At 66.7% G+C, this 55,923-nt stretch carries 57 protein-coding genes, 1 pseudogene and 1 riboswitch (2 of these 59 running past the window's edge); of the genes and pseudogenes, 20 read left to right on the top strand and 38 right to left on the bottom strand.

All coding sequences use genetic code 11. The features are described 5' to 3' along the window. From ACQP2D_RS26105 to ACQP2D_RS26095, 3 genes are all read right to left on the bottom strand, one after another. Positions 1–743, bottom strand: the 5' portion of a protein-coding gene (locus ACQP2D_RS26105) for a nuclease-related domain-containing protein (RefSeq protein WP_433678546.1). The gene continues 160 nt to the left of window position 1, outside the view; 743 of the gene's 903 nt are visible here — the first part of the coding sequence; its start codon is at positions 741–743; the stop codon falls past the left edge of the window. A gap of 90 nt (positions 744–833) precedes the next feature. After that, positions 834–2,225 (bottom strand): DUF2252 domain-containing protein, encoded by a 1,392-nt coding sequence (locus ACQP2D_RS26100; RefSeq protein ID WP_433678545.1) that lies wholly within the window; start codon positions 2,223–2,225, stop codon positions 834–836. A 115-nt stretch (positions 2,226–2,340) separates the two neighbouring features. Then, the gene (locus ACQP2D_RS26095) at positions 2,341–4,035 is read right to left on the bottom strand and encodes a GMC oxidoreductase (RefSeq protein WP_433678544.1); all 1,695 of its coding nucleotides are present in this window, start codon (positions 4,033–4,035) and stop codon (positions 2,341–2,343) included. 260 nt (positions 4,036–4,295) lie between these two features. Here ACQP2D_RS26095 and ACQP2D_RS26090 point away from each other — a divergent pair, with 260 nt between their 5' ends. The 7 genes from ACQP2D_RS26090 to gcvP all read left to right on the top strand — a co-directional run bounded on the left by ACQP2D_RS26090 (position 4,296) and on the right by gcvP (position 11,619). Next, entirely contained in the window at positions 4,296–4,910 is a 615-nt protein-coding gene (locus tag ACQP2D_RS26090; RefSeq protein WP_433685766.1) for a CDP-alcohol phosphatidyltransferase family protein, read from the top strand. A 116-nt stretch (positions 4,911–5,026) separates the two neighbouring features. Next, entirely contained in the window at positions 5,027–5,425 is a 399-nt protein-coding gene (gene gcvH / locus ACQP2D_RS26085; RefSeq protein ID WP_433678543.1) for a glycine cleavage system protein GcvH, read from the top strand. Between the two features lie 170 nt (positions 5,426–5,595). Then, entirely contained in the window at positions 5,596–6,081 is a 486-nt protein-coding gene (gene odhI, locus ACQP2D_RS26080) for an oxoglutarate dehydrogenase inhibitor Odhl (protein WP_354956478.1), read from the top strand. Between the two features lie 73 nt (positions 6,082–6,154). Beyond that, positions 6,155–6,991: a transcriptional regulator FtsR gene (gene ftsR, locus ACQP2D_RS26075; protein WP_433678542.1), complete on the top strand. Its 837-nt coding sequence runs from the start codon at positions 6,155–6,157 to the stop codon at positions 6,989–6,991. Between the two features lie 160 nt (positions 6,992–7,151). Continuing rightward, positions 7,152–7,625 (top strand): bifunctional nuclease family protein, encoded by a 474-nt coding sequence (locus ACQP2D_RS26070; protein WP_433678541.1) that lies wholly within the window; start codon positions 7,152–7,154, stop codon positions 7,623–7,625. Between the two features lie 184 nt (positions 7,626–7,809). Beyond that, the gene (locus ACQP2D_RS26065) at positions 7,810–8,409 is read left to right on the top strand and encodes a MerR family transcriptional regulator (RefSeq protein WP_330254661.1); all 600 of its coding nucleotides are present in this window, start codon (positions 7,810–7,812) and stop codon (positions 8,407–8,409) included. Between the two features lie 132 nt (positions 8,410–8,541). Next, positions 8,542–8,642, top strand: a riboswitch (glycine riboswitch). A 172-nt stretch (positions 8,643–8,814) separates the two neighbouring features. Continuing rightward, positions 8,815–11,619, top strand: coding sequence for an aminomethyl-transferring glycine dehydrogenase (gene gcvP / locus ACQP2D_RS26060; protein ID WP_433678540.1), 2,805 nt, complete (start codon positions 8,815–8,817; stop codon positions 11,617–11,619). Between the two features lie 53 nt (positions 11,620–11,672). On the opposite strand, the gene ACQP2D_RS26055 is transcribed toward gcvP, so the two are convergent. The 3 genes from ACQP2D_RS26055 to ACQP2D_RS26045 are packed head-to-tail and all read right to left on the bottom strand — an operon-like array spanning position 11,673 to position 12,743. Beyond that, positions 11,673–12,155: an SRPBCC family protein gene (locus ACQP2D_RS26055; RefSeq protein WP_433678539.1), complete on the bottom strand. Its 483-nt coding sequence runs from the start codon at positions 12,153–12,155 to the stop codon at positions 11,673–11,675. Continuing rightward, positions 12,152–12,487: an ArsR/SmtB family transcription factor gene (locus tag ACQP2D_RS26050; RefSeq protein WP_433678538.1), complete on the bottom strand. Its 336-nt coding sequence runs from the start codon at positions 12,485–12,487 to the stop codon at positions 12,152–12,154. Before ACQP2D_RS26050 ends, ACQP2D_RS26055 begins: the two co-directional genes overlap by 4 nt. A 49-nt stretch (positions 12,488–12,536) precedes the next feature. Further along, positions 12,537–12,743: a hypothetical protein gene (locus ACQP2D_RS26045; RefSeq protein ID WP_433678537.1), complete on the bottom strand. Its 207-nt coding sequence runs from the start codon at positions 12,741–12,743 to the stop codon at positions 12,537–12,539. 142 nt (positions 12,744–12,885) lie between these two features. Here ACQP2D_RS26045 and ACQP2D_RS26040 point away from each other — a divergent pair, with 142 nt between their 5' ends. Continuing rightward, the gene (locus ACQP2D_RS26040) at positions 12,886–14,457 is read left to right on the top strand and encodes an MFS transporter (RefSeq protein ID WP_433678536.1); all 1,572 of its coding nucleotides are present in this window, start codon (positions 12,886–12,888) and stop codon (positions 14,455–14,457) included. A gap of 3 nt (positions 14,458–14,460) precedes the next feature. Continuing rightward, positions 14,461–14,940 carry a hypothetical protein gene (locus ACQP2D_RS26035; RefSeq protein ID WP_433678535.1) on the top strand — a complete coding sequence of 160 codons (480 nt, stop codon included), beginning with the start codon at positions 14,461–14,463 and terminating at the stop codon, positions 14,938–14,940. A gap of 170 nt (positions 14,941–15,110) precedes the next feature. Here ACQP2D_RS26035 and ACQP2D_RS26030 read toward each other — a convergent pair whose 3' ends face one another. Beyond that, positions 15,111–15,791 (bottom strand): hypothetical protein, encoded by a 681-nt coding sequence (locus ACQP2D_RS26030; RefSeq protein WP_433678534.1) that lies wholly within the window; start codon positions 15,789–15,791, stop codon positions 15,111–15,113. A 48-nt stretch (positions 15,792–15,839) separates the two neighbouring features. After that, a complete protein-coding gene (locus ACQP2D_RS26025; protein ID WP_433678533.1) occupies positions 15,840–16,427 on the bottom strand; it encodes a TetR/AcrR family transcriptional regulator in 588 nt (195 codons plus the stop codon). Positions 16,428–16,487: 60 nt separating this feature from the next. On the opposite strand from ACQP2D_RS26025, the gene ACQP2D_RS26020 reads away from it, so the two are divergent. Both ACQP2D_RS26020 and ACQP2D_RS26015 read left to right on the top strand, forming a co-directional pair. Then, positions 16,488–17,975 (top strand): ABC-F family ATP-binding cassette domain-containing protein, encoded by a 1,488-nt coding sequence (locus ACQP2D_RS26020; RefSeq protein ID WP_433678532.1) that lies wholly within the window; start codon positions 16,488–16,490, stop codon positions 17,973–17,975. After that, a complete protein-coding gene (locus ACQP2D_RS26015) occupies positions 17,968–18,798 on the top strand; it encodes a Vgb family protein (RefSeq protein ID WP_433678531.1) in 831 nt (276 codons plus the stop codon). The genes ACQP2D_RS26020 and ACQP2D_RS26015 overlap by 8 nt, the downstream gene beginning before the upstream one ends. Positions 18,799–18,900: 102 nt before the next feature. Here the strand turns inward: ACQP2D_RS26015 and ACQP2D_RS26010 are convergent, their stop codons facing one another. The 6 genes from ACQP2D_RS26010 to ACQP2D_RS25985 all read right to left on the bottom strand — a co-directional run bounded on the left by ACQP2D_RS26010 (position 18,901) and on the right by ACQP2D_RS25985 (position 24,205). Continuing rightward, a complete protein-coding gene (locus tag ACQP2D_RS26010; RefSeq protein WP_433678530.1) occupies positions 18,901–20,505 on the bottom strand; it encodes a VWA domain-containing protein in 1,605 nt (534 codons plus the stop codon). Positions 20,506–20,685: 180 nt separating this feature from the next. Further along, positions 20,686–20,955 carry a WhiB family transcriptional regulator gene (locus ACQP2D_RS26005; protein WP_433678529.1) on the bottom strand — a complete coding sequence of 90 codons (270 nt, stop codon included), beginning with the start codon at positions 20,953–20,955 and terminating at the stop codon, positions 20,686–20,688. A 27-nt stretch (positions 20,956–20,982) separates the two neighbouring features. Next, a complete protein-coding gene (locus ACQP2D_RS26000) occupies positions 20,983–21,528 on the bottom strand; it encodes an HNH endonuclease (RefSeq protein ID WP_433678528.1) in 546 nt (181 codons plus the stop codon). Between the two features lie 238 nt (positions 21,529–21,766). Continuing rightward, positions 21,767–22,669: a cutinase family protein gene (locus ACQP2D_RS25995; RefSeq protein WP_433678527.1), complete on the bottom strand. Its 903-nt coding sequence runs from the start codon at positions 22,667–22,669 to the stop codon at positions 21,767–21,769. Between the two features lie 156 nt (positions 22,670–22,825). After that, the gene (locus tag ACQP2D_RS25990; protein ID WP_433678526.1) at positions 22,826–22,966 is read right to left on the bottom strand and encodes a hypothetical protein; all 141 of its coding nucleotides are present in this window, start codon (positions 22,964–22,966) and stop codon (positions 22,826–22,828) included. Between the two features lie 99 nt (positions 22,967–23,065). Continuing rightward, on the bottom strand, positions 23,066–24,205 hold the full coding sequence (locus ACQP2D_RS25985) for an acyl-CoA dehydrogenase family protein (protein ID WP_433678525.1): 1,140 nt from the start codon (positions 24,203–24,205) through the stop codon (positions 23,066–23,068). Positions 24,206–24,296: 91 nt separating this feature from the next. On the opposite strand from ACQP2D_RS25985, the gene ACQP2D_RS25980 reads away from it, so the two are divergent. Continuing rightward, positions 24,297–24,995 carry a winged helix-turn-helix transcriptional regulator gene (locus tag ACQP2D_RS25980; protein ID WP_433678524.1) on the top strand — a complete coding sequence of 233 codons (699 nt, stop codon included), beginning with the start codon at positions 24,297–24,299 and terminating at the stop codon, positions 24,993–24,995. 14 nt (positions 24,996–25,009) lie between these two features. On the opposite strand, the gene ACQP2D_RS25975 is transcribed toward ACQP2D_RS25980, so the two are convergent. Continuing rightward, on the bottom strand, positions 25,010–25,240 hold the full coding sequence (locus ACQP2D_RS25975; RefSeq protein ID WP_433678523.1) for a hypothetical protein: 231 nt from the start codon (positions 25,238–25,240) through the stop codon (positions 25,010–25,012). Between the two features lie 198 nt (positions 25,241–25,438). Between ACQP2D_RS25975 and ACQP2D_RS25970 the strand changes: the two genes are divergently transcribed. Then, complete coding sequence (locus tag ACQP2D_RS25970) at positions 25,439–26,050, top strand: DUF4232 domain-containing protein (RefSeq protein WP_433678522.1); 612 nt, start codon at positions 25,439–25,441, stop codon at positions 26,048–26,050. A 143-nt stretch (positions 26,051–26,193) separates the two neighbouring features. Here the strand turns inward: ACQP2D_RS25970 and ACQP2D_RS25965 are convergent, their stop codons facing one another. From ACQP2D_RS25965 to ACQP2D_RS25950, 4 genes are read right to left on the bottom strand one after another with little or no spacing between them, the layout of a single operon-like run. Further along, on the bottom strand, positions 26,194–27,483 hold the full coding sequence (locus tag ACQP2D_RS25965; RefSeq protein WP_433678521.1) for an acyl-CoA dehydrogenase family protein: 1,290 nt from the start codon (positions 27,481–27,483) through the stop codon (positions 26,194–26,196). 2 nt (positions 27,484–27,485) lie between these two features. Further along, positions 27,486–28,157 (bottom strand): TetR/AcrR family transcriptional regulator, encoded by a 672-nt coding sequence (locus tag ACQP2D_RS25960; protein WP_433678520.1) that lies wholly within the window; start codon positions 28,155–28,157, stop codon positions 27,486–27,488. After that, positions 28,154–29,203, bottom strand: coding sequence for an alcohol dehydrogenase catalytic domain-containing protein (locus tag ACQP2D_RS25955; protein ID WP_433678519.1), 1,050 nt, complete (start codon positions 29,201–29,203; stop codon positions 28,154–28,156). The genes ACQP2D_RS25960 and ACQP2D_RS25955 overlap by 4 nt, the downstream gene beginning before the upstream one ends. Further along, positions 29,200–29,955 carry an SDR family NAD(P)-dependent oxidoreductase gene (locus ACQP2D_RS25950; protein WP_433678518.1) on the bottom strand — a complete coding sequence of 252 codons (756 nt, stop codon included), beginning with the start codon at positions 29,953–29,955 and terminating at the stop codon, positions 29,200–29,202. The genes ACQP2D_RS25955 and ACQP2D_RS25950 overlap by 4 nt, the downstream gene beginning before the upstream one ends. 257 nt (positions 29,956–30,212) lie before the next feature. On the opposite strand from ACQP2D_RS25950, the gene ACQP2D_RS25945 reads away from it, so the two are divergent. Together ACQP2D_RS25945 and ACQP2D_RS25940 are read left to right on the top strand one after the other, a co-directional pair. Continuing rightward, positions 30,213–32,396: a malate synthase G gene (locus tag ACQP2D_RS25945; protein ID WP_433678517.1), complete on the top strand. Its 2,184-nt coding sequence runs from the start codon at positions 30,213–30,215 to the stop codon at positions 32,394–32,396. Positions 32,397–32,816: 420 nt separating this feature from the next. Further along, on the top strand, positions 32,817–33,374 hold the full coding sequence (locus ACQP2D_RS25940; RefSeq protein ID WP_433678516.1) for a hypothetical protein: 558 nt from the start codon (positions 32,817–32,819) through the stop codon (positions 33,372–33,374). Positions 33,375–33,402: 28 nt separating this feature from the next. Here the strand turns inward: ACQP2D_RS25940 and ACQP2D_RS25935 are convergent, their stop codons facing one another. The 7 genes from ACQP2D_RS25935 to ACQP2D_RS25905 all read right to left on the bottom strand — a co-directional run bounded on the left by ACQP2D_RS25935 (position 33,403) and on the right by ACQP2D_RS25905 (position 39,069). Continuing rightward, positions 33,403–34,119, bottom strand: a complete 717-nt coding sequence (locus ACQP2D_RS25935; protein ID WP_433678515.1) for a hypothetical protein — start codon at positions 34,117–34,119, stop codon at positions 33,403–33,405. A 163-nt stretch (positions 34,120–34,282) separates the two neighbouring features. Further along, the gene (locus ACQP2D_RS25930) at positions 34,283–34,936 is read right to left on the bottom strand and encodes a DUF305 domain-containing protein (protein WP_433678514.1); all 654 of its coding nucleotides are present in this window, start codon (positions 34,934–34,936) and stop codon (positions 34,283–34,285) included. Then, on the bottom strand, positions 34,933–36,507 hold the full coding sequence (locus ACQP2D_RS25925; protein ID WP_433678513.1) for an LVIVD repeat-containing protein: 1,575 nt from the start codon (positions 36,505–36,507) through the stop codon (positions 34,933–34,935). The genes ACQP2D_RS25930 and ACQP2D_RS25925 overlap by 4 nt, the downstream gene beginning before the upstream one ends. Positions 36,508–36,651: 144 nt before the next feature. Further along, a complete protein-coding gene (locus ACQP2D_RS25920; RefSeq protein ID WP_433678512.1) occupies positions 36,652–36,801 on the bottom strand; it encodes a hypothetical protein in 150 nt (49 codons plus the stop codon). A 106-nt stretch (positions 36,802–36,907) separates the two neighbouring features. Beyond that, positions 36,908–37,351 (bottom strand): nitroreductase/quinone reductase family protein, encoded by a 444-nt coding sequence (locus ACQP2D_RS25915; RefSeq protein WP_433678511.1) that lies wholly within the window; start codon positions 37,349–37,351, stop codon positions 36,908–36,910. 34 nt (positions 37,352–37,385) lie between these two features. Then, complete coding sequence (locus tag ACQP2D_RS25910; protein ID WP_433678510.1) at positions 37,386–38,102, bottom strand: class I SAM-dependent methyltransferase; 717 nt, start codon at positions 38,100–38,102, stop codon at positions 37,386–37,388. A gap of 25 nt (positions 38,103–38,127) precedes the next feature. Beyond that, a complete protein-coding gene (locus ACQP2D_RS25905; protein WP_433678508.1) occupies positions 38,128–39,069 on the bottom strand; it encodes an alpha/beta hydrolase in 942 nt (313 codons plus the stop codon). Positions 39,070–39,440: 371 nt separating this feature from the next. Here ACQP2D_RS25905 and ACQP2D_RS25900 point away from each other — a divergent pair, with 371 nt between their 5' ends. Continuing rightward, on the top strand, positions 39,441–39,932 hold the full coding sequence (locus tag ACQP2D_RS25900) for a MarR family winged helix-turn-helix transcriptional regulator (RefSeq protein WP_433678507.1): 492 nt from the start codon (positions 39,441–39,443) through the stop codon (positions 39,930–39,932). A gap of 158 nt (positions 39,933–40,090) precedes the next feature. Here ACQP2D_RS25900 and ACQP2D_RS25895 read toward each other — a convergent pair whose 3' ends face one another. The 11 genes and pseudogenes from ACQP2D_RS25895 to ACQP2D_RS25845 all read right to left on the bottom strand — a co-directional run bounded on the left by ACQP2D_RS25895 (position 40,091) and on the right by ACQP2D_RS25845 (position 53,254). Beyond that, complete coding sequence (locus ACQP2D_RS25895; protein ID WP_433678506.1) at positions 40,091–41,014, bottom strand: 3-methyladenine DNA glycosylase; 924 nt, start codon at positions 41,012–41,014, stop codon at positions 40,091–40,093. Then, positions 41,011–42,075, bottom strand: coding sequence for a hemolysin family protein (locus ACQP2D_RS25890; RefSeq protein ID WP_433678505.1), 1,065 nt, complete (start codon positions 42,073–42,075; stop codon positions 41,011–41,013). The genes ACQP2D_RS25895 and ACQP2D_RS25890 overlap by 4 nt, the downstream gene beginning before the upstream one ends. Next, a complete protein-coding gene (locus ACQP2D_RS25885; protein ID WP_433678504.1) occupies positions 42,068–43,528 on the bottom strand; it encodes a hemolysin family protein in 1,461 nt (486 codons plus the stop codon). The genes ACQP2D_RS25890 and ACQP2D_RS25885 overlap by 8 nt, the downstream gene beginning before the upstream one ends. A gap of 683 nt (positions 43,529–44,211) precedes the next feature. Continuing rightward, a complete protein-coding gene (locus ACQP2D_RS25880; protein WP_433678503.1) occupies positions 44,212–45,648 on the bottom strand; it encodes a GuaB1 family IMP dehydrogenase-related protein in 1,437 nt (478 codons plus the stop codon). Positions 45,649–45,814: 166 nt separating this feature from the next. Continuing rightward, positions 45,815–46,660, bottom strand: a complete 846-nt coding sequence (locus tag ACQP2D_RS25875) for a DMT family transporter (RefSeq protein ID WP_433678502.1) — start codon at positions 46,658–46,660, stop codon at positions 45,815–45,817. A 589-nt stretch (positions 46,661–47,249) separates the two neighbouring features. Beyond that, positions 47,250–48,584: pseudogene (locus ACQP2D_RS25870) on the bottom strand (DEAD/DEAH box helicase); the annotation flags it as partial. A 125-nt stretch (positions 48,585–48,709) separates the two neighbouring features. Next, positions 48,710–49,648, bottom strand: coding sequence for a M56 family metallopeptidase (locus ACQP2D_RS25865; protein WP_433678501.1), 939 nt, complete (start codon positions 49,646–49,648; stop codon positions 48,710–48,712). Between the two features lie 64 nt (positions 49,649–49,712). Beyond that, entirely contained in the window at positions 49,713–50,105 is a 393-nt protein-coding gene (locus tag ACQP2D_RS25860) for a BlaI/MecI/CopY family transcriptional regulator (RefSeq protein ID WP_433678500.1), read from the bottom strand. 55 nt (positions 50,106–50,160) lie between these two features. Then, positions 50,161–51,045 carry an ABC transporter ATP-binding protein gene (locus tag ACQP2D_RS25855; protein WP_433678499.1) on the bottom strand — a complete coding sequence of 295 codons (885 nt, stop codon included), beginning with the start codon at positions 51,043–51,045 and terminating at the stop codon, positions 50,161–50,163. Next, on the bottom strand, positions 51,042–52,073 hold the full coding sequence (locus ACQP2D_RS25850) for a FecCD family ABC transporter permease (RefSeq protein ID WP_433685765.1): 1,032 nt from the start codon (positions 52,071–52,073) through the stop codon (positions 51,042–51,044). The genes ACQP2D_RS25855 and ACQP2D_RS25850 overlap by 4 nt, the downstream gene beginning before the upstream one ends. Positions 52,074–52,180: 107 nt before the next feature. Then, on the bottom strand, positions 52,181–53,254 hold the full coding sequence (locus tag ACQP2D_RS25845) for a FecCD family ABC transporter permease (RefSeq protein WP_433678498.1): 1,074 nt from the start codon (positions 53,252–53,254) through the stop codon (positions 52,181–52,183). 108 nt (positions 53,255–53,362) lie between these two features. Here ACQP2D_RS25845 and ACQP2D_RS25840 point away from each other — a divergent pair, with 108 nt between their 5' ends. Next, positions 53,363–54,076 carry a hypothetical protein gene (locus ACQP2D_RS25840; protein ID WP_433678497.1) on the top strand — a complete coding sequence of 238 codons (714 nt, stop codon included), beginning with the start codon at positions 53,363–53,365 and terminating at the stop codon, positions 54,074–54,076. A gap of 6 nt (positions 54,077–54,082) precedes the next feature. Here the strand turns inward: ACQP2D_RS25840 and ACQP2D_RS25835 are convergent, their stop codons facing one another. Then, positions 54,083–54,586 carry a nitroreductase family protein gene (locus ACQP2D_RS25835; protein WP_433678496.1) on the bottom strand — a complete coding sequence of 168 codons (504 nt, stop codon included), beginning with the start codon at positions 54,584–54,586 and terminating at the stop codon, positions 54,083–54,085. A 234-nt stretch (positions 54,587–54,820) separates the two neighbouring features. On the opposite strand from ACQP2D_RS25835, the gene ACQP2D_RS25830 reads away from it, so the two are divergent. The 3 genes from ACQP2D_RS25830 to ACQP2D_RS25820 form a co-directional block, all read left to right on the top strand. Further along, on the top strand, positions 54,821–55,276 hold the full coding sequence (locus ACQP2D_RS25830; protein ID WP_433678495.1) for a PaaI family thioesterase: 456 nt from the start codon (positions 54,821–54,823) through the stop codon (positions 55,274–55,276). A gap of 67 nt (positions 55,277–55,343) precedes the next feature. Further along, positions 55,344–55,646: an urease subunit gamma gene (locus ACQP2D_RS25825; RefSeq protein ID WP_433678494.1), complete on the top strand. Its 303-nt coding sequence runs from the start codon at positions 55,344–55,346 to the stop codon at positions 55,644–55,646. 9 nt (positions 55,647–55,655) lie between these two features. Beyond that, on the top strand, positions 55,656–55,923 hold the 5' portion of the coding sequence (locus tag ACQP2D_RS25820; RefSeq protein ID WP_433678493.1) for an urease subunit beta. Its footprint extends 59 nt past the window's final position; 268 of the gene's 327 nt are visible here — the first part of the coding sequence; it begins with the start codon at positions 55,656–55,658; the stop codon falls past the right edge of the window.

Raw genomic sequence — 55,923 nt, 5'->3', positions numbered from 1 at the left:
GCTTCGATGACGATGGCCGGTGCGTCGGCGTTCTTCTCGGCCTCCGCGAGCTCCGCGGCATAGGCCTCCGCCTGCGCCTGCTGCGGGCCGCCGTGCCACAGGGAGATATCGATCGGCCCGAGGAAACCCTCGTTGATCAGATCCTGTGGGGCGGGCAGATAGGGCAGGATGCCGAGACTGCGGAAAGCCACCGCGACATCGTTGGCGGTCCACAGGTGGATGTTCTTCTCGGATTCGGCCAGCGTCTCGAAATAGTGTCGCAGCCGGTCGGGTTCGGTGCCGAGGATCACATCGAAACTCGGATCGCTCCACTCCTGCTTCACCGAAAGCTCGGCACCGCGCAGCGGAACGATCAGCGCGACACCGTGCACCGCGCGTTGGCCGAGACCGCGTGCGGCCAGCCAGTTCTGCAGCGCGAGTGTGTGTTCGCGCGATTTGTCCAGCGGGGTGCGGCGATCGCGGGCCTCGATGGCGATGGGCTGGCCGGAGATCGTCCACGGACCGCTGAGCGGCACCTCCAGCACCCCGTCCTGGCGTGCCACCAGTGCCTCGGCCTCGATCACCACACAACTGGTCGGGGTCCAGACCACGGCATCGAACTGGTGCAGCCGATCATTGTGGAACAGACTGCAATTGACCGTGGCCACCCCGTGCGGGCTGGCCGGATCCTTCCAGGTGCGCAGCCAGTCGATCAGCGCCCGCTCGGCATTGGTGCCTGCCGGGTTCTGTACTCGCACGAGCATTCGCGACCGCCCTTCACGTCAACACTCGATGGTGGCAAGGATACGGACAACACGGCCCGGTTCGCCGCGCCTGCGACCAGACGCGGCGTGTCACTGCGGATGTTCCACTGCGATCTTTCCAGCCCGCACCGCCTGGACCAATACGGCGTGGTCGGACTCGGTCCGATCGGCATAGCGGACCGCGTAGCGTGCGATGGCGTCCTCGAAAGCCGCGTCGCCGTCGAGGTACCCGGCGAGCAGCCGCGGATCGAGGGAGCGCGAATGCGCGCGGGCCAGCAGTGCACCCGCCAGCCTGCCGTAGTCGTCGAGGTCCTCCGATGACAGCTCCGTCGGATCGATACTGCCCTTCATATTGCGGAACTGCCGCACCGTGAACGGCAGTTCACCGGTTTCCAAGCGCAGTGTGGTCCATCCGAGCAGGATATCGGTTTCGGACTGAACCAGCCTGGCGCCCTGCACAATTCGCTCTCCCTCGTGCCGCGGCCGCGGCACCGGCAGGAACGGTCGCAAGGCGGAGGGATCGGCCTGCTTCAGCTGCAGCACCAGCGCCTCGCCGTCGTTGCCGTGCAGCAGCGCGACATAGCTGTGCAGGCCGACGCTGCCGGTGCCGACGATGCGAAAGGCGATATCGGACACCGCGAATCGAGCCAGCAGATTGCGCCGGGACTCGCGCAGGGTGTCGCCGTAGCGTTCGAGTCCGTCGATGATCTCCTCGGCGACCTTATCGTCGACGGGGGTGAGAATCGGTGGGTCACTCACGAATCGGTGCTTGCTGATCCCGGTCTGGTGATCCTCCAAATGTTCGGTCCACTTCTCGACCACTTTGGCGCTGGTGTTCTTGCGCGCCTTCTTCGCGGCCTTCTTGAAGTCGTCGAGCAGATCGTCTGCCCTGGCCCGACTCAGGATCGACTCATCCGGCAGCGCGCTCCAGGACTCCATGAACGGTTGGTCGGCCAGATGATCGATGGTGAGCCGATACGACCGCGCGGCATCACGGGCGGCTCGCACGCAATCGTCTTCGGCCGCACCGCCTTCGCGGCCCGCCAAGACCAGGCTGGCGGCCAGCCGCTCCAGATCCCACTCCCACGGACCGACAATGGTTTCGTCGAAATCATTGATGTCCATGACGATTTCGCCGCGCGGCGTGCCGTACAGGCCGAAATTCGCGGCGTGCGCGTCACCGCAGAGCTGGGCGGACAGGCCGCTGTCCGGACTGCCCGCCAGATCGGCGGCCATCAGACCGGCCGCGCCGCGATAGAAGGTGAACGGCGAGGCGATCATCCGGCCCATCCGCAGCGGCACCAGATGCGGCAACCGGCCGGCATTGCTGGCCGCCAGGAATTCCAGCACATCCGGCCGCTCGGACCCGGCGGCCGCCCGGTCCCGCGCGGTGACCGGAACCCGCTGCCGCAGTGCGCGTCCGCGGGCGCGCACCTCCTCGGCGGGGACGTACGACCGAAGATTGATACCACCGTCCAACACTGTGACATTTTGCCGCACCTGTGGCGCGGCGTGTTCGCGGCCCCGAATATTCGGCATCGCGTAGCGGTTCGATGAGGGGTGGTGGTGGTCGGGCGACGGGTGCGCGTTGGCTTGGTCAGGTCGCGGGGACGACCGGATCAGCAGGCGTGATCGGCAACCGCAACGCACCGGGTGCTGCCGCTGGCACCGCGGGATGTTTCGGCGCGACCGGGGAGATCCGCCGGTACCGGGTACCGAGTTCCGGGCGCGGATCGGCCTCGTTCCTATTGGGCCAGAACGCCATTGCGCGCTCGGCCTGTGCGGTGATGGTCAGCGACGGATTGACCCCGAGGTTCGCCGTGACCGCGGAACCATCGGCGATATGCAGCCCGGGATGCCCGAATACCCGCTGATACGGGTCGACCACACCGGCCTCCGGACCCTCGCCGATCACGCAGCCGCCGATGTAGTGCGCGGTGGCCGGGATGTTCAGCACGTCCATGATCAGGCCGTGGGTATCGCCGTTGACCTTGGCGCCGAATCGGCGGCCGATATCGTGGGCCAGCGGAATCCAGGTCGGATTCGGTTCGCCGGTGCCCTGTCTGGTCTTCAACTGCCCGCGCCTGCGGTAGGAGGTCAGCGAATTGTCCAGCGACTGCATAACCAGCAGGATCACCGACTTCTCCGAGGCGTGGCGGGCATTGAGGCTGCGCAGGAACACCAGCGGGTGCAACACGATTGCCAGCAGGAAGCGCAGGAATCGGAATGCGCCGCCGTCCACGATCGGCACCGACATCGGGAACAGCGCGTTCTGCCCCTTGCCGTAATGGCATACCTCGATATGGGTATCGGCCTCCGGATGGATGGAGGAGGTGATCGCGATGCCCTCGGCGAAATCGCGGCGTGCGCGGCTCACCACATTGAGGATGGCCTCGGAGTTGCTGCGGGTCAGTTCACCCAGGCGCGGCGACAGGTTGGGCAGTACGGCCTCATCGCGCATCTTGTGCAGCAGCTTCTGGGTGCCGAGCGCGGCACCGGCGAATACCACCTGCTCGGCGGTAAAGGTCTTGCGCTGCTTGCGGATCCAGCGATCCGAGCGTTCGGTCTCGACCGCGTAGCCGCCACCGGACAGTGGCCGCACCGCGGTCGCGGTGGTGAGCGGATGCACTTCGGCCCCGGCCTTTTCGGCCAGGTAGAGATAATTCGTCGTGGTGGTGTTCTTGGCATTGTTCGGGCAGCCGGTGAAACATTGCGCGCAGTGCACACAGCCGCGTCGCCGCGGGCCCGCGCCGCCGAAGTACGGATCATCGACCTCGGTGCCGGGATCGGCCTCGTTGAAGAACACACCGACATTGGTGGGGTGGAAGGTACTGCCGACACCCAGATCGTCGGCGATCTCCTTGATCACCTCATCGGCCGGTGTCATCCGCGGATTGGGCGCCACCCCCAGCATGCGCTGAGCCTGGTCGTAGTACGGCGCGAGTTCGGTCTTCCAGTCGGTGATATGGGCCCACTGCTTATCGGTGTAGAAGTTCGGCAGCGGCTCGTAGAGGGTGTTGCCGTAGATGAGCGAACCACCGCCGACGCCAGCGCCGGAGAAGACCGCGCATTTGCCGAGGATGCTGATCCGCTGTGGTCCGGTCATCCCGAGCCGTGGGGCCCAGATCGATTTGCGCACATTCCAATTCGTCTTCGGGATGTCCTCGGCGGGCCAGCGGCGACCCGCTTCCAGTACGCCGACCCGGTAGCCCTTCTCGGTGAGGCGCAGCGCGCTCACGCTGCCGCCGAATCCGGAGCCGATCACTACCACGTCGTAGTCGAATGCGGGCATGGTTTCCCTCTCTGAACCGTGCGGCAGCCTGTGCGCAACCAGATGAGATGGTTTCACACTCATTCTGTCACCGGCTGCGATGTGGCGTAATGCGCTGTTGGCGACTGCTTGCAAGTCGCTCGAAAAACCAGCCTGCCGGTGCGCGAAAGTGTCCGCAACCGGCGTGCCCGGATGGCGTGAACCGGGGTCGGTGCGGTATGCACGGGGCTGTGGCAACCGAATCGGGGAAGACGGAACCGGGCGAGCGCGCCGACTCCGGCATGGGCGATGACGACCCGGCCGTCGGCGGCATCTTCGCCGACCGCATCCTCACCGTCCCCAATGTCCTGAGTGTGCTGCGACTGGTCGGCGTTCCACTGTTCCTGTGGTTGCTGCTGGTGGTCCGGGCCGATGGCTGGGCGTTCGCACTGCTGGTGGCCAGCGGTGTCACCGACTTCCTGGACGGCAAGCTGGCCCGGCTGCTCGACCAGTCCTCGCGGCTCGGCGCGCTGCTCGACCCGTTCGTGGACCGGCTGTACCTGGTGACCACGCTGGCCGCCTTCGTGATCCGCGGGCTGCTGCCCTGGTGGGTCGCGGTGATCCTGATCGGTCGTGACGCCATCCTCGCGCTGACTCTTTCGGTGTACAAACGCCGTGAACTCGACCCGCCTGAGGTCATCTACCTGGGCAAAGCGGCCACCTTCGGTTTGATGTCCGCGCTGCCGTGGCTGCTGGCCGGTCAGATGGACTGGGCGCTGGCAGGTTTCGGCCGCGCCTTCGGCGGGGCATTCCTGGTCTGGGGCACGACGGTGTACGTGTGGACCGGCGTGCTCTACCTATGGAAGGCTTTCGCCGTCGCGCGAGCGATACCGGCTGTGCCACACCGCAGTGAGTAGCGATTAGAGTTGCCTTGTACACCCGTAGCGGCCTGTTGCGGGTCGCTCGAAACGATCAGTGGTGACTGCCCGCAGGTCGCTCGACAACGATCTGCCGATCGAGGAAAGGACGGCCTGTGACCCAGACCCCCGAGGATCTGCGCTACACCGAGGAACACGAATGGGTGCGGCGGATCGGCCCGACCCGGGTTCGGGTGGGGATCACCGACTACGCCCAGTCTCAACTCGGTGACGTTGTGTTCGTGCAGCTGCCCGATGTGGACAAGGACGTGGCTGCCGCGGACAGCATCGCCGAGGTCGAGTCGACCAAGAGCGTCTCCGACATCTACGCCCCGCTCGCCGCGAAAGTCGTTGCGGTGAACGAGGATCTGACGTCGACGCCGGAAACGTTGAACAGTGATCCCTACGGTGACGGGTGGATCTTCGAGCTCGAATTGAGCGACGAGGCCAGCACGGATGCGGCACTCGGTGCACTGCTGGATGCCGCGGGTTATCAAGGAGTTATCGGGGGCTGACCAAGCCTTCCCGGTTCTACCTGCACGGGTACGCCCTGGCAGGGTACGGTCAATGCCAACAGATGTGCCGGCGCTTGACAGCCGGTGTTCTAGCGTCAGGATCCCCAGGTCGTGGCGGTGAAGGCAGCACCTGCTTGCATGGATAATCAGGTTCGAGGAGGAGAGAAACGGTGAGCGAGAACAAAGACCCGGGTTACGGGGAGACCGCGGCCGAGACGACGTCGGTCTTCCGCGCGGATTTCCTGAACGAGGTCGACGCGTCGCGCTCCGCTGAGGTGACCGGCGAACAGCCGGTCCAAGGGGTCGAGGGTCTGCCCGTTGGTGCAGCCCTCTTGGTCGTCAAGCGAGGCCCGAACGCGGGCTCGCGGTTCCTGCTCGATCAGCCGACCACGTCGGCGGGGCGCCATCCCGACAGTGACATCTTCCTGGACGACGTCACCGTCAGCCGTCGGCACGCCGAGTTCCGGCAGGACGACGATTCCTTCCAGGTGGTCGATGTGGGCAGCCTCAACGGCACCTACGTCAACCGGGAGCCGGTGGACTCCTCGGAGCTGCAGAACGGTGACGAGGTACAGATCGGCAAATTCCGCCTCGTGTTCCTCACCGGACCACGGGCCCAGGTGAACGAGCCATCGGCGGGTGCGGGCAGCCTGTGACTCCTGCGGCACGGATTATGCGTGTCGGCGGTGTTGACAGGGAAGAACGCTGTGTCATGAAAGACTCGGTGCTATGACGGGCGCGGCGCAGTGGGCTCGCGGAGGCATGTCGATCGGCTCCGTGCTGGACCTGCTGCGACCGGACTTTCCGGACATCACCATTTCGAAGATTCGGTTCCTCGAGGCCGAGGGGCTGATCAGACCCGAGCGCACACCGTCGGGTTATCGCAGGTTCTCGATCGCGGACTGTGAACGGCTCAGATTCGTTCTGACCGCACAGCGCGATCAGTACCTGCCCTTGAAGGTGATCAAGGAACAGCTCGAAGCGATCGACAGCGGTGCGGCGACGCTCGGTGTGCGGGAAGCCCGCGCCCGGGCGCACTCCGGCCGCAGCGGTGCGCCGGAGGCCGGGCATTCACCGCCCGACTCCGCGCCCACCACAACACCTTCGGCGCATAGCGCGGCCCGCACCGCGGCGCCGCGCAAACTCGGTGTCGTACCCGGTGAGATCTCGCCCGACGAGCTGCGATTCGATCACGAAATCCGGCTGACCCGCGCGGATCTGCTCGCCCAGGCCGAGATCGACGAGAAATTTCTCAGCGATCTGATCCGGGCCAATCTGATCACGCCGGGCGCCGCGGGATTTTTCGACGCGGACGCGGTGACACTGGCCAAGACCGCCAAGGCGATGGCCGAATTCGGGCTGGAGGCACGGCATTTGCGCGCCTTCAAGCTGGCCGCGGATCGGGAGGCGGCGCTGGTGGCGCAGATCGCGGCCCCGATCGCCAAGAGCCGCGACGCCGGTGCGCGGGCCCGCGCGGAGGAGACGGTACGCGAACTTGCGGCGCTGTCACTGACGCTGCACACCTGTCTGGTGAAGGCTTCGGTGCGGTCTTCGCTCGGCGGCTGAGATTTCCGGCGGGTTTCGCTTTGCGTCCCAGAGGGGCAACACGCCGATTTCGGCTGTGCACACGGAATGCTTGTCGCCTCGCGGTTCGCTTAGACTCGTGGTACGGCGAGCTCTGCAGCGGTCATGCCGGGCGGCCGGCGAGTCATTGGGAGGCAGTGCGATGAGTGAGATGCGCGTTATCGGCATTCGTGTCGAGCAGCCACAGAACCAGCCCGTGCTGTTGCTCCGCGAGGTGTCCGGAGACCGGTACCTGCCGATCTGGATCGGGCAGGCCGAGGCGACCGCGATCGTGCTCGAACAAGAGGGGGTGACCCCGATCCGTCCGCTGACTCACGATCTGATCAAGATCCTGATCGCCGACCTCGGGCACACTCTCAAGGAAGTGCGAATCGTCGATCTGCAGGAGGGCACCTTCTACGCGGATTTGGTCTTCGACAACGATCTGCGGGTCTCGGCCCGGCCGTCGGATTCGGTAGCGATCGCCTTGCGGGTGGGTTGCCCGATCTATGCCGAGGAACCGGTGCTCGAAGAGGCCGGGCTGGTCATGCCGGACGAGCGCGAGGACGAGGTGGAGAAGTTCAAGGAGTTCCTCGAATCCGTTTCGCCGGACGACTTCAAGGCCACCGACAGCTGAGCCGCGCGATGGTGGTCCATCGGTCAAATCCTTTGTTCTAGAGGTGAAGTAGAGGTCGAGACTCCTACCGCGCGTCGCGTTTGGTCCGACGATGCCGCTCCCGGGAGAATCACAGGGAGTAATCTCGATAGTTGGGCCACGTCCGTTACGGCCGGTCGTTGGTCGTGACGGAGCCGGGTCATCGATGAGGCTAGGCGTCGGCGAAGCAAGGGAGTGGTCAGTGGCAGAGCAATCGCAGGATGTGGTACAGCCAGGCCTGTTCCCGGATGATTCGGTGCCCGACGATTTGGTCGGCTACCGCGTACCGAGCGCATGTCAGGTCGCCGGGATCACCTACCGGCAGCTCGATTACTGGGCGCGCACCGGATTGGTCGTTCCGTCCATCCGTGGGGCCGCGGGTTCGGGTAGCCAGCGCCTGTATTCGTTCAAGGACATTCTGGTCCTGAAGATCGTGAAGCGACTATTGGACGCGGGTATCTCGCTGCAGAACATTCGCATCGCCGTCGACCATCTGCGCAGCCGCGGTGTGCAGGATCTAGCGGGCATCACGTTGTTCTCCGACGGCACGTCGGTGTACGAGTGCACCTCGCCCGAGGAGGTAGTCGATTTACTGCAGGGTGGGCAGGGCGTCTTCGGAATCGCGGTCAGCGGCGCCATGCGGGAACTGACCGGAGCCATCGCCAACTTCCCGGCAGAGCGGGCCGTGAGCGGCAGCGCGAGCGAACGGCCGGAGGACGAACTGTCCTTCCGTCGTAAGGCTCGGATGAACCGGAAGACCGGCTAGGGACCGATGCATCGAGTGCCCGTCGCTACGGCGGCGGGCACTCGGCTTTCTGCCGAAGTGACGAGCGCTACACGCCCATCCGGGGTCCGGTGGCGTCATTCATTGCGCGCGCGGCATAAACTGGCGGTGCGTCGCCGCCGTGCGGGAGAGTTCCGGACTTCACAAGAGTTCGGGCGCCGAAGGAGCAGCACCTCCCCGTCAATCTCTCAGGCAAAAGGGACCGTACGGGCTTCGACGTCTCTGGAAAGTGGCGACTCCGCACAACGCGGTGGTTGCCCGCCCATGGGGAAAGGGGTCACGGCACCTGCGTCGTGGCACCCGAATCTCTCAGGCTCCACGACAGAGGGGGAGGGCCGGTACCCGTCGACCGCAGTTGGTCGACCCGCCCGACCTTGGGAGCTTGTCGTGACTCGATCATTCGCCGACCGTCATATCGGACCCGACCGGGATGAACTCGCCCGGATCCTGGACGTCGTCGGCGTCGGCTCGCTGGACGAGCTCGCCACCACGGCGCTACCCGCGAGCATTCTGGACGGCTCCGGACTGGAGGTGCTGCCGCCCGCCGCGACCGAGCACGAGGTGCTCGACGAACTGGCCGCGCTCGCTCATTCCAATACCGTCGCCACCTCGATGATCGGGCTCGGCTACTACGACACATTGACCCCGCCGGTGCTGGTGCGCAGCCTGCTGGAGAATCCGGCCTGGTACACCGCCTATACGCCGTACCAGCCCGAGATCAGCCAGGGGCGGTTGGAGGCACTGCTCAACTTCCAGACCATGGTGTCGGATCTGACCGGGATGGAGGTGGCCAATGCGTCCATGCTGGACGAGGCCACCGCCGCCGCCGAGGCGATGACGTTGCTGCGCCGGGCGGGCAAATCCGCCTCCGCGCGCCTGCTGATCTCCGATGATCTGTTCCCGCAGACCAAGACCGTGCTGCAGACCCGCGCCGAACCGCTGGGAATCGAGATCGTCGAGGCGGATCTGTCCGGCGGTGAACTGCCCGAGGGCGAGTACTTCGGCGTGCTGGTTCAACTTCCGGGTGCTTCGGGTCGGATCGTGGACTGGCGGCCGGTGATCGAGGCGGCGCACGAGCGGGGCGCGTTGGTCGCGGTCGGCGCGGATCTGCTTGCGCTGACGCTGATCACGCCGCCGGGGGAGCAGGGTGCGGATGTATGTTTCGGCACCACACAGCGTTTCGGTGTGCCGATGGGCTTCGGTGGTCCGCATGCCGGGTACCTGTCGGTGCATGCCAAGCACGCGCGTCAGCTGCCGGGGCGGCTCGTCGGGGTATCCGTGGACGCCGACGGCCATCAGGCATATCGACTCGCCCTGCAGACCCGCGAGCAGCATATTCGCCGGGAGAAGGCGACCTCGAATATCTGCACCGCGCAGGTGCTGCTGGCGATTGTGGCCGCGATGTACGCGAGCTATCACGGACCCGACGGACTGCGCGAGATCGCCCAGAGCGTGCATCGGCGGGCGGCGGTCATCGCGGCCGGACTCGATGGTGCCGTGGTGCACGACAATTACTTCGATACGCTGCTGGTGCGGGTGCCCGGCGGCGCGGAAGCCGTAGTGGCGAAGGCGAAGTCGAGCGGTATCAACCTGCGGCTGGTCGACGCGGATCATGTCGGTGTCGCCTGTGATGAGGCGACCACCGAGACCCATGTCGCCGCCGTGCTCGAATCCTTCGGCACCGCACTGACTTCCGAGACGAGCGGGCCCACGACAGCGGTCTCCATCGAGACCCGCACCTCGGACTTCCTCACCCATCCGGCATTCACCAGCTACCACACCGAAACCGCGATGTTGCGCTACCTGCGGCGGTTGTCCGATAAGGATATCGCCTTGGACCGCAGCATGATTCCGCTCGGCTCCTGCACCATGAAGCTCAACGCGACCGCGGAGATGGAGGCCATCACCTGGCCCGGCTTCGCCCGCGTGCATCCGTACGCGCCGGTCGAGGACGCTCCCGGTCTGCTGAAGGTGATCACCGATCTGGAGAACTGGCTGTCCGCGATCACCGGCTACGACTCGGTGAGCCTGCAGCCGAATGCGGGCAGCCAGGGCGAATACGCCGGACTGCTGGCGATCCGCCGCTACCACCTAGATCGTGGTGACGCGCACCGCGATACCTGCCTGATTCCCTCCAGCGCGCACGGCACCAACGCGGCCTCGGCGACCATGGTCGGCATGCGGGTGGAGGTCGTGAAGTGCCGCGCGAACGGTGATGTGGATCTGGACGATCTGCGCGCCAAGATCGCCGATCACGCGGAGCGGCTGGCCTGCATCATGATCACCTACCCGTCAACGCACGGTGTGTACGAGCACGAGGTCGCCGAGCTGTGCGCGCTGGTGCACGACGCCGGTGGCCAGGTGTACGTCGACGGGGCGAATCTGAACGCGCTTGTCGGCCTTGCCCGTCCCGGTCGCTTCGGTGGTGATGTCAGCCATCTCAATCTGCACAAGACCTTCTGCATTCCGCACGGCGGCGGCGGTCCCGGTGTCGGCCCGGTCGCGGTGCGTGCGCATCTGACGAAGTACCTGCCGGGTGATCCGCTGGAGACGGATTCGCACGCGGTGTCGGCGGCCCGCTACGGTTCGGCCTCGATTCTGCCGATCACCTGGGCCTACATCCGGATGATGGGTGCCGATGGTCTGCGCACGGCGACGTTGACCGCCATCGCGTCGGCCAATTATATCGCGCGTCGTTTGAACGAGTACTTCCCGGTGCTCTACACCGGCGAGAACTCGATGGTCGCGCACGAGTGCATTCTCGACCTGCGTGATATCACCAAGCGGACCGGTGTCACCGTGGATGATGTGGCGAAGCGCTTGGCGGACTATGGATTCCACGCGCCGACCATGAGCTTCCCGGTCGCTGGCACGCTGATGGTGGAGCCCACCGAGAGTGAAAACCTCGCGGAGCTGGACGAATTCATTCGCGCGATGATCGCGATCCGGGCCGAGATCGATCAGGTCGCCGCGGGGGTGTGGCCGGTGGACGACAATCCGCTGCGCGGCGCGCCGCATACCGCGGCCTGCCTGGTCGGGGAGTGGGCCCACCCGTACAGCCGGGAGATCGCGGTGTACCCGCACGGTATCGATCCGTCGCGGGGCAAGGTGTGGCCCGCCGTGCGTCGCATCGATGGTGCCTACGGTGACCGGAACCTGGTCTGCTCCTGCCCGCCGCTGGACGCGTACTGACGGCTGCCGAGCCGCACCTCGACTCCGTTGCAGGTGCGGCTCGGTAGCCGCTCTTATTGTGCGGCAACCACTTTGCCGTAAGTGTTGACCAGATCGGGCCAGCCGCCCTCGCTTTGGACGCTGTCGCGCATGGATTCCCAACCCGTGCCATGGTTCTCGAAGCCGGAGTGCACCAGGGTGACCGCGGTGCGCTCGGGCGCCACCGCATGGAAGGTGACATCGACCCGGCTGGCGCGGTCAAGATTCGTCTCATGCTGCCAGTCCAGGCCGATCTCCCAGGAGAACGCGAAATGCCGCGGCGGATCCCAGACGAGTACGGTGCCCCAGGGACATTCGGTGCCGTCGGCCTCTCTGCCGAAGCAGCGCCCGCCCTCACGCGGTTCGATAACCTCCTGTGCCAGTTCACCTTTGCCGATGTGATGCGCACGCGGCCACCAGGTATCGATCCCATTGGTGAACACGTCGTAGGCCTTGTCGATCGGCGCATCGACGACGAGTTCGACCCGAACTTCCCTATCGCTCAACTGCTGTGTCATGGCTTCTCCTTTCTCGGGGCGTCGGCCGCCCGCCTGGTCACCTCGTCCTGGAAGGCCGACATCGCCGTCGACCAGAACTGCGTGAAGTACACCCGAAGCCCGTCGATCCCCTGTGGGTTCAGCCGATACACCCGCTTGGTCCCCACCGCCTGGTCGATCACCAACCCCGCCTCCTTCAGCACCTTCAGGTGCTGGGAAACCGCAGGCCGACTGACCGGCAACGCATCGGCCAACTCGCCAACCGCAGACGGCCCCTTCCCGAGCCGCTCGAAGATCGCCCGCCGCGTCGGATCCCCCAGCGCGTCCAAGGCAGCATCTCGGTAAGCCTTCACGAACCGTAAGTTTATACTTACCGATAGCGGCTGTCTATAGACTGATCGCTTACGCACCGCGCAGAAGCAGGACCCGGCGCTGCTCGTCGACCTTGACGAGCAGCCGGGGGCCGGCGTCCGAGCGGACTTCGACAGCCACGAGATCCTCGGTCTCGAACCTCCCCTCGCCCCGGGCCACCAGGGCGGCCAGATCTTCGAATTCCTCCACAGAACCGCCGACGTCGACCATGCCGTCGCTGAACTCCTCGACTCTCATACCTCTCCCTACGACAGCAGCGAGGCCAGTTACTCCGCGCAGGTGTGCAGTTCGGACAAAAGTACGGGATCGGGCACGGCCGGCCGGCGACCGCGACTCCCGCGACCGGGCACTCGATGGCCCCGGCCAGTACCCTGTGCCGGTGGGGCATAGGGACAACGTGCCGGGCGCAGCGGCGCGGCCGGGGATTGCGCTGGCAGCGGTGGCTGCCGTGGTGTTCGTAACCTTCCTCGACACCACTGTCGTCAGTGTCGCGCTCGGCGATATCCGGCGCGAGCTGAGCACCGACGTGACGTTGATGCAGTGGGTGGTAAACGCCTACACGGTGGTCTTCGCCGGGCTCATGCTGACGGGCGGATCACTCGGTGACCGCTGGGGTCGTAAGCGGGTCATGATCGTCGGATTGGTGATCTTCTGCGCCGGATCGGTGATCGCGGCGCTCGCGGCCAGTGTGTCGGTGCTCATCGCCGGTCGCGCGATCATGGGCTTGGGCGCGGCCGCCTCGGAACCGGGCACCCTGTCGCTACTGCGGCACATATTTCCGGATGAGCGGACTCGCGCTAGGGCGATCGGCGTGTGGGCAGCGGTGTCCGGACTGGCGATGGCGGCCGGACCGGTACTGGGCGGAGTACTGGTCCACGCCTACGGGTGGCGCGCGATCTTCTGGTTCAACCTGGTGATCGGGGCGGTGGCACTCGCTGCCGCGCTGTGGTCCGTCCCGGAAAGCGCCGACCCGCACCCTGGGCCCATTGACTGGGCCGGATCCCTGCTCGGCGCCACCTTTCTCGGGTCGGTGATCTACGCCGCGATCACCGGCGAGGATCGCGGCTACACCACGCCTTCGGTGATCACGTTCTTCGTGCTCGGGGCCATCGCGTTCGTCGGTTTCCTCGTCGTGGAAGCGAGGGCCCGCGCTCCCATGCTCGACTTTCGATATCTGCGCCTGCCAGCGGTGCGTGGTGCGCTGGTGGTCGCCTTCGCCGTCTACTTCGGCATCTTCTCGATCTTCTTCTTCACCGCGCTGTACCTGCAAGTGATGCAGTCGTATTCGGGTGCGCACACGGCCACGGTCTTCGCACCGATGGCCGTCGCGATCATTGTCGGATCGCTGGGCGCGGGCTTCTGGGTGGCACATCGTGGAGCGCGCACTCCCATGATCATCGGTTGCGCGGTCGGTGCCGCCGGGATACTGCTGACCCGCCACGCTCTCGCCGGCCCACTGCACGATCTTGCGTTGTCCGGCGCGATGGCGGTGGCGGGGTTCGGATTCGGTGTCGCCGTAGTGCCATTGACCTCGGCCGTACTGTCCGGGGTACCGGCGCAGCACTCGGGCATGGCCGCCGCGGCGACAAATACCATGCGCCAGGTCGGTTCGGCGGTCGGTGTCGCTGTGCTCGGGGCGCTGGTGAGCTCATTCCTCACCTCGGATCTGAAGGCGCGAATGAACGAATTGGGTTTGCCGACCGCGCTACAACCCAACGCCATCGACGCCGTCGAACGCGGCCGCATCCCCCCGGGTGTCGACATCACCCCCTACCTCCAATACCTGTCGAAGGTATCCGAGGTACTCGACACCGGAAAGGCGGCATTCCATCACGGACTCGATGTGGCACTGCTGGTTTCCGCGGTCCTGATCCTGGCCGCGGCGGCGTTCACCGCACTCGATGCGGGCATGCCACCGAGCAGACATCACACAACTAGGTCACCCGGTTGAAGCATGGGTAGTCGGAGTCGCGATGAGGTCACGCACCGAATCGATCAGGTGTTCGCGGGCTCGCTGCCGCTCACCGAGGACGAGCTTGCACCGCCGAGCATCGACGCGCCGTACGTCATCGAGCATTTTCACGGTCGCTCGCGGGCGGACATCGACCGCTCGAGCTTTCTGCCCAGCCTGCACATGGAAGACTTCACGTACATGACCGCACAGGCCGTCGAGTACTACCTCCCGGCGGTGCTGAAGCTGATGCTGATCCCACCGTACGATTACGAGCTCTGGATCTATCTCAGCAGCTTTCTCGGCAGTGCGCGGCGCGACGACGAGACGACTCTGCGCGGTCTTCGCCCCGCACAGCACGCCGCGATCGCGGACTGGCTCGAGCTCCTGTCCCGCGAGATCGATGAGGGGATCGGATTCGATCGCAAAGACGCCGCGAAGCTGGCGCGGCTCTATCGGCAGCTCGCGAACGCCGCGGCGTAGCCAGCCGCCCGCGCGCGCCGCGTTCCGCGGATGGTCTCGGGCTCAAAGGGTCGGGGCTGATGGTCGAGGGGAGTGGTTGGGTGCGTGAACTTGCTGTGGGGCAGCGAGTTTGCCGGATGTACGCGGTTGTCGCCGTATTGGCGACCGAAATTGGGCCGCCCCACGCGGGATTACGCCGGGTCCGGCGCGGCCTCGGGTTCGAGTTCCGAGATCTCGCTGAGGGCTTCGATTCCCAGTTCCGCGCGGGTTGCGTCGATGACGGCGCGTTCGTCTTGGACGGTGTTGGCAATTGCCTTGTGCCACAGTGCGCGGATGGCGTTGACATCGTCCATGGTTGCTTCTTCGTCGAGTTCGACCTTGAGGCGTTGCACGGTGATGCTCTGGGCTGCGGTGAGGGTGCGCAGGAGATCTTCGCAGCGGTGCGGGATCTTGGGGTTCGACAGGACGCGGAGTCGGGTGATGTAGCCGTTGCATGCGGAGATGCTCTGCTGTACTTCCTTGCCGAAAGTGTCCACCTCGTCGACGGATTCGGCCTTCCAATCGAGGGTGTCCCACAGGGTTTGGCGGACGTCGGCGGCGGCGAGTAGTACCGAGGAGATCGCGGTCAGGATCGATTCGCGTCGCCACTTATCCTCTTCGCGGCGTTCTGCGGCGGCATTGGCAGTGTCGATGTTGCGTTGTGCGGCGGCATGGGTTGTCTCGATATTGCGCTGTGCGGCATCGAGTGTGGTCCGGTTGCGCTCGTCGGCCGCGGTGATCGCGTCGCGGTTCGTCCGGTTGTTGATCAGGACGCCGATGAGCGCCGCGGCGGCGACGATGAGCGAGCTGAGAAGCGGAAGCCAGGAAGTCACCGGGTCATCATTGCACTGCGGGGTGTTCCGCTGTGCCCCGATCGGCCCTCAGAGCGCTCCCGCGCGTGCTGCGGCCAGTGCGGCATCGGCCGCGCGGAGGGTGTCTTGCGTGGTCACCGGTTCGTGAGTGATGAACAGGCGGTAGTAGATCGGCGCCACGGCGAAGCGGATTACCTCCTCGGCATCGACGGTGTCGGGGAGGTCGCCGCGGTCGATCGCGCGGCGGACGACCTCGGCGGACTGCGTGTGCCGGGCCGCGTAGAAGTGCCGGAGGGCTTCGGCCGCCGCGGAATTCTGCACTGCCGCAGCGATAAACGCACTCGCCACCGGTCCGGCATCGGGGTCGGCGAATCCGGTGCGCACCAGATCGGTGATGCCGCGCAGGTCGTCGCCGAGTGAGCCGGTATCGGGAATCGGCCACGGCTCGTTCTCCGCGAGTTCGAGGGCGTCGGCGATGAGTCCCTCGGGGCTGCCCCAGCGGCGGTACACGGTGGTTTTGTGCACACCGGAGCGTTGCGCGACGTTATCGACGGTCAGGCCCTGGTAGCCGCGCAGGGTGAGCTCGGCCAGGGTGGCCTGGCGCACCGCGTCGCGGACGCGGGCGCTCCGGCCACCAGGGCGCTTCTGCGTCTCCAAAGACAACTCCTGTTGCATTAGTTGGGCAGGCTTGTTAGCTTAAAGCTACACAAGTAGCGATTGGAGATCCATCTGACCACCCAACTGACTCTGCGGGGCGTCTCGAAGTCCTATGGACAACGAGTCGTCCTCGAGCGCGTCACGTTGTCCATCCGGCCCGGTGAGCGCGCGGGCATCGTCGGCGAAAACGGCTCTGGCAAGTCGACTTTGCTGCGGCTGCTGGCCGGCATCGAGAGTTTCGATGACGGCGGGCGCACCGTGCGTGCGGCGGGCGGCATCGGACATCTGGCGCAGACCGTGCCCGGCCGCACTGTTGGCGAGGCCATCGATCTGGCGCTGGCCGAGTTGCGCGAGCTCGAGCAGCGGATGTGCGAGGCCGCGGAAGCCGAGGATATGGTCGCCTACGGGGAGCTGCTCACGGCGTTCGAGACGCGTGGTGGATATGAGGCCGACGCTCGGGTCGACAAGTCGATGCACGGACTCGGCCTGGCGCATATCGACCGCGAGCGACCGTTGCCGAGCCTATCCGGTGGCGAGCAGGCCCGGCTCGGGCTGGCCTGTCTGCTCGCCGCCTCGCCCGAGGTGCTATTGCTGGACGAGCCGACCAATCACCTCGATGCGGCGGCCCTGGTCTGGCTGGAGGAGCGGCTGCGGACGCATGCGGGAACGGTGGTCGTGGTTTCGCACGACCGGACGTTCCTGGACCGGGTGGCGACCGCGATCGTGGAGGTCGAGGACGGCGGTGTCGCCCGATTCGGTGGCGGCTACAGCGGTTTTCTCGCCGAGAAGGCCGCGGCGCGGGCGCGCTGGGAGCAGGCGTATGCCCAATGGCAGGACGAGATCGCGCGACTCGAGGAGTTCGCGAATACGACGGCGCATCGGGTCGCGGTGGGTCGGGCGATGAAGGACAACAACAAGATGGCCTACGACCGCAATGCCGGTCGGGTGCAGAGTTCGGTGGCTTCGCGGGTCAGGCAGACGGCGGAGCGGTTGCGCAGGCTCCGCGATGATCCGGTGCGACGGCCGCCCGAGCGATTGCGTTTTCGCGGGAGGTTCGGGACGGGGCGGACCGCATCGTTCGAGATCGGTGCGCTGACGCTCGGGCCGCGGGATCGGGTGCTCATCCATGGGCCGAATGGTGCTGGCAAGTCGACACTGCTGGACAAGATCTACAACAGTGCGCGTGGCCGCGTCGGATATCTGCGCCAGCACGTGGTTTTCGATCCGGAGCCAACGGTGGCCGAGACCTATGGGCACGGTCGAGAGGCGCTGATGTCGACCGGACTGTTCCACCGGGACACGCTCGATATTGCGGTGGGCGCACTGTCGGAGGGGCAGCGGCGCCGCCTGGCACTGGCCGAACTGCTGGCGGGAAACTACGACCTGCTGCTGCTCGACGAGCCGACCAACCACTTGTCGCTGACATTGGTCGAAGAGTTGGAAGGCGCGCTGCGCGACTACGTCGGCGCGCTGGTGATCGTGACGCACGACCGAGCGCTGCGGGCCCGGTTCGCGGGAATGCAGATGGGAGTGGAACAGGTTGATTGAGCTTTCCGGCGCGCCCTACGGGTTGACGACCGGCCCGGATGGTGCGCTGTGGTGCACATTGGTATCGCAGGGCGCGATCGGGCGTTGTGCCGCAGGCGAAGTCGAGATCATCCAGCTCGATCCGGCAGACGGACAGCCGTCCGTCATTGTCGGTGGACCGGATGGTGCCGTGTGGTTCACCGAGTTTCGCGGTAATCGGATCGGACGGCTCACGCCGAGCGGTGAAATCGGTGTGTTCCAGGCGGATTCGCCGTACGGCATCACCACCGGCCCCGATGGCGCGATGTGGTACACCGAACTGCGGTCGAGCCGGATCGCCCGCCGCGCCCTGAGTGGCGAGGTGACGACATTTCCGGTCGAAGGCATGCCCTCCATGATCACGACCGGCCCGGACGCGGCCCTGTGGTTCACCCTGAACCAGGGCAACGGCATCGGCCGGATGACCACCGCGGGCACGCTCAGCGTCCACCCGCTGCCCACCGAAGCCGCCATGCCCGTTGGTATTACGGCCGGCCCCGATGGCGCCCTCTGGTTCGTGGAGATCGCCGCGGGCCAGATCGGACGCATCACCACCGATGGCAAGATCGACGAATACCCTCTTCCGGACCGTACCGCCCGGCCGCACGCCATCACCACCGGACCCGATGGCGCCCTGTGGTTTACGGAATGGGCGGCCAACCGCCTCGGGCGGATTACCACGTCTGGTGAGATCACGGAATACGAGCTCCCCGGTGCCGAGCCGCACGGACTCACGACCGGCCCCGATGGCGCGATCTGGGTGGCAATGGAATCGGGCGCACTGGTGCGAGTGCCGACTCAGTGAGACTGCCTGCCTCGGCTCACCGTCTGGGCGGCAGGGGAATCCGTGTGTGCCGATAGTCGTGCCGGAGAAGTCCGTGCGGGACAACAGGACTCATCGCAGCCCTTATGGTGTCGTCAGCGCGTGAACCACCGCGGTTCCGAAGCTGATGTCGTCCGAGGTCGAAAGGCGGGTGTAGGTGCCTCCGGTGCGCTGGGCCGCGGTTTGCAGGGTTTCGGTGCCACTGCCGCTGATGACGATCACATCGATACGGACCGGATGGGCGGGGTCGATGGCGGCGGTCAGGTCGGTGAGTAGTTTGGCTCCGGTCATGGCGGAGTCGTCGTCGGGGCCGTCGGTGATCAGCAGGATCGAATTGGTGCGTCCCGCGGTGTATCCCTGGACCGCGGCACGGTAGGCGGCAAGCAGTGCCGGGTAGGCCTGGTCGGGGCGAGAATCGGTGGGCTGCACCGTATCCAGGGACGTATCGAGTGCGGTGCGCTGCTGGTCGCTCAGGGCCGCGGTGGGAGTTTGGATCTTGTACGGCTTGGTTCCATCGAGGTTCTTGCCGAAGGTCCATACGCCGAGGCCGAAGTCCGGCGGCATCACATTCATCGTAGAGCGAAGGGCGCCGAGGACATTCGAGAGCCGGGTAGTGGATCCGTCGGTAGTGCCCATCGAGGACGAGACATCGAGCAGCGCCGTAGCTTGCACTCCGAGAACAGGATTGGCGAGCGTGGCGCGCACCTTGTCCAGTGCGGTTCGCGACGGCGCGGGTGCCGCGGCCGCCGGTGCCGCGACGAATCCCGCGGCGGTGAAGGCCGCGGACTGTTGGGGCGCACGTAGATAGTCGGCGAATATCGACGCGATCAGATTCTGGGTCTTGTCCACCCAGGCTCCCGACATCAGCGCGGCCGGATGATCGGCGACCGGTGCGGTTCCCACGGGCCGGAATGTGTCCGTACCGCCGAGCGACTTCAGTTGCTGCTCAGTAGCGGCCACCGCATGGATGGTCGAACTCGCACCACCGAGACCGGCCAGCGCGGCTGCGATATCGGCCGCCTGCGGAGCCTTGACGGCGAGCCCGGATACCGCGGCGATGACCTGACCGGATTGTGCGGCCTCGTCACTGAGCGGATCGGTACCCGACATCGCCGAGCCGACCGCGGCCGCCGCGGCGAGGGTCGCGTCGCCGGCGGGCAGTGCCATCCGCAGTCCACCCCAGCCCGACAGACCGAGATCGCCGAGCGAACCCTGTTGCAACCGTGGCAGATCCGCCCAAGTGATCTTGGCCTGTTCGAGCGCGTGCTGCAGCTCATCGGGTACCGCGAGCACGATGGGACTCAGCGCGACGGGCGCGGGATTGCCCTCGATGAGGCCGGGTACGCGCATGGATTCGATGGAGCGCATCGAATCGGCGATCCACAGTCCGGGCTGCGGTCCGAGCGCGCCGTTCCACGGCTTGCCGGCGGTGAATCCGGCGACGACAGCGGCGGACGGCTGGGCGGTGACCACGACCTTCGCACAGTGATCGCGCACCTTCGGATCGGTCGCGTTGTATCGGTCGGCGGCGGCCCGCACCGGGTCGGCGAGTTCCGGATCGACGGTGACGAACAGCGTCGACGGCCCTTCCTTGCACTCGGCCGCGGCCGATTTGTCGCGATTCGCCGCGCGATCGCTGAGTTGTAAGAACGCGAAGACCGCCGCGACCAGCAGCAGAACGGCAATCACTGCGATAACCGGACCTTTGCTGACGCCCCGGGACCTGGTTCCGCTGCGATGTGTGCCCACGGGCATCAGTGTATGGTCACGCGAGATTTGCCGTGCCGGTGCTCCCGGGTGCGGGTGCACCGGCACGGCGTGGTGGACCGTCGGGACCGATCGCGGGTCGGTCGAACGAATCGGCCCCGACTAGGGCCGGATCATCCGTCCGCGATCGAACTCGTGTCCGCCCCAAACCCCGGACTGTCGGGTGCGCGCGGCGAATTCACCACACGCATCGCGGATCGGGCAGCCAGCGCAAACCTCACGTGCGTACGTGAAGTCCTGTGACGGGTACGGGAACCACGCCTCGTGATTCGGGTCGCCGCGGCAGGCCGCCCGATGCCACTCCCGGGAATCCGAGAGCGGGAGCAGGTCGGTCAGATCGACAACTGCGTTGATCTCCAATTCGACGGTCATTTCGAGCCTTCCCCTTTCTCTCTCGGCTCAGGTAGCGGCCAGCTGCTTCCAGATCCGCTGCTGTCGCTTGGCCATATCGTTGGGCGCCTTCGGCTCCCACAGCAACCGCATGCCCGCCTCCTCCGGCGTGCGGTCGGCCTTGGCCGAATTGCACGGCGCACAGGCGGCGATCAAGTTGTTCCAGGTGTTCGGACCACCGCGGCTGCGCGGCCGGATGTGGTCGACGGTGCGCGCCCAGGACGCGCAGTAACCGCATCGGTGGTTGTCCCGGCGCAGCACACCGGCCAATGTCGCGCGGCTGCCATCGTGTACCCGTGTCACGTGGTCGAGGTAGACGTAGCGCAGCAAGCGGATCGTCTCCGGCAGCGCGAGCTCGACGTGTTCGGCCCGAATCGGGAAGTGCGGATCGCGATTCGCGATCGACTCCGCGGTGCCGTCCACGAGCAGTGCCACGGCCCGTTCGGCGTTGATCTCGGTGAGTGCCTCGTAGCTGGCATTGAGTACCAGTACTCGGGTGTGTATCCAGTTATCGACAGTCAACACCACCGGATCGGTGGCACGGTGGAACGTCATGGGAATCACCATGTTTCGGGGAGAGCGAGCGAATCGGGAGGAGGCGGCGGTCGGTCAGTTACCGGCCGGGAGGCGGCGGGTAACCCGCTCTACGCGCGCGTGATACCGGCGCTGGCTCGATACGACAATGGTCACGGCCGCCTCCTCCTCTCCGAAGCTCTTCGATCACCCGCGGTATCGGGTGATCATCATCGAAATCCATGGTGGCACAGCGTGCCCGTCGCTGGCGACGGGTTTTTCAGGCCAGGCCGACCAGCCACCGCCGCAGCCACGTGGTGGCGGTCAAGCCAGTGGAATCCACGACGTAGGTGGGGTAGCTCTGGTGCACGAACGAGTTGTAGAACCGCTCGAATTCCTGTTTGCGCTCGTGCATTTCCGGATCGGCGAGTTGGTTCTGGATCAGCGGGACCACCCCGGTCGCCGTCAGATCGTCGATGATCACATCCACCTCCTGCTGATAGCGCCACAGCTGCGCCGGATCGGGATCGGAGACCTGGGCCAGGAATCCGGCCAGGCGGGTGGCGAAATCGGTGGGTGGCGCTGCGCAGTACAGGTCGCCGACGGCACAGATGGTCTTGGTCTTCGGGGTGAGGAAGCCGAAGCCGCCGATGCGCGGGCCGCCCGCACCGGCGCCGTCCACCGGCGGTCCGACGAGTGCGTCGGTGGGGGAGCGCCGCGGATCGGAGATGAGGCCGACCGCGACGATGCGTTCGGGCCGGATGGGGCTCGCGCCGGTGCCGATTTCGGCGGCGAGATCGCCCGCCGCGTCGGCGCCCTGGCTGTAGCCGATCAGCGCGATCTTCGTCGCGCCGCACTGCTGGACCATCGCGGTGACCAGGCTGCGGGCATTATCGATGGCCTGCCGCTTCGAGCGGCCGTAGACATCGGTTTCCCACGGGAATGCGGTCGCCGCGTAGGTCACATAGTCGGTGCGGGTATTGGGCGGCAGGTTATCGGTGACGCTCGCGAGCATGCCCTCGCCGGGGTTGGCGTCGGAGGTCTCCCAGGTGCCGGGTATCGCCACGACGTAGAGGTTGGGGCAGTCTGGTGCGGCCGTGGCCGCACCCGCACAGCCGAGCGCGCCCGCCGCGCCCACCATGACTGTTCCCGCCACTGCTCCGATCAACTTGCGCATGAACATGGTCCACACCTCGGGTTGCTGGTTCCGAAGCGGCCGAGGGGCCGTCCGCGACTGCTGCCGTCGCGTCGAACACAACCGTACGGTCTGACCGGGGGAAAATGCGGGAACACCGCACGGTGAAGGTCGGACAATTTTCGCCGAATGCGGCAATGCTGACTATTTGCTCGGCGTGGCGGCGGCGTGCGCAGCCGGTGCGGACCGGGAGATGAAGGAGCCGCGGGCGAGGGTGCGCGGCTCCTTCATCGCGGACCAGGCAGCGTCGGTCGCCTGGTCCACGATTGTGGTGGTGACAGCCACCAATGATTTCCCCTCCCACGCATCATCGTGTGAGCATCCATTGAACTCCCTCGACAAGCTTTCGTCCGGCGTTCGGGGATTCCGGGCGATCGGGTCGGGTCAACCGATCGGTGTGTGGCCCAGCAGCACGCGCCCGGTGAACCGGGTCTGCCTGGCCCGCGGCAGGGGGTGGAACAGGCAGCCGTGGATGTCGCGGTACCACATCTCCAGCTCGCAGGTGCGCGAAAAGCCCGCGCCACCAACGGTTTCGATCGCCAAGCGGACGGTGTCGACGAGTGCGTCGGCGGCGACGGTCTTGCGGCTGAGGATGCGCGCGGCGTAGGCATCGGTGTTGTCGAACCGCAGATTGTCCGAATCGGTGAGCATGGCGGCGATCAGATCGGCGGCGGTGGTGTGCGCGTTCATCATTTCGCCCGCGAGTTGGAAGGTGTGCGGCTCGGTGCGCTCGGCCATGAGCGCGGCGGTCAACTCGATCGCGGCGTCGGCGATGCCGAGATAGGCCGCCAGCACCAGTGGTAGGGCCGCGCCGATCACCACGTTCAGCACCGGGGGCCAGACGTCGGCGGGGCGGGTCAGCGAGATCGCGGCATCGGGAACGAAGACATCCTCGAAGACCACCGTATGTGATCCGCTGGCACGCAAACCAATAGTGTCCCAAGTCTTTTCGATGCGCACGCCAGCGGCGTCCAGTGGTATCGAGAAGTGCAGCACCTGGGGTCCCTCCGGCGCGTCACCGCGACGGACGCTGGTCACCACCACATCGCCGATCTCGCAGCCGCTGGCGGGTGCCTTGCGCGCGCTCACCAGGAAGCCGCCCTCGACCCGCTCGGCCCGGCCGTTGGATTCGACCCAGTCCGAGGCGCCGGTGCTGACCAGGATCGCGCCCGCGGCCACCTTGCCGAGTACCGCCGACGCGTCGATGCCGTGGTTGTGCCGCCAGACCTGCGCGGCCACCAGATGGGTGTGCATCGCGAAGGCGACGGCGGTGGACGGGTCGTGGCGGCCGAGTTCGCGCAGGATCTCGCCCATATCGCGGTGGGAAACCCCGCCACCGCCGAATTCGGTCGGTACGAGCGCGGCGGAGAGTCCGGTGGCGCGCAGTACGTCGAAGGCCTCGATGGAGATGTCCCCGGTGCGGTCGCGCCGGGCCACATCGGCGCGCAGGGTTTCCCCCACCCGGCGCGTCAGGGTGATCCAGTCGGTGGTGGTGTCGGTGATGTCATTGGCGATAGTCGTCATGTTTCGAAGTTAGAAACGGTCGCGATAACCGAATAGTCCAGAAACTGGACTCTCCCGGTTCAGAAAATGGACCCCGGTTCGCGAGGTGACCATGACGAGCACGACCGCAGGCTACGGCCAGTACTGTCCGATCTCCCGTGCCCTCGATGTGCTCGGTGAGCGCTGGTCGCTGCTCATCCTGCGCGATCTGCTCATCGGCACGACGCGCTTCAACGATCTGGCCCGCGGTCTGCCGGGGCTATCGCGCAGCCTGCTCGCCAAACGGCTGCGCCAATTCGAGCGGGCCGGACTGATCGAGAAGGTCGGCACCGAATACCTGCTCACCGCCGCCGGCCAGGAACTGGAGCCGATCCTGTTCGGCCTCGGCGAATGGGGTGCGCGCTGGACCTTCGGCGAACCGCGGCCCGATGAGTTGGATGCGGGTCTGCTGGTGTGGTGGATGCATTCGCGGCTGGATACGTCCTCGCTGCCGGGTAAGCGGCAGGTGCTGTGTGTGCGGTTCACCGATGATGTCCATCGCTACTGGATCGTCATCGAATCCGGGGTCGCCTCGGTCTGCGATTCCGATCCCGGTTATCCGATCGATGTCACCATCAGCTCCGATGTCGATTCGCTGTACCAGGTTTGGCTGGGCCGCATCCCGCTTCCGCATGCCATGCGAACGGGCCGAGTGGTGTTCAGCGGGCCGTCCGCGCTCACCCGGCGGATGCCGTCGGTGCTGCGATTGAGTCCTGTTGCGGGATATTCCGATCCCAGCAATGTCCTGGACCCGGCGACGCGCGCCTCGTAGTACCGCGGCTGCCGTCAGGCCGTGGCCTCCCGCGGGTAGATGTAGTAGCGGTAGACGCCGTCCCCGGGGTCGGCGCACAGTGGCCACTCGCGGTCGGGGGTGGACCACTCCCAGTCCAGTGCGAGCCCGGCGTCTTGTTCGGCGGTCGACTTCGCCAGGTCCACGGAATTGTGGGTGGCCAGGGTCTGGTCGTCGGTGCCGCAGAACTCGCAGCTGTGCACCCGCCGTACCTCGTATGCGATCACTCGGTTACCTCCGGGGCATTCAGCCTAGACCTGTGGTGCGGGTGTGCACCGATAACGTTCGGTGGCTGCGGCCGATAAACAGCTCGACAGGCTCGTCCGGCCGGGGGGGTCGTGCGTGTTGATCGGAGATATCCATCGCGGTGCCGCGCCGAATACTGTTGCGGCGCTGCGTCGACCGACAGCGCAAGGAAGTGTTCGATGTCGAAGATGAAGTGCGTGCCGTGGCTCGCATATGCGGCGGTGGTCGCCGTCACGGGGTGCTCGAGCGGAACAACGGACACCGGGGCTCCGGGCTCGGTCGCGCCGCCGACGAGCGCACCGGCTGGGTCGCCGGGCACGCCGTCCGCTGGCTCGCCGAGCGCACCGTCCAGTGGCCGCACGGCCGATGCCGTCCCCTCGTGTGCCGACGGTCAGGTCATTGTGGGGGCGGGCGAACAGTCGGCCGGTCTCGGGCACCGCAGCGTCACTTTGAGCTTCTCGCTGGTCCAGGCCAGCGGCCCGTGCACCCTCACCGGATATCCCGGCGTGGATTCCGGTGCGGGCGGCCCGCTGGTGCACGCGACCCGTTCGCTGCGCGGATACCTCGGCGGACTTCCGGAGGGTATCGATGCGCCGCCGACCATCGTGCTCGATCGTGATCACGGCGCGGCGGCGATGGTCGAAGGCGTCGCCGTCGACGCGGCCGGGAACAACTGCCCCAGCTACACCAGCTTGCAGGTGACCCCGCCGAATACAACCGAAACCGTGCCGGTGGCGACCACGATCGACGTGTGTCAGCCGGAGGTCCATCCGGTGACTCAGCCCCGTTGAATCGAGCGATACCCCGATGACGATGGACGGCTGCACGCCGGACTGGTGACACGACGGCCCGACCGGAGCGAGCCCGGTGTGGCAAAACAGCTGTGGTGCCCACACGAACGACCGCCGATCGCCCGGCGGTCGCATCGGAGGGACTACAGGTTCCCGACGATGTGCTCGAGGCGACGCGCGACGAGTTCGCGCGCCTGTTCGCGCAGCGCGGGGCGGTAGCCGCTGGGATATACCGGGTCGCCCGGCGTGTAATCCTTCAGGACCTCCTTGGCGAGGGTGATCTTGTGCACCTCGGTCGGACCGTCGGCGATGGCCATGACCTCGGCGTAGTTCATCATGTCGACGAAGGGCAGGTCCTGGCTGACGCCGATGGCGCCGTGCAGATGCAGTGCGCGCTGGGCGATATCGTGCATGACCTTCGGCATGGCGACCTTGATGGCGGCAATATCCTTGCGCACCTTCAGATAATCCTGTTCCTTATCGATGCGCCAAGCGGTGCGCAGTACGAGCAGGCGGAACTGTTCCATCTCGATCCAGCTGTCCGCGATACGTTCCTGGGTCATCTGCAATCCCGCGAGCGGTCCCTTGCGCATGGGCCGCGAGACGGCGCGTTCGGCCATCATGTCGAAGGCCTTGCGCACCAATGCGACTGTGCGCATGGCGTGGTGTACGCGACCGCCACCGAGCCGGGTCTGCGCCACGATGAAGCCCATTCCCTCCTGGCCGAGCAGGTGGTCGGCGGGCACCCGGACATCGGTGAAGCGCAGGTGGCCCTCGTGCTCACTGAAGCCGTGTACGTGGAAGTTCTTGACGATCTCCAGGCCGGGGGTGTCGGCGGGCACGATGAACATCGACATGCCCTGGTACGGGCTGACATCCGGATTGGTGACCACCATGACGATGTGGAAGCTGGCGAACTGCGCGTTCGAGTTGAACCACTTCTCGCCGTTGATGACCCAGGAGTCGCCGTCGCGCACCGCGCGGGTCTTGAACAGCGTCGGATCCGAGCCGCCGGTCGGTTCGGTCATCACATAACAGGAACCGATCTCACCGGCCAGCAGTGGCTGCAGGTACTTGGCCTTCTGCTCCGGCGTGCCGTAATGCGCGAGGATCTCCGCATTGCCGGAATCCGGTGCCTGGCAACCGAATACCGATGGCGCCCAGACCGAGGTGCCGAGCACCTCGTTGAGCAGTGCGAGTTTCAGCTGCCCATATCCGGGGCCGCCGAGTTCGGGTCCCAGATGGCAGGCCCACAGCCCCTGCTCCTTGACCTTCTCCTTCAGCGGCCGCATCAGCGCCATCGCCTCGGTATCGGTGCGGTCATAGGGATTCGGGTAGAGCAGGTCGAGGGGCTCCACCTCGGCGCGGACGAACTCCGCCACCCAGTCGAGTTTGCGCTGATATTCCGGATCGGTTTCGAAATCCCAAGCCATGGTCAGCCTTTCGTTGTCGTTATCACGATGCCGTCGAGGACGGTGGATGCGAGAATGTCGGCGATCTCGCTGGGGGAGCGGCCTCCGTGCGGGCGGTACCAGAAGGTCACCATGTTGAGCATGCCGAGCACGCTATTGGTGACCACGTGGTCGTTCGTGCGCAGCAGGCCCGTCGCGTGGCCCGCGTCGATGACGCGCTGCCAGCACTCCTGCACCCCGTCGCGCATCTCCTGCAACTCCTCGCCGCGGTCGCCGGTCAGCGCGGTCACATCGCGCAATTGGATGGCGACCTCGCGGCGGTGCTCGATGATCAAGCCGACGTGACTGTGGATCAGCTTGCGCAGCTTGCTGATCGGGTCGTCGGTGCCGCGGGCGATCCGCTGCGCGTCGGTGAGCATCAGCTGGATGTAATCGCGCAGGATCTGCCAGAGGAGTTCTTCCTTGGATCCGATGTGGTAGTACAGCGCACCCCGCTGCACCCCCGCCCGATCACCGATCTCGGCGACGCCGGTGCCGTGGAAACCCTGCTCCGCGAACAGGTCCACCGCGGCCGCCACGATGCGGCCTCGGGTCGCCTCGGCCGTGGTTTCCGCAGCTGGCGGGCGACCGCGGCGCCGGGGCGAAACCGTCTCCCGGCCACCACCCCCCATCGAATCGCTGCGCGATGCTCTCATTGTTGGGGATCCAGGACGACTTTGGACACTCCGTCGGCCCGATCGGCGAACATGCGGTAGGCGTGTGCGCCGTCCGACATCGGGAACCGGTGTGTGACCACGGCTTCGGGCCGCATCCGGCCAGCGGCGGTGAGCCGCAGCAGTGCGGGCAACTCGTATTGGATCGAGCACAGTCCGATATGGAATTCGAGTTCCTTGACCTGCGCCAACTGCATATGGAACGGAAAGGCGCGATTATGACTGACACCGATCACGCTCACCCGCCCCCGATGTCCGACCGCGCTGATGGCCAGCTTGATGGTCTCATCCGCACCGACGGCCTCGATCGCGACATCCGCACCGCCGCTCAGCAATTCGCGAATCACGGTCTTGGGCTCATCGGATTCGACCACCTCCGCACCCAATTCGACCGCGCGCTTGCGGCGCTCGGCCACCAGATCCACCCCGAGCACCCGCGACGCACCCATGGCGAATGCCGATTGCACGGCCATCAGCCCCACCGGTCCGAGCCCGATCACCACCACCGTCTCACCGGGTGTGATGCGGGCGCGGCGCGCACCGTACCAGGCGGTCGGCGCATTGTCGGTGAGTACGATCGCGGCCTCGTCGCTGACCGTGTCGGGCAGTCGCACGAGATTTCCCTCGGCGTGCGGGACCGCGAGATATTCGGCCTGTGCGCCCGCAAGCGATCCACCTAGGCCGTAGCAGGCGTCGACCGGCAGTGGATGCCGTTCGCAGGCCGCTACGATGCCGACCTTGCAGTTCGCACAGCGATTGCAGCCGACCGAGGCGGATATCAGTACGCGGTCACCGAGTGCGAATCCCTGGACATCCGAACCCAATTCGACGATCTCGCCGACCGCCTCGTGCCCGACGCTGTACCCGGTGCCATTGGTGAAGCCGTGTCCGGCGTAGATGTGCAGATCGCTGCCGCAGATCCCGGCCGCGGTTACCCGAACGATTGCCGCATCCGGGCCGGGTAGCACCGGATCGGGTACATCGGTATACGAGATCTGTTGCGGGCCAGCATAAGTCAGTGCCTTCATCGCCATCCTCCGTCCAGGGCCAGGGTGGCGCCGGTGCAAAAGGCCGAGGCGTCCGTCGCGAAGAACAGTGCCGCACCGACGATGTCCTCCGGCTGTCCGACCCGGCCCAGCGCCACATGCCGGGTCAGCTCCGCCCGCAACTCATCGGGCCACGCCTTGGAGATATCCGTGGCGAACGGACCGCACTGGATCGTATTGACCCGCACAGTCGGCCCGAAGCTCTGCGCGAGACCGCCGGTGAGATTGGACAATCCGGCCTTGGCTGCCGCATAGGGCACCGCGAGCGGTTCCGGTCGCACCGCCTCGATCGAGGAGATATTGATGATCGAGCCGCCACCTGCGGCGGCCATCCGGGTGCCGATCGCGGTCGACAGCCGGAACGGGCCCTTGAGATTGACCGCGATCACCTTGTCGAACATCGCCTCGCTCACCTGGTCCAGGCTCGGATACAGCAGCGACATCCCGGCATTGTTGACCAGCACGTCGACCCGGCCGAATTCCGCGTAGGCGGCCTCGGTCAGTGCGTCGCACTGGGTCCACTCGCTGACATTGCACGCCACCGGCAATGCGCGCCGCCCGTATGTGTTCTTCGCCTCATCGGCGAGTTCGACGCAGCCGTCGAGTTTGCGGCTGGCGATCACCACATCCGCCCCGGCCGCGGCGAAGGCGCGCACCATCTCCCGGCCCAGGCCCCGGCTACCGCCGGTGACCAGCACGACCTTGTCCGCTAACGACTTTTCCGGCAATGCCACATTGCACTCCATTGATTCCGGTGCGGGAAATGTTCCAGTCAGTACATTAATTCTGCCGACCGATACAATCAAGGGGTCCGGGCGATCCCCATACGACATCCATCGCGACTCGCCGACGAACCGGCATCCAAGGTTCGGCGCGGCGGCAGACAAAAGAGCCCGCGCGGCGATCGACCCGACGCACCGTCACATCACTACCGACGGGTAACATTGGTTGCGATTTTTCCCACCCGGCTTTCTCAAAAGTGAGGCAGTAGATGACAGAGCGGATTCAGGTCGGCGGGCTCCAGGTGGCCAGCGTTCTTCACGAGTTCATCGAGAACGAGGCGCTCCCCGGAACCGGCGTAGATTCCGCCGCGTTCTGGGCCGGAGCCGAGCAGGTCATCAATGACCTCGCCCCGCGCAACCGCGCCCTGCTGGCCGAACGCGACGAGATCCAGGGCAAGCTCGATGCCTGGCACGCCGAACACCCGGGCGCGAACTACGACAAGGCCGCCTACAAGAGCTTCCTGGGCGATATCGGCTACCTGCGCGCGGAACCGGCCGACTTCAAGATCGCCACCCAGAACGTGGACGCCGAAATCGCCACCACCGCGGGCCCGCAGCTGGTGGTGCCGGTGATGAACGCCCGCTTCGCGATCAATGCCGCGAATGCGCGCTGGGGCTCGCTCTACGACGCGCTCTACGGCACCGACGCCATCTCCGAGGCCGACGGCGGCGAGAAGGGCACCGGCTACAACCCGGTCCGCGGCGGTCGCGTGATCGAATTCGCGCGCAAGTTCCTCGATACCGCCGCCCCGCTGGCCAATGGCTCGCACCTGGACTCGACGCGCTACGTGATCGATGGCGGCAAGCTGGCCGTCACGCTGAGCAACGACGAGGTCACCACCCTGGCCGCCGACGGCGCGGAACTGGTCGGCTTCCTGGGCGATCCGGTCTCGCCGACCTCGATCCTGTTGAAGCACAACGGTTTGCACGTCGACATCCAGATCGACCCGGCCTCGCCGATCGGCAAGACCGATCCGGCGGGTGTCAAGGATGTGGTGCTGGAGTCCGCGGTGACCACGATCATGGACTTCGAGGATTCGGTCGCGGCGGTGGACGCCGAGGACAAGGTGCTCTGCTACCACAACTGGCTCGGCCTGATGAAGGGTGAGCTGGCGGAGAAGGTCACCAAGGGCGATAAGACCTTCACCCGCACCATGAACCCGGACCGCGTCTACGCCGCGGTCGGCGGCGGCGAACTGGTGCTGCACGGCCGCTCGCTGCTGTTCGTGCGCAATGTCGGTCATCTGATGACCTCCGACGCGATCATCGATGCCGAGGGCAATGAGGTGCCCGAGGGCATCATGGACGGCCTGATCACCTCGCTGATCGCCAAGCACAGCCTGCTCGGCGACGCGAAGCTGAAGAACAGCCGCACCGGTTCGGTCTACATCGTGAAGCCGAAGATGCACGGCCCCGACGAGGTCGCCTTCACCAACGAGCTGTTCGGCCGGATCGAGGACGTCCTCGGGCTGACCCGCAACACCCTCAAGGTCGGCATCATGGATGAGGAGCGCCGCACCACCGTCAACCTCGAGGCCTGTATCCAGGCCGCTTCCGAGCGCGTGGTGTTCATCAACACCGGCTTCCTGGACCGCACCGGCGACGAGATCCACACCTCCATGGAGGCCGGCCCGATGGTCCGCAAGGCGGAGATGAAGACCCAGCAGTGGATCCTGTCCTACGAGGATTGGAATGTCGATACGGGTCTGGCCACCGGCCTGCCCGGCAAGGCGCAGATCGGTAAGGGCATGTGGGCCATGCCGGATCTGATGCACGACATGCTCGAGCAGAAGATCGGCCACCCGCGCGCCGGCGCCAATACCGCGTGGGTGCCCTCGCCGACCGCGGCCACCCTGCACGCGACGCACTACCACCAGGTCGACGTGTTCGAGCGGCAGCAGGAGATCGCCGCCGGTGGCCGCCGCGCCACCGTCGACCAGATCCTGGAGATTCCGCTCGCGGCGAATCCGAACTGGAGCGCCGAGGAGAAGCAGCAGGAGCTGGACAACAACTCCCAGGGCATTCTCGGCTATGTGGTGCGTTGGATCGACCAGGGCGTCGGCTGCTCCAAGGTGCCCGACATCCGCGATATCGGTCTCATGGAAGACCGTGCGACCCTGCGCATTTCGAGCCAGCTGATGGCGAACTGGTTGCGCCACGGCGTCGTTACCGCCGATGAGGTGGTGGCCAGCCTGCAGCGGATGGCGCCGGTGGTCGACAAGCAGAATGCGGGCGATGCCAACTACCGGCCGATGGCGCCGGACTTCGCGAGCAGCATTGCCTTCCAGGCCGCGAAGGAGCTGGTGCTCGAAGGCACCAAGCAGCCCAACGGCTACACCGAGCCGATCCTGCACCGGCGTCGGCGCGAGGCCAAGGCGCTGGCCTGCGTGTAGCGCGTTGCGCAACTGAACAACTCGGGAATCCCCTGCTCCGGCGCTGGCCGGGCAGGGGATTCCTTTACCACACAGCAGCGCCCTGACGAGGCGGCTGACCGGTTTCGGCCCAGATAACGATCCGTTACCCTGGGCGCTGCATGGGATAGTCGGATGTGAGGAAGTTATATGGGAAGCGTTGTCCTTGATGTATTCGCTCTGGTTGCCAATCGTGCGGCGCAGTTCTGGAACTGGATGGCCACCGGCTCGGCCGGTTTCCCGCCGCTGTAATCGCCGAGCTGAACACCTTGTGCGACAAACCCCCGGTCCTGGCTCCGCATCGGATGCCGCGGCCGGGGGTTTTCCGTCGCCCGGCGATAACCTCTGCGCCGCCGCGCCGATTCCCTTCGGGGATGGGGTTCGCCGACGTATCTTCTTGACATGAGCAGCGGCGGCCCCGGACGGATACCGCTCTGGTTCGAGCTCTGGATGGGCGTGATCACCGCCGTTATCGCGCTCCTCTGCGCGGCGCTGTGCTGGGAGCTGGCGGCGCAGGGCAGCTTCCCGACCAAAGTGCTGCTGTGGGTGGGGCTCTCGGTCGTCGGCGCGGTCGCCGTCTGCTTCGGGATCCTGGGCCTGATCCGCTACCACGCCATCCTCGTCAGCCTGGCGGCCCCGATCCTCATCGCCACCCTCGCCGCCCTGGTCTGGTACGGGGTCCCCGAATCCGCCGGTTGGCGTCTGTCCCGCCCCATCCTCGAGGACCAGGCCGCAGCCTGCGCCAACCCCGGGCACCGTACCCGCCTCGGCGTCTACACCGTCACCTACATCACCCGCCGCGACGGCGGCTGCCTGTTCTATCTCGATGGCGGAGCGACGAATTCCGAAGGCCTCGCCTACTTCCCGGACAGCGCCCCGAGCATCGCCCCGGCCGCACCGGGTGCGATCGGCTACGAACCCTTCCACGGCCCGTGGTACCGCTTCGTCGAAAGCACCTGACGGTTCGGCTGCGAAAACCGGTGTCGGTTCAGGGCGTCGGTGCGATCCAGAGGGCTTCGGCCAGGGCGCAGAGGTCGCCGGACGGGGTGGCGAGGGCGATGCCGACGGTGTGTTTGCGACCCTGGTGGTTGATGGGCCAGGCGTAGGAAATGTAGGGGGTCTCGGGGTAGATGGGCTGGAGTTGGGTTGCGGTGAGGGCGGCGGTTACTCCGCCCATGCGCATGCCTTGTTTGCGGATAGCGGCCCAGCCGCCGGGGCAGTCGAGGGCAGCCCAGACGACCTCCGGGGGCAGCTGGCCGGATTCATCGGCGAGTCCGGGGTCTGGGGTCCAGGCCGCGAGAATGAGATCGTGATCCGGTGTGTCCCAGGTGAGTAGGCGCAGGCCGCGGCCGGGTGCGCAGGCGGCGCCGCAGCCGTAGCAGTCGGTGACGCGGCGCGAGACCATGGCCGCGTCGGTGACGGCCTTGGCTTCGGCCCAGGTCGGGGCGGGCGGGGGAGCAATGGTGAGCGCCGCTGGCGTGGATTCGGCGAGCAGTACGCCGTCGACGTCGGCCAGCGCGTGTCCACCGGATCTGGTGGGTCGCAACGACATCGGGGCCTCGAGTGGCACCTTGGCGCGGAAGTCGACGCGCACCTCGGCGGCCTCGGAGCGCCCGGCGAGCAGACCCGCCACATATCCGCCGAAGGCCACATCGGGATACCCGTGCACGTGTTCGGGGACGGTGACTGCCTCGGTCCGTATCACGTGTCAGTCGAGCCTTCCTGTGCGGTCGATCTAGATCGACCATACCTCCGGGTCCGGACTCGGAGGAATGCGCCCGTTCTCCGGGAAAGCTCTGAGGTAGCGCCGCGCAGGCCGACCCGCATCCGGTCCGGGGCGTGGGTCGGCTTCCTGCCAGTGCTGTCGGCTATTGCAGTGGTTGTCCGCCGAGTTGGGAGAGCAGCACACCCATGACGCCCGCCTCCTGGCTCTGGCTCTGGAACATCGACCGCGCCGCTTCCTTGACCGGGCCGGAAGTCAGCGCCTGATCCGCGGCGCGGGCCATGGCGAGTCCGCCCTGATGGTGGCGGAACATCAGTTGCAGGAACAGGATTTCGGCATCGTGGCCGCGGGCGGTGGCGAGCGCGTCGAGTTCGGCGGTGCTCGCCATGCCGGGCATGGTGTTCCCGGTCGACTGAACGGCCACAGCGGTCGAATGATGGTGCGACGCGGCCGCGTCGGCGTGCATCCAGGCCATCGGGTGCGGTGACAACGGTGGCGCATCGGCCAACCGCAGCCACCCCAGCATGGTGCCGATCTCGATGCGCTGGGCGTCCGAAAGCTGCTGTGCCAGACGCAGTACTGTCGGCGCGACGTCACGATCCAAGCGCTGCACCATGATCAGCGCCTGCTGATGGTGTGCGGTCATATCCTGCGCGAACCCGATCTCGATCGCATTGAGAACCGGTGTGGCCGTGTGATCTTCGGGTAGCACCAGCGGCCGCAGCGCCGCACCGATCACCAGCAGGGCGAAGGCGAGGGCGGCGAACGCGGCGGCTCGGATCCACCGGGACACGGTCACGACCCGACGGTCGATCGCTGATCCGCGGGTGCGGTATATACGTCGTTCTCGAGTTGTAGCACCATGAATCCGTTATCGGAGCAGGCGACATACAGCTGGTCGCCGCGCCATTCCGGTGGCGAGAAGCACCAGTCGGTGGAGACATCGCCGAAGGCGAGGTCGCCGGTGCGCGAAGTGAGCGCGTCCGATGGATCGAACTGCCCCTCGAGCACCGCGCGTGCCACCGATGGTGCGCTCATGAACGGCACGCCGATGATCGAGACGAGGGCGTGCGGAGAGTTCCACAGGCTCAGGTTCTGCCCGGTGCGGGCGGGCGGGTTGAAATAGGCGATCTCGTGGATACTGTGCGGGTCGCGAATATCGAAGACCCTGATGCCGGAGGAGATCCAGCCGCAGGCGAGCGCGGTGGGATCGTCCGGGCGGTCGGCGGCGCAGTAATGTGATTCGTAGGCAAAGGCCGAACCGCCCATGGAGCTGCCGATATTGCTGTCGATATTCTCCAGCAGATTGATTTCCAGCTTGACCTTCCCGGCGACCTTGGGAGCGGTGTCATCGGAGATATCGATGAGTTTCACACCGCCCGAACCACCTTCGTCGACGGTGTAGAGGTACGGCTTACCGTCATAGGTCACTGGGACGCTGTGCTGGGTGGCCCATCCGTCGGTCCAGAAGGTGCGGCCGATGTGGGTGACCTGTGGGTTGGGGTCGCGGCGCTGCACGGAACTGATGTCGAGCACGGTGAATCCGCCCAGTGCGGACAGATACATCCGATTGCCGTCCGGACTGATGCCGAAACCGTGTGCCTCGATACCGGTCAGGCCCTGCCAGATGACGTGCGGATCCGCCGGATCGGTGAGATCGACGGCGCTGACGAAGCCGGGTACGAGACCCGAGGCCCAGTAGGTGCGCCCATCGGGGGACCAGCCGCCCTCGTGCGTGGTGATCGGCAGCGGCATCAGCAGATTCGAGCCGGGCCCCGGATTCAGTAGCTTCGGATACGCGCAATCGGAGATGTCGTAGACCGACAGATAGCCGGCGCCTTCGGCGATCGGTACACCCGTACCGACCAGCAGTTTGCGCTCGGTATTGACCTTGAGGCTTTCCCACGTGCCTGCCAGCATCGCGGGTTCGGTCAGGGTGACCGTCGGCCGTGGATGCGCCGGATCGGAGACATCGAGTACCTGGACGCCGCGGCCCTCGCTGATCAGATCGCCGGGGAAGAACGAACCCATATAGGCGCAGTGGTCGAAGCTGGTGGAGGTGATGCCGGCCCCGCGCCCAGCGTAGTTGCCGACCATCGACATATTGCAGGAGTAGCCCTGGGTGCTGCGCCGACTGTCGCGGTCGGCGGCCGGAACATCGCCCTGCATCCCGGTTTCCGGCATCGATCCAGGTCCGCAGTCCGCCCGCGGCACCGAGGTGCGGCCGATATCGAGGAATTCCTGAACCGCGGTGGCGATATCGGACTGTAGATCGGCCGACGCGCTGCTCGGCAGCATCATCGCCGCGAGGACCGCCGTGGCGAACAGAGCCAGCGGCCGGGCACGGCGCAGTGTCAGCTTCGGGTGCATCGTTGCATCCCAACTTTCCTCATGATGGGCACAAGCAGCGCCGACTCAGACGGAGTATGACCTGACTGAATGGTAGTAACAGGCCGCAACTCGATGGCGCAATTTGGCGGAAATCGCAGGTAGTGGCGTGTTATGTGATAGCGCTCAGTCGGCGGCGAATCCGGCGGTCTCGTGCGTCAGCAGTGTTGTGTAGACGTCGAAGCGAGACTGTCTGAGTTTCTTGGATCGTTCGGCCAGTGCCGGCTGCGCACGGACATGACGTACGTGGGCGATATTCTGCACGAAGCGCAGCACACTGTGAGCGCGGTCCGTGAGTAGTTCTGAGTCTGTGGCAGAACAGGTCTGATCGCTACCGAGTTCTCGACTGCGGCCGCCGGGAAGCGGCCGCAGTCGAGCGCTGTCAGGCGGGGTCGACGCGGAAGACCGCGATGTGGTGAGCCGCCGCGGCGACGCCGTCCGGTGTCGCCGCCTCGGCCAGTCCCGTTGTGACGAAACGTTTACCGACACTGGCCGGGCTCCCGGCGACCAGCTCGTGCAGCAGCGGCCGACGCTCTTCCACCGGAATCTCGGTCAGCCGGGCGGTCGAGGTCTGCCGACCTCGTGTCAGCGTGACCGCTTCCGCCGCACGAACATTGGCCACCCAGGCAGCCTTCGGGAACGCCTGGAAGATGTATCGGCCGCCGTTCAGTTCGTTGACCGCGATCGGGAAGGTGAGTACCCTCCCGGTTCGGCGCCCCGTAACCGTCAGTAGCTGCATCGGGCCGAAGGCGATACCCATGCGCTGCAGCCCGACGATGACCTTGTTGAAGCTGTTGGTGCGGCGGCGGTAACTGCTCTCGTCCATGTCATGGTCCTCTCGTGAAATAGGAAGTGGCGCCTCAGATGCGCTGCGCCTCGAGCACCAGGACCGGCAGCAGCATCGCGCCAGCCTCGGTGAATTCGGGTTCGAATCCGTTCTGCGCGAAGCCACTCGACATCGCACCGACCGGCCTGGCCACTTCCAGTCGGTCGGTGCGCAGGGTGGTGACCGACCAGGTCGGCGGCTCGAATGCGCTGCGCAACTGCTGCTCGGTGATCGGATGCGGGGCATACAACACTGCGTGATCGGTTCGCAGGAAACAGAACTGGATCAACCGGCCGCCGGGTTTGAGCACGCGCGCCAGCGCACGCACGTGGGTGACACGCTGCTCCGGGTCGAGACAGTGCAGCAGCGCACTGCTCACCACGGTGTCGAAACACGCGTCGTACCCATCCAGGATCGCGGCGTCGGCGACGTCGAAGGTCGCGGAGACTCCGTGTTCGGCGGCGCGGGCGCGGGCTTGCTCGATAGCGGTGGGGGCGACGTCGAGGCCGGTCACACGGTATCCGAGTCCGGCGAGATGGATGGCGGTGTCTCCTGGTCCGCAGCCGACATCGAGGACCTCGCCGACGATGCGGCCGGCGCGCTCGAAATCCAGCAACAGTGGTTGTGGCCGACCAATGTCCCAGGGTGGCCGGTCGATGGCAACACCCGGAAAGACCTCATCTCCGCGATACAGCCGTTCGTAGTCGACGGCGGGCGGGGCGGACGGCGGCGTCTCCTCATGGTCGGTCATATGCGCCTTTGCCTTTCGTGTCCATCTACTTGTTCGTTGCTGAAGGTTCGGCCGTCACGCTCCGCCCGCCGTTCTCCGGCACCGGTGTGGCCAGCAGATGTCTGCGGAGGAAGGTGAGTTCGGCGTCGACGGCTCGGTCGTGCCCGGACAGGAAGGGGGCGTAGTGGCCGCCGGGCAGGCGGACCACCTCCCCATGCCGTGCTTGCCGCGCCGCCCGCACGGCCAGTTCGGGGGGAGCGGTCTGATCCTGATCGCACACAACGACGAGGAGTGGACACCGAATGCCGGCGGCGTAGCGGCCGGGTCGATAGAGCGACATCCGCAGGCCGGTGCGCGCGGTGATCGCCTGCTGCCATTCCGGATATCTGTTGTTCGGATTCAATGCTCGGTTGCCGTCCTGACCGTCCGGAGTGGTGACCAACGCCACTGTGCCGGGCGCACCGGCTAGCGGCACGAGCAGTGGTGCGCGGCCGATGAAGCCGCTCAGGGCGTCGAGGATGCCGCGTCCGAGGAAGCGCAGCATCGCGAGCGGCTTCTGGTACCGCCCGGCCGATCGGGCGGCGGCGAGCCCGTCGGTGAGCGGGGTCTGCGCGATCACAGCCGCGACCCGATGATGTTCCGCGGCGGTCCGGAACAGATGGCCGCCGGTCAAAGAGAAGGCCCACAGCGCGATTCGGTCCGGATCTACGCCGGGCAGGGTCGCGGCATAGTCGATCGCGGCCCGCAGATCGGCGAGTTGCTCGCCCATCCGGACGACCTGCCGTGGCTGTCCGCCGCTCTCGCCGAGATGTCGAAAGTCGAAGGCCAGCACGGTGAATCCGGCATCGTGGAATCGGCGCGCGAACAGGTCGGTGCCCGGCTCCTTGGTGACGGCGCCACCGGCCGCCATGATCACGCAGGCGCCGTTGGCGCCGGGGTAGTGCCAGGCGGCGCACTGCGTGCCGCCGCTGGCGAAGCGAACTTTCACTCGTCCCGAATTCTCTTGCACCGCAACCTCCGGCCGAACTGGTTCCGCGGCCGCCGAACGCCGCCGGAACACCACTGGATACGCTCCCAATATTATATGGTTCCAATAGAATACAGAAACAGTACTTTATGGCAATGATTGCTGGGAGAACGATGATGCGCGATGCCGGTGCCCATCAAGATCGTGCCGCCCGCGACGACCGTTTTGTCGACCGTTCGAGGCGCGCTTCGAGAACCTGTCCACCAGCGACCGAACGGCATGGCGAGACCGAGGGCGAGTCGCCTGACGCACGGTCCGCGGGCTATGTCGGCTCGTGGCCGGCAGCGCGCGATATCATACGGAAGTCATATAAAATGAGGTGAGGGAGCGGTATGGGTTCGGGGACGGATCGGGCGGCGGTGCGTCGTCGGCGGCAGTTGACGACCGCGGTCAAGGATGCCCTGCGCGACCTGAACATTCAGCTGTCGCTGCTCAATCGGAGATTCGGCGGGCGGGTCGAACTCCGCGACGTCGACTGGACCTGCCTGGACCTCGTCAATCGGCACGGACCGCTGTCCCCGACGACGCTGGCCCGCCGCGCCGGGGTGCATCCGGCCACGCTCACCGGGATCCTGGATCGATTGCAGAAAGGCGGATGGATCGTGCGCGAGCGCGATCCGGAGTCGGCGGACCGGCGTGCGGTCACGCTGCGCGCGGTGCGCGAGCGCAATTCCGAACTGTTCCAACTGTTCTCGGGCATGAACGGGCGCATGGACGAGCTGTGTGCGCACTACTCGGAGGCCGAACTCGAGGTCATCGCCGACTTCCTGCGCCGAACCGGTACCGCCGGACACGAATCTGCCGAAGAACTGATCGAACCCTGACAGTCTCGGCGCGTATCGTCACCATCGGAAATACCTTGCGGATCAGGGGTTTCGCATTCTTGCTGCGGGCAGGGTCGGTGTCGGCCGCGGGTCTTCGCTGTTTTCCGGGGCATCGCGTCGGCGGGTCTGATCGGAGCGGAGCAGTCTCGATGGGCTGGCTATGGCGCTTCGGGCGCGAGTGTGAGGAGGTCTTGGCACGTGGTGAGGAGTCGAGCACGCAGTAGGCGGGCTCGCTGGGCGATATCCGACTGGTGGCGGACGTATTCGGCACGCCCGGCTGGGGTTTCGATGCGGACCGGCTCATAGCCGTATGCGGTGAGGTCGTACGGACTCGCGCGCATATCGAGTTCGCGTGCGGCGCAGGCGAACTCGAAGTAGTCCAAGAGCACGTCGGAGGAGATGAGCGGGATCAGTTTGAAACCCCATTTGTAGAGGTCCATGTTGGCGTGCAGGCAGCCGGGCTGTTCGCGGGCGACCTGGTCGGCACGGGTGAGGGGCTCCGCATTGCGGCCGACGGCATCCGGGGTGAAGAAGCGGAAGGCGTCGAAGTGGGTGCAGCGCAATGACATTGATTCGACAACCGCATCGGTGCCGGTACCGCCGAGGCGCAGCGGGACCTGTTGGTGACGGACCTCGTCGGTCTTGTACACCATGGCCCATTCGTGCAGTCCGAAGCAGGACAGCTGGGCCGGGCGGGATGCCGTGGCGCGCAACAGATCCGCGATGAACGCGATGGTGTCGCGGCGTCGCGCCAGGTAGGCCGGGTCCGCGGTATACGCGGACGCGTCGAGCGGCCACTCGCCCACGGGCCCTGCCGCGACTCCGCGTGCCTCGGTTAGCTCGATGCGGTGATATCCGCGGCCCCCGTCATAATCTCGCGCCCCGGCCAATGCGATGCCGAATCCCGGATGCCATCGCCGCAACTGCGCGGGCTTGTGCCCGTAGTAGGTGAACAGGAAATCGATCACCGGATGCGATGAACCCGACGCGCGCCGTTCGAGATACGGCCCGACGAGTTCGTCCAGCCGAGCCCGGTGCGCGGCCGCACTCGCCCGCCACTCGGACTCGGCCAGCACGATCATTCGATCACCCGGTGCGTCCCGTCACGCACGGTGCCGACGAACTCTTCCACCAGATCCTCCAGCGCCACAATGCCGACCGTATTGCCGCGACCGTCGACGACCCGGCCCAGATGCGAGTTGGTACGGCGCATCCGAGCCAGCGCCTCGTACAGTGTGGTGCTGGAGCCGACGGTCGGCAACGGGCGGATGTCGGTGCGCGGGATGGGCGTATTCGGCCCGGCGCTCTCGTCGGCGACCTTGTCGAGCACATCCTTGACATGCAGATACCCGACGAGCGACCCGTCGCTCGCGCGCACCGGGTACCGGGAGAAACCGGTCTCCGCGACAGCGGTTTCGATATCGCCGAGCTCGGTGCCGTTGCCGCGCAGCGGCACCGAGCGGGTCGTCGCCAGCGGCACCATCACATCGCCCACGACGCGATCGGAGGTACCGAGCGCCTGGGTGAGGCGTCGGTGCTCCTCCTCGTCCAGCAGTCCCTCCGAACGGGATTCACCGATCATCTCGGCGAGCTCCACACTGGAAACCGTGGCCTCCAGTTCGTCCTTGGGTTCGACCCGCAGCATGCGCAGCGACAGGTTCGCGGCCAGGTTGTAGAGCGCGATCACCGGACGCGCCAACCGCAACCACTGCAGATGCACCGGAACCAGTAGCAGCGCACTGCGTTCCGGTCCGGCCAGCGCGATGTTCTTCGGAATCATCTCGCCGAACAGGATGTGCAGGATCACCACGATCGTCAGGGCGACGGCGAATGCGATCGGATGCAATAGCTGTTCGGGCAGGCCGACCAGATCGAACGGCCCCTCCAGCAGGTGCGCGACCGCGGGTTCGCCGATCCGGCCGAGCAGGATCGAGCAGATGGTGATGCCGAGTTGCGCGGCGGCCAGCATCATGGACAGGTTCTCACCCGCCCGGATCACCGTGTCGGCCTGGCGCTTTCCCTGTGCGGCCAGCGCCTCGAGACGGTCGCGGCGGGCCGAGATCAGCGCGAATTCGGCGGCGACGAAGAAGGCGTTGCACGCCAGCAGCACCACCGTGAGCAGGACACCGAGGAGATCACCCATGGCTGTTCTCCTTGGCATTGCGCAAGGCGGCATTGTGCACGGTGGCGTCGTGGACGGTGGCATCGTGCGTAGCAGCGTGGATGGCGGCATTGTGTGCGGTGAGTGCTGCGGCGGCGACCGGGACCAGCCGGATCCGGTCGATGCGCCGCCCGTCCATCCGCTCGACCTTGGCGATCCAGCCGCCTTCCTCGTCGTCCGGATGGCGGTGCGAGGAACGCGGATTCGGCAGGATCACCTCATCGCCGGTGACCGGGATGCGCCCCAGCCGGGTGAGCACCAGACCGCCGAGCGTTTCGTATTCGCCCTCCGGCGCGTCGTATCCGGTGGCGCGGGAGACCTCGTCGATGCGTAGCAGCCCCGAACAGTCCCAGCCGTCGGCGACCCGGCGGACATCGCGTTCTTCCTCGTCGTGCTCGTCGCGGACATCGCCGAGGATCTCCTCGATGAGGTCCTCCATGGTGACCATGCCCGCGGTGCCGCCGTATTCGTCGACCACCAGCGCGACCTGCATACCGTGTGCGCGCACCCGTTCGAGTACCTCGTCACCGTCGAGGCTGGCGGGCACGATCGGCACCGGGCGCGCGAGCTGATACAGCGGGATGGTTTTGCGGATATTCGCCGGATGGGTGAAGGCCTGCTTGACGTGCACCACGCCGAGGGTGTTGTCCAGATCGCCGTCGATGACCGGGAAGCGGGAGTAGCCGGTGCGGCTGGCGGCGGTGAGGAGGTCGGAGATGGTGTCGGACTTGTCCAGGGATTCGATCTTGACCCGGGGTGTCATCAGTTCTTCGGCGCTGCGCTCGCCGAATTGCAGCGAGCGGTCCACCAGCTGCGCAGTGCGATGGTCGAGGGCACCGCGCAACGCGGACGTGCGCACCAGCGAGCCGAGCTCCTGCGGGGACCGCGCCGAGCGCAATTCCTCGGCCGGTTCCACGCCGAGGCGGCGGACCACCCAGTTCGCCGTGCCGTTGAGGAAGCGGATCATCCACTTGAACACCACCGAGAAGGCGATCATCGGGCCCGCGGTCACCCGTGCGGTGCCGAGCGGCTTGGAGATCGCGATGTTCTTCGGGACGAGTTCGCCATAGATCATCGACAGCGAGGTGGCCAGCACGAGTGCCAAGGTGAGCGAGATGCCCTGCGCCGCACCCGCGCCCAAGCCGAGCCCGGTGAACAGCGGCGTTAGCAGCCGGGCCAATACCGGTTCGGCGATATAGCCGGTGATCAGGGTGGTGATGGTGATACCGAGCTGGGCGCCGGAAAGTTGGAACGACAGGGTGGTGTGGGCCTGCCGGACCATGCGCGAGCGGGCGTCGCCGACGGTGCGCACATGCGATTCGACGGTGCTGCGTTCCAGCGCGGTGAGAGAGAATTCGGCGGCGACGAACAGTGCCGTGCCAAGGGTGAGGGCGATGAACCCGACCAGGCTGAGCACGGTGAGCACGACGGACATCGTCAGCACCACCTGCGAGACACACGACGATGAGCTGAATCGGATCGGGCTGCTGTGAGAAGGAGAGCGCCGGGTTTGTCACCCGGCTCGGTAGAGGAGCCCTCCTGTGCGGCGCCCTCGGACGCGGGTGACAACTTGTTCCTCTCGGCAAATGGGGTTTGTCATGCCGGAGACCGGCAACCCCCATGCTACCGGCCCACGCGCGTGCCCGCGTGGGCCGGTTGCTCTGTCTAATTGCAGCGCCTGCGGCGCTGCGTGTTCGCGGCCCCCTGGTGTCTCGCGTCCGAGCCGTCGAGACTCGCGACTTCGTCGCATGCGCTTCGACGACTCGGACGCGAGACGGGCCGCGAACGGTCGCTCGTAAGACTCGCTCCGTGGTGGTCGCCTCGACGAGCGGAAGTTCGGTGCCCGAGGTGCAACGTCCGGTGGCCGAGGTTCGTGCCTGCATCGCATGCGCTTCGACGGCTCGGACGCGAGACGGGCCGCGAACTCCTCGCTCGTAAGACTCGCTCCGTGGTGGTCGCCTCGAGCGGGTAGTTCGGTGCCCGAGGTGCAACGTCCGGTGGCCGAGGTTCGTGCCTGCGTCGCATGCGCTTCGACGACTCGGATGCGAGACGGGCCGCGAACGGTCGCTCGGTAGTGGTTGCGTTGGGCGTGTCTCTCTCGCTACCTACAGTTGAGGTTTACCAGCCGCTGGGAAGGGGGCGACCCTCGGCGAATCCGGCTGCTGACTGCACGCCGACCACCGCCTTGTCGTGGAACTCGGGCAGGGTGCGCGCACCGGCGTAGGTGCAGGCGCTGCGGACGCCGGAGCAGATGTGGTCGAGCAGGTCCTCGACGCCGGGGCGTTCCGGATCCAGGCGCATCCGCGAGCTGGAGATGCCCTCCTCGAACAGCGCCTTGCGGGCGCGGTCGAAACCGCTGTCGGTCGCGGTGCGGGCGGCGACGGCACGCTTGGAGGCCATGCCGAAGCTCTCCTTGTACGCGTTGCCGTCACGATCGACGCGCAGGTCGCCGGGGGATTCGTAGGTGCCGGCGAACCAGGAGCCGATCATCACGTTGGACGCACCAGCGGCCAGGGCCAGCGCGACATCGCGCGGGTGCCGGACGCCACCGTCGGCCCAGATGTGCACGCCGAGTTCCTTTGCGGCGGTGGCGCATTCGGCCACCGCGGAGAACTGCGGACGGCCGACACCGGTCATCATCCTGGTGGTGCACATGGCACCGGGGCCGACACCGACCTTGATGATGTCCGCGCCCGCCGCGGCCAGATCCCGGGTGCCCTGCGCGGAGACCACATTGCCCGCGACCAGCGGCACGCCGAGGCCGAGATCGCGGATGGTGCTGAGGGTTTCGAGCATCTTGGTCTGGTGGCCGTGCGCGGTGTCGATGACGAGCAGGTCCGCACCCGAGTCGACCAGAGCCTTGGCCTTGGCGGCCACATCGCGATTGATGCCGACCGCGGCGGCCACCCGCAGCTTATTGTCGGCATCGACATTGGGCTGGTAGATGCCCGTGCGAATCGCGCCGGTGCGGGTCATCACGCCCGCGAGGCCGCCGTCCTCGGCGATGAGCACGGCGAGTTGCGCGTGCTCGGCCTCGAGCAGGTCGAAGATATCGCGCGGCGAGGTGCTGGCCGGTGCCTTGACGAAATCGGTGATCGCGACATCGCGCAGCCGGGCGAAGCGGTCGACATCGGTGCAGGAGGCCTCGGTGACCACGCCGATCGGCTTACCGCCGTCGACGACAACGACCGCGCCGTGGGCGCGCTTGTGCATCAGGGCGACGGCCTCGGATACCGAACGCTCGGGATCCAGGGTGACCGGGGTGTCGGCGGTGAGCGAACGGCTCTTCACGAAGGCGATGGTGTCGGCGGCCGCGGCGATCGGGAGATCCTGTGGCAGCACGACGATGCCGCCGCGGCGCGCGACCGTTTCGGCCATCCGGCGACCGGCGACCGCGGTCATATTCGCGACAACAATGGGAATGGTGGTGCCGGACCCGTCTGCGGTCGATAGATCCACGTCGAACCGTGACGCGACATCCGTCCGATTCGGGACGAGGAAGAGGTCGTCGTAGGTCAGGTCGTACGGCGGCTGATGACCGGGGAGAAACTGCACTTAACCGATTCTAACCGGTGCGCCGTTTCGCGTGCAATCGCCCAGCATTCGGTCCACGCCATGCGCGAGTCGGTGGTCGCGTCGCCGGGATCAAGATCAGATGGGACTGCTGGCTGGGCTTTTCGGTGGAAGTCGCCATGGCGTCGACCCGATCCCGGTTTCGAGGTCAGACCTCGGCTTCGACGCGGGAGAGTTGGATTGTGGTCGCGCACATGGTGATTACCGCGATGGCGATGGCAAGTAGGCCCAAATTGTCGGTGCGGAGGCGTTCGTCGAGGACGGTGATGCCGATGAAGGCGGCGGCCAGGGGCTCGGCGATGGTGACGGCCGGGAGGGAGGCGACGAGGGGGCCCGCTTGGTAGGCGCGTTGCTGGAGATAGAGGCCGATCACGCCGGATGCGATCAGCGCCCAGGTCTGCCAACTGCCGAGCACATGGCCGAGGCCATCGTCGAACAATCCCGTGACGTAGGAGGTGAGTGCGGCGGCGAGGCCGAAAAGGGCACCGCCGACGGCGCCGAAAAGTAGGGCGCGACGGGTCGGGTCGGCGGACTTGACACCAACGACGAGCGCGACCGCGAGGGTGGCCAGTAGCGCGGTCAGCGGCGGAATCCAATCCCGCAGGGGCGCAGTGGTATTGCCCTGGGTCGGGTCGCCGACGATCAAGAAAACGGCCAGCGCCACCGCGAGGGCGATGGCGGTCGCCCAGGTGCTCGGGGCGATCCGGCGTTTGTTGAGTCGGGCGGAGAGGGGGAGGGCGAAGATCAGCATGCTGACCAGGATCGGTTGCACGAGCAGGACCGCGCCCAAGGCCAGCGCCGCGACCTGCATCGCGAAACCGCCCGCGTCCCCGACGACTCCGGCCCACCAGCGCGGACTGCGCATCAGCGAACCCATCAGTGACCGGTCTTCCGGGATCGCTGCGGCGGCATGCTGCTGCGCCACCGCGGCCAGCGCGAACAGCAGCGCCGCGATCAAGGCACAGGCAACCGCGCCCACCTCGTGATTCGACACCCGATCAGTTTGCCCCGAGATTGCGGTTCCCCGGCACCCCCTGCGGCCGTCCGGCGCGTCGACGTGTACGCCCGGGCGTGTCGCCGCTGGTCGCGGCGGTGCGGTCCGCTCCGGCTGCGCCGACACCGCGACCGGAAGTCGCCCCGGGGTCATGGTTGGCCGAGACCCCGCCCGCGGCTGAGCCCGATCCGGCGCTACGTGCGGTGCCCGTCTTCGCCGACCCGGCGGCACGACCCGGCGCCGCGGATGCCGAGGTCGCGGCCCGGCCTGGAGCCGTCTTCGCCGTTCCGGCGCCGCGGCCCGGCGCAGTTGTGGCCGTGCCCGTAGTCCGACCCGAGGTCGCAGGGGCAGACGACCCACCCGCGCCCCGGCCCGAAGAGCCGACACCGCGCCGACTCGACGTCGCGGTGGAACTCGGCGAATGGCCCGAGGCCTTCTTCACACCATCGCGCCCGGTGCTGCCCGTTCCCGCACCACGACCGGCATTGCCGGAACCTGCATTGCGACCACCGCCGCCGGAACCTGCATGTCGACCGGCAGCACCCGATCCCGCGCTGAGACCGGCACCGGCGGTTGCGCCGCGACCGGCGCGACCCGCTCTCGCACCGCGACCGGCGCTACCCGCCCCCGCAGCGCGCCCAGCACCGCCCGACCTGCGGTTCGACCCACCACGTCGACCAGTGCCCACCTTCAACTCGCCTTCGTCACCCACCGTCACCGCCGAGTTCGCCGCGACGATCGCTACGCCCGAGGGCTGCTTCGCGCCGGTGATCTGGATCAGCCGCCGATCACCCGGACGAACCTGCACGCCATCCACGTCGACGCCCGCCTTGCGGGTCATCTTCTCGACCTCGGTGCGTTCCTCCTCGGTGACCAGCGTGACGACTACGCCGTCCTCACCGGCGCGCGCGGTGCGGCCAGCGCGATGCAGGTACGCCTTCGATTCGGCGGGCGGATCGACATGGACGACAAGGGAAATACCGTCGACATGGATGCCGCGCGCGGCCACATCGGTGGTCACCAGTACTGGGGTCGTGCCGTCCGCGAATGCGGCGAGGGTTCGCACGCGATTGTTCTGCGCCTTACCGCCGTGCAGTGCGCCCGCCGCGATTCCGGCCGCGCGCAGCTGCTTCGCGAGCCGATCCGCACCGTGCTTGGTGCGCACGAACATAATGGTCAGCCCGTCGCGCGCGGCGATCTGCGCGGTGATCTCGCGCTTATCGGCCTTGCGCAGGAACAGCAGGTGGTGCGACATGGTGGCGACCGAGGCCGACGGCGGTGCGGTCGAATGGGTGACGGGGGCGCGCAGGTAGCGCTTGACCAGCTTGTCGACCTCACCGTCGAGGGTGGCCGAGAACAGCAGTCGCTGACCGTCTTTCGGTGTCCGGTCGAGCAGCTTGGTGACCTGGGGCAGGAAGCCCATGTCGGCCATGTGGTCGGCCTCGTCGAGTGCGGTGATCCGCACCTCGGACAGATCGGCCGAGCGCTGGTTGATCAGATCTTCAAGACGGCCCGGCGTGGCGATGAGCAGATCGACACCGCGCGCGAGCCGATCGGCCTGACGCTTGATCGGTGCGCCGCCGACCACCGAGGCGACCCGCAATCCCAGCGATAACGCGGCATTGTCCAGCGCCTTCTCGATCTGGGCCGCCAGTTCCCTGGTCGGTACCAGCACCAGACCGCGCGGCTTACCCGGCTTGGCTTGGGCGCCGGTGAGCAGCGCGAGCATCGGCAGCCCGAAGGCCAAAGTCTTGCCGGAGCCGGTAGGTCCGCGCCCGAGCACATCCTTGCCCGCCAGCGCATCGGTCGCGGTCGCGGCCTGGATCGGGAACGGGGTCTCGATGCCGTCGCGGCGCAACGCCTGGACGAGCACGGCGGGTAGGCCCAGATCCGCGAAGGTCGTGGCAGGGGTCGAGGAGGTCAAAGGGGGTGTGTGCCTTTCATGTCTCGGCGCGGGCGGATCCGGGCACGCGGGGTGCCGCCGAGATGGTTGGGCCCGGTCATCGCCGGATGCGGTAGGACCGGGTGTATCAGGTGGAACCGGATGAATCAGTTACGGAGCAGTCGATCCAGTTCGACCAGCCAGGGTACCGCGACGGCCATTGTCGGGACCACCAGGATGGCCGCCGAACCCAGATAGGCCGCCGCAGCGACTCGAATATCGCCGATCCGCCCACCGAGTCGCTGGATGCGGATCAAGGTGGTCGGACCGCCAGCGGCGAGCGCGCCCTGCGGTGCGGTGGACTTCGCGCACGCGACCAGGGCGCGCGCCAGCGGTTTCGGGCCGGTGACCTTCACGGCGGAGTCGTCGGCGAGCAGTTCGATCAGCAGTTTCACCGAGCCGAGCGCGGCCTTGCTGCGCACCACCCTGGGGAATGCCTCGTGCACCGCGGTGAAGGCCTCGAGCACCAGGTCGTGGCGGGCTCGCAGATGGGAGCGCTCATGGCTGACGATGGCCGTGACCTCGGCGTCCTGCAGGCTGGTCAGGGTGCCCTCGCTCAACACGACCCGCTGGCGCAGACCGGGCAGGCAGTAGGCGATCGGCTCGGTCGAGCCGAGCACCCGGATATCGGCGGCGCGGCGCTGCGGTCCGCTCAGGTCGAGCAGATCGACGAGCATGCGATGGCGCGCCCGGCGTCTGCGGGTGTGCACGCCTACGCGCACGATCGCGTACATCAGTCGCGCGCCGACCAGCAGCGTCAATGCGAAGACGAATACGTACGCCAGCCACAGCGGCAGTCCGAGCGCATCGATCTCGCGCGCCGGGGAGGTGGTCGGGCGACCGTCCGGTCCGGGCACGAGTAGTTGGGCGGCAATGGCCAGCCCCGAGCCGAATGCGCTGAGCACGGCGGCGAGCGCGATGGCCTGCCACAACACGAGCGCGGCGCGCGGTGTCCGGTACGGCCAGGTCGCGCGGCTCAACAGCGCTGGGGCGGGCCCCGCGAGAAGCAAAGCGAGACCGGCAAAGACCGGCGCGGTTGCGTTCATCGACTCAGCTCACTGCGTTGTGGGGCCAGGGCACTCACCTCATTGTGAGGCCAGGATCCCAAGACTACTGCCTCGGCGGCGCAGTATCTTCGGATGCTTCGAGCTTAGCGAGTGCTTCGCGCAACGCGTCCGTGTCGTCCCTACCGACCTGTTCAACGAAGTGCACGAGCGCCGCCGCGCGGCTGCCCGCCACATCGGCCTGTTGCAGTGCGTCGACCATCAAGCTGGCCACCAGTTCGTCGCGGGTGTGCACCGGGGCGTAGCGGTGGGCGCGGTCGTCGCGTCGCTGCACCACCAGGTTCTTCTTCGCCAGCCGTTGCAGCACCGTCATCACCGTGGTGTACGCGAGCTCACGGCGGGCGGCCAAAGCCTCGTGTACCTGCCGTACGGTCTGTGGTTCGTCCGTGGACCACAGCTGGTCCATGACCGCTTTCTCGAGTTCACCAAGTCCTGCCATTCCACAAGTTTACGGACTCAACGACACAATTGCGTACTACAGGTCGTCGTAACTGTCAGATAGCTGGTGTGGTATTTGTCATAGGCTGTGTGGCGGCCCAGCGCTGGGACCAGTCCCGCACCGCGCTCGATTCGTAGGCCGCCCGGACATGTCGCGTTCCGATGGGCACGATCATCGGTCGGCCGGATACCGGATCCTCCAAGACGGACGCGTCGAGATCGAAGACCTCGCGCAGCAGCGCGACATCGATGATGTCGGCGGGTGCGCCCTGGGCGACGATGCGTCCGTCGCGCATGACGATGAGCCGGTCGCTATAGCGGATGGCCAGGTTGAGATCGTGCAGCACCATCACCACGGTGCGGCCGTGCTCGTCGTGCAGGCGGTCGATGAGGTCCAGGACCTCGATCGAATGTGCGAGGTCGAGGTAAGTGGTCGGCTCGTCGAGCAGCAGGATATCGGTGCCTTGGGCCAGTGCCATCGAGATCCAGGCGCGCTGGCGCTGCCCGCCGGACAATTCGTCGAGAGCGCGATCGGCCAGCTCCGCAATGCCCGTCGCGGCGAGCGCGGCCATGACCTCGTCCTCGTCGGTGGCCGACCACTGCCGGATCCAGGACTGGTGCGGATGACGTCCGCGCGCAACGAGATCCGCGACCGTCAGCCCCTCGGGCGCGACCGGCGACTGCGGCAGCATGCCGAGGATACAGGCGACATCCTTGGTCTTCATCGACGAGATCGCCTTGCCGTCCAAGAGGATTCGGCCCTGTCGCGGACGCAGCAGGCGACCCAGCGCGCGCAACATGGTCGACTTGCCGCAGCCGTTGGGGCCGATGACGGTGGTGACCACGCCGGGGGCGATATCGATGCTGAGTCCGTCGACGATGACGCGGTCGCCGTAGCCGAGGGTGACTTCCTGTGCGGAGAGCCGGGTGTCGGTGGTCATGACAGGGTCGCCTTCCGATTCATACGCACGAGCAGGTAGAGCAGGAACGGTCCGCCGAAGCCGGCGGTCACGACACCGACCGGCAGGTCGACCGGAAATAGCGTGCGCGCGGCCACATCCGCGCCGACCACCAGGATGGCACCGATGAATGCCGCGCCGATGAGCGGTTCGCCGGGAGTTCGCAGCAGTCGGCGCGCGATCTGCGGTGCGGCGAGCGCCACAAACCCCACCGGACCGACCGCGGCGGTGGCGACCGATGCGGCCACCACGGCCGCGCCGATCAGCAGCGCCTGCTGGGTTTGGATCCGCACCCCGAGGACCCGGGTGGTATCGGTGCCGAGACGTAGTGCGGCAAGGGTTCTCGTGGAACACAGGGCCACCAGCGTGACCACGGCCAGTGCGAGCGCGGCTGGAATCAGCTTGGTCCGGTCCGCACCATTGAGTGAGCCGTTGAGCCAGAGTTGCGCACGGGCCGCGTCCTGCAGGCTGGCGCGGGTGAGCAGAAAGCTGATGCCGGACAACAGGAATGCGTTCACCCCGATGCCGATCAACACCAGTCGCATCGGAGTGACGCCGCGGCCGCCGGTGACGCCACGGCCCCACGCGAGTAGGTAGATGGCGGCCGCGGTCAGCAGCCCGCCGGCCAGCGCGGCCAGCGGAGCACCGACGCGCGCGGCGAATGCCGCTGTGGTGCCGCCGGTTCCGACGACGACGGCGACAGCGCCGAGACTGGAGCCGGTGGTGATGCCGAGGATATCCGGCGCGGCCAGCGGATTGTGCAGGATGGACTGGGTGATCGCACCCGCGATGCCCAGTGCCGCACCGACGACCAGCGCGGTGAGCGCGCGCGGCAAGCGGGATTCCAGCACGATGAAGCGCTGGGATCGGGTGCCGCCGCCGGTGAGCACATCCAGGACGCGGCCGAGCGGAATGTGGGTGTCGCCGAAGGCGATGTCGAGGCAGAAGAGTGCGAGCAGCGTGGCGGCGAGCGCGAGAACGATGAGCGCCATGGTGGGGCGCAGCACCATGGAGACCGGGCCGAGGCGCAGTGCGGGGCGGATGCGATTCAGCGGTGCTTCGGCAGACGCCGGGATCTGTGTGTGATCCTGGGAGATCTCGTCGATTATTCGCTCGCTCACAGGCTCACCAATTTCTTGCGACGGACGAGCAGGACGAAGAACGGCGCACCGAGGGCCGCGATCATCACACCGACCTGTAACTCACCGGGCCGCGCCACAATTCGCCCGGCCACATCGGCGACGAGTAGTAGCAACGCGCCGAGTAGTCCGGAATACGGGATCAGCCAGCGGTAGTCGGGACCAGTGAAAACCCGTGCGATATGCGGCACGACCAACCCGATGAATGCGATCGGGCCGACCGCCGCCGTCGCCGCACCGCTCAGCAAGACGATCGCGGCCAGTCCGAGCGCCCGACTGCGCTCGACATTCACCCCGAGCCCGCGCGCGACCTCGTCACCGAGGCTGAGCAGATTCAGCCCGGGCGAGGCGACAACGGCGAGTACCACACCGATCGCCAAGAACGGCGATACCTGCCAGAACACCTCGGCATCGCGTCCGTTCACGGTGCCGACCACCCAGAATCGGTAGGTATCCAGCGCCGCGTTGTCCAGCAGCACAATGGCATTCGTCATGGCCTGCAGGAATGCGGTTACCGCCGCACCGGCCAGCACCAAGCTGAGCTGGCTCGCCTTGCCACCGCCGATCGCCGACACCCCGAACACCACCAGCCCCGCGAGCAGCGCTCCGGCGAAGGCGAACCAGATGTACTGTTCGGGTGCGGTCAGCGCGAATAGGTAAATGCTCAGCGCCGCAAGGAATGCCGCGCCCGCGTTCAAGCCGAGCAATCCCGCGTCGGCGAGCGGATTGCGGGTATAACCCTGGATCAGCGCACCGGCGATACCGAGTGCGAGCCCGGTGACCAGCGCAAGTGCGGTGCGCGGCAGGCGAAGTCCGCGCACGATCTCCTCCGCTGTGGATCCGGCCGGGCAGGTGAACGGTCCGCCCGGGCAGGTCAAGGCGTTGTGCACGGCGTCGTAGACGGTGCCGGGTGACAGCGATCGGGTGCCGATCGCGATGCTGACCACGGTGGCGAGCAGCAGGAGCGCGCTCAGCAAGACGAGCCCGAGCCGACGATGGCGCGCTGGATTCGTTCGTCGCGCCCCCGGCGCGATGGTGCCTGATGCCGTCACGGCGACGAACTTCTCCTGACTCGATATATGGTGTCCGGTTGCTAGGTCTGGTAAGCCTAACCTATCTTTCCAAGCCGACCCATTACGGAGCCGACCCGAGGAGGTTCGATGCCCGAGCCAGTGGCAACCCGCATGCCTGGCCAGCCCCCTGTGGCGTTCGGGAGAGCGTGTGCCCGGCTGCGCTCGCTGCAACCCGAACATCCGCGGGTCTACGCGGTGGCGGCCATGTCCGAGCAGGGCAGACGGCGCTGGTGGCGGCTCGCCGACGGATTGCGCGAGGGCCGGATCGAGCTGATGTACCGACGCCACGCCGCGGAGATGATCAGCGCCGATACCGCCGCCGAAGTGGTTGCGACCGCGCTGATCCACGCGGTGATCGGGCGGGTGGTCGCCCTGCTGGTGGCCGAGGGGCGCGTGTGGGATCCGGGTATCGAGAACCTGTGGATCCACGCCGACAATGATGGCGGCGTCGACTGGGCCGGCTTGGACGACACCACGATTCGCGTACTCGACGCCGATCGACTGGCGGGGGAGCCGGGTGTGCTGACGTTGCCGTGCGAGCAGGCGATGTACGTGTGGCTGGCGCATCGGTGCGAGCCGTCGCTGCGATTGATCCAGCGGACTCTGGCGGGCTGCGCCGGGCTCGGTGGGCGCCGGTTCTGGTCGCTCGTCGGCGAATCCATTGTCGGCGCGGCGACCTATGTCCCGGATCTGGCGCGGACGGATTCCATGGTCGGTGCGCGGCGTGGTGAGGGATTGCTGCTTGCGCTGGAAGAGCGTGGTCTGCCGGTGCGACGGGTGGTCGGGTGCCCGGTTCGGTAGACGCCCCTACGCCCAGGTGAGCAGGGTCGACCCGGGCAGTCGTCCGGTAGGGATGGCCGAAGGACCCCGGTGTCGGTGCGGATCTCGGCGGCCGATGGCGATCGCGTGGTGCGGGAGCCAGCCGGGTTGGAGATCGAGCAGGGCGCTCACCCGGATGACGTTGTCATCGGGGTGAAATGTGGTGACGCAGGTGCCCAGGCCGTAGTCGTGGGCCGCCAGGCACAGTGACTGGCAGATGCGGCCCATATCGAACTCGGTATCGGCGAAACCGTTGTCCGCGGAGAGCAATACGAGGATCACTGGCGCCTCCGCGAGATGGCCCGCATAGTGGCCGAACTTGCTCAACTCGGCACGCAGCGCGTCGGTGGTCACCGCGAGGAACCGCCATGGTTGACGGTTGCGCGCCGAACCGGTCCACCGGGCCGTGTCGATGATGTCCTCGATGGTCGAGCGCGGAATGGGTTCTGGCAGAAAGTGTCTGGTAGACCGCGGGATCTTGATCGAACGCATCGCCGCAAGCCTGGTGCGGCGCGGCAAGGAGTTGCCTAGTTAGGTAAGCCTGACCTATACTGTTGTCGGCGTTGGGATCGGCCGAGCGTTCCGGAGGGCTGCCGTGAACCCCCGATCCATTGCCGCGGCGGGCTCCACGGGTGTGTGGAGCCCGCCGCTCTGTACCGGGCGGACGAAAGCGGCCGTCGGGGAGCATCGTGCGAGGCCCGAGACGCGCTGTGCCAAGGTGAATGCATGACACAGCAGGAAGTTGCCCAGATCCAGTCGCTGGCCGAGGTCACGCCCGAGTTGCTGACCGAGCTCAGCAAGAACACCTTCACCGATCTGATCGGCCTCGAATTCACCGAGGTCACGCCGGACCGGGTGCGTGGTGAGCTGACCGCTGGGCCGCAGCTGCAGCAGTTGGCCGGCATCGTCAACGGCGGCGTGTACTGCACCGTCATCGAATCGCTGGCCAGCATCGGCGGCGGGGTCTGGTACACCGCACAGGGCAATAAAGGCACCGTGGTCGGCGTGAACAACAACACCGACTTCCTGCGCTCGGTGCGCGAGGGCAAGGTTTTCGGTGAGGCGACGCCGCTGCACCGCGGCCGGTTGCAGCAGCTGTGGCAGGTCGTGCTCACCGACGGCGAAGGACGTACGGTGGCCCGCGGCCAGGTGCGGCTGCAGAATCTGCCCGCCAGGGATTGACCGGCACCCTCGACACGGGCGTGCCAGAATTACCGTCACCCTGATCCACGACCGCCGAGGAGCCCGCATGCGACTGTCGCCGCACGAGCAGGAACGGCTGCTGCTGAGTTATGCGGCCGAACTGGCCCGGCGCAGGCGGGCACGCGGACTCCAGCTGAACCATCCCGAGGCGGTCGCGCTGATCACCGACCACGTGCTCGAGGGCGCCCGAGACGGGCGCACCGTCGCGGAGCTGATGTCTTCGGGGCGAACGGTTCTCACGCGCGCCGATGTGATGGAGGGCGTGCCGGAGATGATCCACGATGTGCAGGTCGAGGCCACCTTCCCGGATGGCACCAAGCTGGTCACCGTCCATCATCCGATCGGTTAGGGGCCGGTGATGGCTGATTCTCCGCTCGTCCCGGGTGCATACTTCTGTGCGGACGGCACTATCGAACTGAACGCGGGCGCGGATCGGATCGAACTCGATGTCGTGAACACCGGTGATCGACCGGTCCAGGTCGGCAGCCACGCGCATTTCCCGCAGGCCAATGCCGCGTTGCGCTTCGACCGGGCGGTCGCGCACGGGCGGCGGCTCGATATTCCCGCCGGAACCGCGGTGCGCTTCGAGCCCGGTCTCGGACAACGAGTTTCGCTGGTCCCGTTCG

It is taken from the genome of Nocardia sp. CA-119907, assembly GCF_050955995.1.
GTDB lineage: Bacteria > Actinomycetota > Actinomycetes > Mycobacteriales > Mycobacteriaceae > Nocardia.
Note: the sequence above shows the minus strand (reverse complement) of the source record. Positions and strands in the feature narration are given on the sequence as shown.

What these genes read in the sequence shown, in the direction of transcription:
- ACQP2D_RS26095 (WP_433678544.1), bottom strand. Translation starts at nt 4,035, where the DNA reads ATGCCCGCATTCGACTACGACGTGGTAGTGATCGGCTCCGGATTCGGC.
- ACQP2D_RS26090 (WP_433685766.1), top strand. Translation starts at nt 4,296, where the DNA reads ATGGGCGATGACGACCCGGCCGTCGGCGGCATCTTCGCCGACCGCATC.
- ftsR (WP_433678542.1), top strand. Translation starts at nt 6,155, where the DNA reads ATGACGGGCGCGGCGCAGTGGGCTCGCGGAGGCATGTCGATCGGCTCC.
- ACQP2D_RS26070 (WP_433678541.1), top strand. Translation starts at nt 7,152, where the DNA reads ATGAGTGAGATGCGCGTTATCGGCATTCGTGTCGAGCAGCCACAGAAC.
- ACQP2D_RS26065 (WP_330254661.1), top strand. Translation starts at nt 7,810, where the DNA reads ATGAGGCTAGGCGTCGGCGAAGCAAGGGAGTGGTCAGTGGCAGAGCAA.
- ACQP2D_RS26055 (WP_433678539.1), bottom strand. Translation starts at nt 12,155, where the DNA reads ATGACACAGCAGTTGAGCGATAGGGAAGTTCGGGTCGAACTCGTCGTC.
- ACQP2D_RS26045 (WP_433678537.1), bottom strand. Translation starts at nt 12,743, where the DNA reads ATGAGAGTCGAGGAGTTCAGCGACGGCATGGTCGACGTCGGCGGTTCT.
- ACQP2D_RS26035 (WP_433678535.1), top strand. Translation starts at nt 14,461, where the DNA reads ATGGGTAGTCGGAGTCGCGATGAGGTCACGCACCGAATCGATCAGGTG.
- ACQP2D_RS26005 (WP_433678529.1), bottom strand. Translation starts at nt 20,955, where the DNA reads ATGACCGTCGAATTGGAGATCAACGCAGTTGTCGATCTGACCGACCTG.
- ACQP2D_RS26000 (WP_433678528.1), bottom strand. Translation starts at nt 21,528, where the DNA reads ATGACGTTCCACCGTGCCACCGATCCGGTGGTGTTGACTGTCGATAAC.
- ACQP2D_RS25995 (WP_433678527.1), bottom strand. Translation starts at nt 22,669, where the DNA reads ATGTTCATGCGCAAGTTGATCGGAGCAGTGGCGGGAACAGTCATGGTG.
- ACQP2D_RS25985 (WP_433678525.1), bottom strand. Translation starts at nt 24,205, where the DNA reads ATGACGACTATCGCCAATGACATCACCGACACCACCACCGACTGGATC.
- ACQP2D_RS25980 (WP_433678524.1), top strand. Translation starts at nt 24,297, where the DNA reads ATGACGAGCACGACCGCAGGCTACGGCCAGTACTGTCCGATCTCCCGT.
- ACQP2D_RS25970 (WP_433678522.1), top strand. Translation starts at nt 25,439, where the DNA reads ATGTCGAAGATGAAGTGCGTGCCGTGGCTCGCATATGCGGCGGTGGTC.
- ACQP2D_RS25965 (WP_433678521.1), bottom strand. Translation starts at nt 27,483, where the DNA reads ATGGCTTGGGATTTCGAAACCGATCCGGAATATCAGCGCAAACTCGAC.
- ACQP2D_RS25960 (WP_433678520.1), bottom strand. Translation starts at nt 28,157, where the DNA reads ATGAGAGCATCGCGCAGCGATTCGATGGGGGGTGGTGGCCGGGAGACG.
- ACQP2D_RS25955 (WP_433678519.1), bottom strand. Translation starts at nt 29,203, where the DNA reads ATGAAGGCACTGACTTATGCTGGCCCGCAACAGATCTCGTATACCGAT.
- ACQP2D_RS25945 (WP_433678517.1), top strand. Translation starts at nt 30,213, where the DNA reads ATGACAGAGCGGATTCAGGTCGGCGGGCTCCAGGTGGCCAGCGTTCTT.
- ACQP2D_RS25940 (WP_433678516.1), top strand. Translation starts at nt 32,817, where the DNA reads ATGAGCAGCGGCGGCCCCGGACGGATACCGCTCTGGTTCGAGCTCTGG.
- ACQP2D_RS25925 (WP_433678513.1), bottom strand. Translation starts at nt 36,507, where the DNA reads ATGCACCCGAAGCTGACACTGCGCCGTGCCCGGCCGCTGGCTCTGTTC.
- ACQP2D_RS25915 (WP_433678511.1), bottom strand. Translation starts at nt 37,351, where the DNA reads ATGGACGAGAGCAGTTACCGCCGCCGCACCAACAGCTTCAACAAGGTC.
- ACQP2D_RS25910 (WP_433678510.1), bottom strand. Translation starts at nt 38,102, where the DNA reads ATGACCGACCATGAGGAGACGCCGCCGTCCGCCCCGCCCGCCGTCGAC.
- ACQP2D_RS25900 (WP_433678507.1), top strand. Translation starts at nt 39,441, where the DNA reads ATGGGTTCGGGGACGGATCGGGCGGCGGTGCGTCGTCGGCGGCAGTTG.
- ACQP2D_RS25895 (WP_433678506.1), bottom strand. Translation starts at nt 41,014, where the DNA reads ATGATCGTGCTGGCCGAGTCCGAGTGGCGGGCGAGTGCGGCCGCGCAC.
- ACQP2D_RS25890 (WP_433678505.1), bottom strand. Translation starts at nt 42,075, where the DNA reads ATGGGTGATCTCCTCGGTGTCCTGCTCACGGTGGTGCTGCTGGCGTGC.
- ACQP2D_RS25885 (WP_433678504.1), bottom strand. Translation starts at nt 43,528, where the DNA reads ATGTCCGTCGTGCTCACCGTGCTCAGCCTGGTCGGGTTCATCGCCCTC.
- ACQP2D_RS25865 (WP_433678501.1), bottom strand. Translation starts at nt 49,648, where the DNA reads ATGAACGCAACCGCGCCGGTCTTTGCCGGTCTCGCTTTGCTTCTCGCG.
- ACQP2D_RS25860 (WP_433678500.1), bottom strand. Translation starts at nt 50,105, where the DNA reads ATGGCAGGACTTGGTGAACTCGAGAAAGCGGTCATGGACCAGCTGTGG.
- ACQP2D_RS25855 (WP_433678499.1), bottom strand. Translation starts at nt 51,045, where the DNA reads ATGACCACCGACACCCGGCTCTCCGCACAGGAAGTCACCCTCGGCTAC.
- ACQP2D_RS25850 (WP_433685765.1), bottom strand. Translation starts at nt 52,073, where the DNA reads ATGGTGCTGCGCCCCACCATGGCGCTCATCGTTCTCGCGCTCGCCGCC.
- ACQP2D_RS25840 (WP_433678497.1), top strand. Translation starts at nt 53,363, where the DNA reads ATGCCCGAGCCAGTGGCAACCCGCATGCCTGGCCAGCCCCCTGTGGCG.
- ACQP2D_RS25835 (WP_433678496.1), bottom strand. Translation starts at nt 54,586, where the DNA reads ATGCGTTCGATCAAGATCCCGCGGTCTACCAGACACTTTCTGCCAGAA.
- ACQP2D_RS25830 (WP_433678495.1), top strand. Translation starts at nt 54,821, where the DNA reads ATGACACAGCAGGAAGTTGCCCAGATCCAGTCGCTGGCCGAGGTCACG.
- ACQP2D_RS25825 (WP_433678494.1), top strand. Translation starts at nt 55,344, where the DNA reads ATGCGACTGTCGCCGCACGAGCAGGAACGGCTGCTGCTGAGTTATGCG.